Genomic DNA, 57671 nt, shown 5'->3' with positions numbered 1-57671 from the left:
CTCACCGCGGACGGCGCCGGCATGCACGTGCAGCCGACCCCGGGCAGTGACCTCGTGCTGCTGCTCGGGCTGACCCACATCGTCATCGCCGAGAAACTCGCCGACCAGGACTACCTCGAAGCCCGCACCACCGGGTTCGACGCCGTGCGCCGCAGCGTGAGCCAGTGGTGGCCGACCCGCGTGCAGGAACAGACCGGCGTTCCGGTCTGGCAGCTGCGCGAACTCGCCCGCCGCCTCGCCGCCGGCGCTGCCCGGGGAGCCGCGACCGGCGCTGGCACCTACATTCTCACCGGGCGCGGCGTCGAGCAGCACGCCGACGGCACCGACACAGCCACCGCGGCCATCAACCTCAGCCTCGTGCTCGGCCTCGTCGGCACGAGCCATTCCGGCTACGGCACCCTCACCGGCCAGGGCAACGGGCAGGGCGGTCGCGAGCACGGGCAGAAGTGCGACCAGCTACCGGGCTACCGCAAGATCACCGACCCTGCCGCCCGGGCCCACGTCGCCGGGGTCTGGGGAGTCGACCCCGACAGCTTGCCCGGTGTGGGCCTGCCCGCGGTCGAGCTGCTGAGCGCACTCGGCGAGCCGGGCGGCATCCGCTGTCTGCTGGTACACGGCTCCAACGTCGTCGTCTCCGCGCCGAACGCCGACCGGGTGCGGGCCGCCCTTAAAACGCTCGACTTTCTGGTCGTGGCCGACTTCTTCTTCTCCGAAACCGCGGTGCTGGCGGACGTGGTGCTGCCGGTGACCCAGTGGGCCGAGGAAGAGGGGACCATGACATCGCTCGAGGGCCGCGTTATTCGTCGTCGCCAGGCCGTCGAGGCTCCGGGGGGAGTGCGCAGCGAACTGTGGATCTGGCAGGAACTCGCCAGACGGCTGAATTCCCCGGGAACCTTCAGCGCCGAGGCGGCTGCGGTGTTCGACGAACTCTGCCAGGCCTCCGCGGGCGGGCTGGCCGACTACTCCGGCCTGAGCTATGCCCTGCTCGACTCCGAGGAACCGGCCTTCTGGCCCTACCCGGTCGGGTCCACCGGAACGCCGCGGCTCTTTCTGGATCGCTTCGCCCACCCCGACGGCCGCGCGCACCTCGTCGCCGTCACGGCGCGGCGCCTCGGCGCGCCGGCCCAGGTCGGCGGCACCCTGACTCTGATCACCGGTCGCCTGCTCGAGCACTATCAGAGCGGAACCCAGACCCGGCGGGTGAAAGAACTGGCCGATGCCCAGCCGGAGGCCCGCCTGCAGCTGCACCCGGCCACCGCCGAGCAGCTCGGGATCGAGGACGAGGCCTGGGTCGAAGTCAGCAACGACCGCGGAACGGTGCGCTGCCGCGCCCAGGTGAGCACCGACATCCGCTTCGACACGGTGTTTCTACCGTTTCACTTTGCCGGCGACCAGCGCGCCAACCTGCTGACCGATGACGAGACCGATCCCATCAGCGGCATGCCCGAATTCAAGAAGACGACCGTTCGAGTGAAAGCACTCGTGGAAGCAGGCGCCCATGTCTGAGCAACCTGAGCGCATCGTGCTGGTCGGCTACGGCCCGGTCGGTGCCCGTTTCGTTGAGGAGCTGCTGCCGCTCGTGCGCCAGGGCGCGGCCACGCTGACCGTGGTCGGGGCCGAGAGCGCCGACGCCTACAACCGGGTGCTGATCGCCGAATATGCCGTCGGCAACGCCGACCGGGAGAGCCTGGATATCACCGACACGCTCGCCGCCCGGGAGGCCGGCGTGCACCTGCGCCGCGGTGTGAGTGTCACGGCCATTTTGCGCAGCCGCCGGGCGGTGTCCCTCAGCGATGGCACCCTGCTGCCCTACGATCGGCTCGTGCTCGCGACCGGCGCCCGCGCCAATATCCCCACGCTCGACGGCGTCACCCGGGTGCGCCGAGACCGCCAGATACCTCCAGCGGATGCCGCCACCCTCGACACAAGCGGCGCCCCGCTCCCGCGCGGGGTCACCGTGTTGCGCGACCTGGACGACGCTGAGCGGGTACTCGCAGCAGTGACGGCCGGCAAACGCATCGTCGTGCTCGGCGCCGGCGTGCTCGGCATGGAGATCGCGCTCGCCGCTGCCGCCGCCGGGGGAGAGGCCTGCGTCGTCTACCACGGAGAGATTCCGATGGCGCGTAACCTCGACCGGGGCGGCGGCAGCGTGCTCGCCCGGAGCGCCCGGCGGGCCGGCGTCACCATGGTCAACCACTCCCGCGCCGAAAGCCTGCTGTTTCACCAGGACGACGACGGCGTCGACCGCTTTGACGCCCTGATCTGCGCCGACGGCAAACAGATTCATGGCGACCTGTTGCTGCTCTCCTGCGGGGTCGGCGCCCGCACTGAACTGGCCCAGCTGGCCGGACTGCCGGTCTCGACCGGGATCCTGGTCGATGAGAACCTGCAGAGCTGGACCGACGCGCGCATCTACGCGATCGGCGACTGTGCCCATGTGGCAGCCGCGCCCCGCGCCGGCGATTCGACGGCGCCGCCGGCCGGCGGGCCGAGCGGCCTGATCGGTCCGGGCTGGCGCCAGGCCGACTGGCTCGCCGCACGATTCACCGCCGAGGTGCTGGGCCGGCCCGACATGGCGGCGCTCGCGGCATCCGCTTCGGCCGTCGTCATGCTCAAAGCCGAGGGGATCGACGTCGTCTCGGTCGGCAACACCTCCGCCGACCCCTGGGACCTTTCCGTCGACGACCACGCTGCGGGGTGTGCATCCGCTCCGCTGTACGTGTCGCAGTGGGCCGACCCTGAGCACGGACGCTATGTGAAAATGGTCACCCGCGACGGCATTCTCGACGGCTTCGTCTGCGTCGGGATGCCGCGCACGGCCGCCGAGCTGACCCTGCTGTTCGAGCGCGGCAGTGAGTTGCCGGCGGACCGCTCTGTCCTGCTGCGCTACGACGGACCGGACTACGAGCCCGAGGCTGGCAGCGCGTTCGCGCGGGACGCGACCGTGTGCTGGTGCAACGGCGTCACCGTCGGCGCCATTGCCGACTCTGCCGAAGCCGGCAACACCACCATCGCCTGCATCGGTGCGGCCACTCGCGCCGGCACCGGATGTGGCGGCTGCAAAGCGCGGATCGGGGATGTTCTCGAGCGCTTCGCCGCGGCGACGGCCGAGTCAGCCAGCTGACGATAACCGGCTGGCAGAAACCTTACGGCCGCAGGAAATACTGAGCTTTTCCCGGATTTGTCGGTGCTGCGGCGGTTACACTGCTGCACGACCGACTTGATTCGAAGGAGAATTCATATGCTGGGCAACCTGACCGGATGGCATTTTCTGATCATTCTCGTTGTGATCCTGTTGTTGTTCGGCGCTCCGAAGCTGCCGGGGCTCGCCCGCAGTCTCGGCCAGTCGATGAAGATCTTCAAGAGCGAGATCACGCCGGACCGCAACGGTGAAACTCGGCCGGCCGACGACACCGACGGCAGCACGAGCGCCCACAGCACCCCCAGTACAGACTCGCGCGGCGCACCACACCCGAAAGCCTGATGGTGGTTCAGGGGGTGCGCAGCACTCCCGACAAGAGCAAAATGTCGCTCGGGCAGCATCTGCTGGAATTGCGCAAGCGCCTCTTTCTCGCCGCTGCCGGAATCCTGGTCGGTGCGATTGCGGGCTGGCTGCTGTCCGGATTCGTCTGGGACGGGCTGCGCGAGCCGATCTATGCCATCGTTCGGGCGCAGAACCGCAACGCGCAGATCAACTACCCCGACATCACGAGTGCGTTCGACCTGAAGCTGCGCATCTCGTTCTACGTCGGGTTGATCGTCTCGAGCCCGATGTGGCTCTACCAGATCTTCGCCTTTCTGGTCCCCGGTCTGACCCGCCGCGAGAAGCAATACACCTTCGGATTCTTCTTCTCGGCCGTTCCGCTATTTCTGATCGGCTGTGCGGCTGGCTGGTACGTGCTGCCGCACGTCGTCGAGCTCATGACGAGTTTCGCGCCGCAGCAGGACGCAGCGCTCATCAACGCCCAGAACTATTTTGATTTCGTGCTCAAACTCATGATCGCCATCGGCATCGCGTTCGTGCTGCCGGTGTTCATCGTGCTGCTGAACTTCGCCGGGGTGATCAGCGCCCGTTCGGTCATCAAATCCTGGCGGGTGGCCATCCTCGTGATCATTCTGTTCACCGCCATCGCGACGCCGGCCGCCGACGTCGTATCGATGTTCCTGCTCGCGGTGCCCATGGTCGCGCTCTACTTTGCCGCCTACGGCATCGCCGTGCTGCACGACCGCCGGGCCGCCCGGCGCCTGGCTCCCGTCGGAGCGGATGGGCTGCTGCTCTGATCGTGGATCAGCATCCGCTTAAAGCGCACGTACTCCTTATCGTTTGCTTACGTCCGTGTCCAGCCGTTGGGGCGATCTGTTTTGCGCGGGTAGGTTGACGAGGTCTGTTCAGACACGCTCGGCACATTCATACAACGTCAGGAGAACAAGGATGTTCGATCAGGGTTTCATTACGAATGCCATCAACCGCAGTGCAGAGAATTCCACGGACCGCCGCAACTTTCTGCGGGCTGCCGGTGTGGCCGGCTTCGGCGTGGGAGCGGCGGTACTCGCCACCGGCGGTCCGGCGCTCGCGGCGGAAGCTGCCGTCGCACCAGCAGCCGCACCCAGCGACGCCTCCATTTTGAACTTCGCACTCAACCTTGAATACCTCGAGGCTGAGTTCTACCTGCGCGCCACGACCGGCAGCGGGCTGCCCGACGGTCTGACCACAGGAACCGGAACCCGCGGCGGGGTGACCGGCGGTCGCATGGTGCACTTCAAGACGGCCATTATCAAGAAGTACGCCGACGAGATCGCCGCCGACGAGAAGGCGCACGTGGCCTTCCTACGGTCAGCGCTCGGCAGCGTCGCCGTGTCCCGCCCCAAGATCAACCTCGATGCGAGCTTCACGGCTGCCGCCCAGGCGGCCGGGCTGGTCAAGCCGGGGCAAAAGTTCGACGTCTACGCCAACGAGGCGAACTTTCTGTTCGGTGCCTTCATTTTTGAAGACGTCGGAGTGACCGCCTACAAAGGCGCAGCGCCCCTGATCTCGAACAAGACGTTCCTGGAGGCGGCGGCTGGCCTGCTCGCGGTCGAGGCATATCACGCCGGTGTCATTCGCAGCACGCTCTACGCGCTCGGTATTGCCCTGCCGTCGGTCTACACGACCGCCCAGGCGATCTCCGATGTGCGCGACGCCGTCGATGGTTCGTCCGACCTCGACCAGGGCATTGGCAACGCGTCGAAGGCGAACCTCGTGCCGACCGATGCCAACGGTCTGGCTTTCAGCCGCAGCGCCGCCCAGGTGCTCAATATCACGTATCTCAACGCGGCCCCGGTGCGTTCGGGCGGGTTCTTCCCGGCCGGCGTCAACGGCGTGATCAACACGAGCGGGGCCAACGGCTAGTCGGTCGCCCTCGAACGGGGAGCGTCACGCGGCGCGGGACTTGCGCCAGTGCGCGGCAGGCGCACGTTAGTTGCCGCGCGACGGGTGGCGCGGGAGTTCTGGCCACGCCCGAACTCCCGCGTTTCGGCGCGTCTCCCGCGCACCGTGCTCGCCCGGCCTCACCCCGCTACCCGAATTCCCGCGTTCTGGCGCAGCCCCCACGCGTCTCGCTGCGGCGCCACAGGCCATTCGCCCTGATCGCAGCGGCGAGCGCCAAGCGCCTGCAGTTGGGCGTCAATCTGGCGGATGCCGCGCCCACCGACCGATTGCTGCTGGCCGGCGGGATGTGCACCCACACGGTGTCGGTGACGAGTCTCGCCGAGGTCGACCCGGAGCTGCTCGGCTGGCTGCGCGCCGCCTATGAGGGCAACTGACTCCGAATGAACTACGAGACAGACACCGTGACTTCGTGCAGTCCGGTGGCGCCGTCGGGGGCGACGTCGGCTGTGGCCGACGTTTGAACGAGGCCGGCGGCATCCGTTGCCCGCACCCTTACGGTGTGGTCGCCGGCGATGGCGTCGGTCCAGGTGTACGCCCACTGCCGCCAGGTGTCGACTGAGATCGCGTCGGCGAGGGTGGCATCCTGCCAGGGGCCGTCGTCGATCTGCACCGCGACGGCGCTCACGCCCACGTGCTGGGACCAGGCGACACCGGCAATGACGACCGACCCGGCCGTAGCCGACGTTCCTGCACGCGGTACGTCGATGCGCGAGGAGACTTTGACCGGCCCGAGGGCGGACCAACCGCGCGGCGTCCAGTAACCCTGCTCATCGGCGAAGCGCGTGAGCTTGAGTTCCACCACCCACTTTGTCGCTGACACGTAGCCATACAGGCCGGGTACCACCATGCGCACCGGGTAGCCGTGTTCGAGCGGCAGCGGTTCGCCGTTCATGCCGACCGCCAGAATGGCGTTGCGCCCGTCGGTCAGCGCCTCGATCGGGGTGCCGGCGGTGAAACCGTCCTGGCTTCGGGAGAGCACCATGTCGGCCCCGGTCTGCGGTTTCGCCCGGGCCAGCAGCTCGCGAATCGGATAGCCGAGCCAAGTGGCATTGCCGATCAGGTCGCCGCCGACATAGTTGGAGACGCAGGCGAGCGTCGTTGTGCTCTCTTCGAGCGGCAGGGCGAGCAGCTCGGCGAAGTCGATCTCGACCTCGTTCTCGACCATTCCGGTGATCTTCAGCCGCCAGTCGCGCGGGTCGATGCGCGGCACGCTGAGGGCGGTATCGATGCGGTAGAAGTCGGCGTTCGGGGTGATCAGCGGGGTGATGCCCGCCACGTCGAGGCTCGCCCCGGCCGGTATGGCGGCTTGTCGAACGGATGCCGGTGGCAGCGCGAACAGCGCGCGCGCGGCATCCGCTGCCCGGGTCGCTGCGGCGCTGATCTGGCCGCCGGCCAGGGCGAGCAGCCCGATGCCGGCGGTCACGCCGGTGTAGACGAGAAACCGACGACGGTCAGGGCCGTTCAGGTCGCGGGGTGCGCCGGCCGGTTCCGGTGCGGACCGCCGCAACCGGGTCGTGAGAAGGGTCAGCGCGATCGCCGCGATCCCCATGGCGACGACGGCGGGCACCACGTCGAGGGTAGAGGCGCTCGAGCGGGACAGCGCCGCGAACAGGGCGATCCCCCCGATGAGTACGACGAGCAGTCGGCCGAACGGCGGGCGCCGGCTCTCGAGCACACCGGCGAGGGCGGCTAGTACCAGCAGCACGAGCACGATGGTGACGATCAGCACGATCTTGTCGGCCGTGCCGAACAAGCCGATCACCAGGTCTTTGACGCCGGCAGGAACGATGTCGATGACGAGCGCGCCGACCGTGAGTACCGGGCTCGCGCCGGGGGCGATCCACGCGGCAGTCATCTCGGCCAGCCCGAGGCCAGCCAGCGCCGCGGCGAGCCCGGCAGCCGCCGGGCGCCAGAGTGACCGGGCACGACTTGGCGTGGCAACAGCAGCGGTGTCCGGGGTGACGTAGACCATGTCGCCAGCCTAGAACGGGCTGCTGTGATTACCACCCAGCGGGGGCGCAGGATCAGTTTCGTCAGATATCCGTCACATCTTGTGCGCGCGGTAGTGCAGTCTTGAGGGACTATGTCTGTGCTTGAACGCCTCGAAAACGAAACCGACCCCGACGTTCTCTTCGAGGCGTTCGAAAGCTGGGCGACCGAGCAGGGCCTCACCCTGTACCCGGCGCAGGAGGAAGCGGTCATCGAAATCGTCTCCGGTGCCAACCTCATTTTGAGCACACCGACCGGAACCGGCAAGTCACTCGTGGCTGTCGGGGCCCACTTCGCCGCGCTCTCGGCCGGCAAGCGCAGCTTCTACACCGCGCCGATCAAGGCCCTGGTGAGCGAAAAGTTCTTCTCCCTGGTGGAGACCTTCGGAGCGGAGAATGTCGGCATGATGACCGGCGATTCGAGCGTCAACGCCGACGCTCCGATCATCTGCTGCACGGCGGAGATCCTCGCCAACCTCGCGCTGCGCAACGGTGAGGACACCGAAGTCGACCTCGTCGTGATGGACGAATTTCACTTCTACGGTGACCCGGAGCGCGGCTGGGCCTGGCAGGTGCCGCTGCTGTTGTTGCCGCGGGTGCAATTCATTCTCATGTCGGCCACGCTCGGTGACGTGAAGTTCATCAGCGACGACCTGACCCGGCGTACCGGACGGGACACGGCCGTTGTCACCGGGGTGGAACGCCCGGTCCCACTGAGCTACTACTACGAGCAGACGCCCGTGCACGAAACCGTCGAGGAACTGCTGCACACCGACAAGGCCCCGGTGTATATCGTGCATTTCTCTCAGGCGGCCGCCCTCGAACGTGCCCAGGCCCTCGCGAGCGCCAAGGTCGCCTCCCGCGAGCAGCGTGATGTGATCGCCGAACTGATCGGCGAGTTTCGGTTCACCACGAGTTTCGGCAAGACCCTGTCGCGGCTCATTCGCATGGGAATCGGCGTGCACCACGCCGGCATGCTGCCCAAATACCGTCGGCTGGTCGAGCAGCTCGCCCAGCGCGGCTACCTGCGCGTGATCTGCGGCACCGACACCCTCGGCGTCGGCATCAACGTGCCCATTCGCACCGTGCTGTTCACCGCGCTCACCAAGTACGACGGTGTGAAAATGCGCCAGGTCAACGTGCGCGAGTTCCATCAGATCGCCGGGCGGGCCGGGCGGGCCGGCTACGACACCGCCGGCACGGTCGTGATCCAGGCGCCGGAGCACGAGAGCGACAACCTCAAGGCCATTGAAAAGGCCGGCGACGACCCGAAGAAGAAGCGCAAGATCGTGCGCAAGAAGGCACCCGACGGCTTTGTGTCCTGGGGCGAACCGAGTTTTCGTCGACTGGTCGACGCCGAACCCGAGACCCTGTCGTCGAGCATGCAGATGACCGCGGCGATGCTGATCAACGTGATCGGGCGCGGCGGCGACGCCTTCGCGCACGTGCACTCGCTGGTCTTCGACAACCACGAACCGTGGCGGCGACAGCTGGTGCTGGCCCGGCGCGCGCTGGGCATCTACAAGACCCTCCGCGAAGCCGGAATTGTGGAGCAGAGCGCGAGCGGCAGCATCCGTTTGACCGTCGACCTGCAGGCCAACTTTGCGCTCAACCAGCCGCTCTCGCCGTTCGCGCTGGCCGCGTTCGAGCTGCTCGACCCCGAAGCGCCCACCTACTCGCTCGACATGATCTCGATTCTGGAATCTACCCTGGACGACCCGCGGCCGGTGCTCATGGGGCAGCAGTTCGCCGCCCGCGGTGAAGCCGTGAATGCGATGAAGCGGGAAGGCATCGAATACGACGAGCGGATGGCGCTGCTCGAGGAGATCACCTACCCCAAGCCCCTCGAGGAGCTGCTGAACTACACCTTCGAGACCTACAAGGCCTCCCAGCCATGGATCGCCGACTTCGAGCTGCGACCGAAGACCGTCGTGCGCGACATGTATGAGCGGGCCATGTCGTTCGGGGAATTCATCGCGTTCTACAAGCTCGCCCGCAGCGAGGGCGTCGTGCTGCGCTACCTGTCTGACGCTTACCGGGCGGCCCGACAGACCATTCCCGACGAGGCTAAGAACGAAGACCTGCTCGACCTGATCGAATGGCTCGGCGAGCTCGTGCGCCAGGTCGACTCGAGCCTGCTCGACGAGTGGGAGGAACTGCTGCACCCCGATCTCGCCGTGCACGCCGCCGAATCGCAGGCGATTCTGCCGCCGCCGCCGCGCCGCCTCACCACCAACACGCGGGCCTTTCGCATTCTGGTGCGGAACGAACTGTTCCGCCGGGTGCAGTTGGCCGCGCTCGAGCACTACGACCAGCTCGGCGAACTGGACCGCGAGCACGGCTATTCCAGTGACGTCTGGGCCGAGGCGATGGACGGCTACTTCGCCGAGCACAATGAGCTGCTCACCGGCGGCAACGCGCGCAGCTCCGACCTGCTCATGATCGAGGAGGGCACCGAAGAGTGGACCGTGCGCCAGATTCTCGACGACCCGGCCGGGGACCACGACTGGGGCATCAGCGCGAGCGTGAACCTCGCCGACTCTGACGAGCTCGGCGAAGCCGTCGTGCGCGTCACCGGGGTCAACCGGCTGTAGCGCGGCTCCGCGCCCTTAACCGCGCCCGCGCCCTTAATCGCGCACAGGGTCTTGACCGCGCCTACGCCCGAGACTGGTTGACAACTACCGAACGGGCGTAGCGACTACCCAGATCGGGCGCGCTCGTGCGGTGTCGGTGTGCTGCGCCGCTACGCGCCGGGAGCGCTCAGTGGCGCGGCCGCGTCGGCCGTCCACTCGTTGAGCGACCCGTCATAGATCGAGACGTGCTCGTTGCCGGCGCGGATGAGCGCGAGAGCGCTGGCGGCGGCGGCGATCCCGCCGCCGCAGTAGGTCACGAGGTGAGCGCTCGAGGTCACGGTGGGCGCGAGGGTCGCCTTGAGCGCGTCACCACGGAGGAACGCGTTCGTGACGGGGTCGACGAGCTTCGCGGCTGGCAGGCTGATGCTGCCCGGAATGTGCCCGGCGCGCGGGCGGGTTCCGGCCGTACCGGCGAACTCCGCCGGTGGTAGGGAGCAAACGAGGGCGGCATCCGCGTGGCCGGCGACGATCGACTCGACAAAGCTCTTGTCGACCCACAGCTCGGGCCGCGGCGTTGCCACAAAGCCGCCGGAGAATCTTGGGTGCGTGCCGCCGGCGACCCGCGGGCGTACGCCGCCGGTGGCGTACGGGCGCGTTTCGGCGTGCCACTTGGTCAGGCCACCGTCGAGCACGGCGACATCGTCGTAGCCGAAGGATCGGAACAGCCACCAGATGCGCGCCGCCCATTGACCGACGACGGCGTCGTAAACGACCACCGTGGTCTCATTGTCAATGCCGACGGATGCTGCGGCCGCTTCAAACAGTTCGGCGTTCGGCCGCGAGAAGTCGAATTCGCCGGTCGGGTCGGAGAAAACGTCGAACAGGTCGGCGAACACGGCACCGGGGATGTGTCCCTTGGTGAGGTAGTCCTCGCGCCCACTGAGGTAACGCGGCCCATCGGGGGTGACGGGTGCCAGGGCAAACACGGTGGCGTCGAGAATGACCAGATTGTCGGAACCGAGATGGTCGGCCAGCCATTGCGTGGACACAATGGGGCTGGACACGACGAGCGAGGATGGCACGGGTGAAGTCATAATTCAAGGCTAGCGGTGGCCGCCGACACCGGCCGGAACCGGAGTCGATTCAGGTCGTTCTTAGACACACAGCTACAGCGTCGTGGTCCAATCGAGGTTGATTTTCTGTTTGATGTAGATGTTCTCGCCGAGTCCGGGCACGGAGGGATTCATGGTGAGCAATAGCTGCACCGGGATATTGAATCGCTGGGCAATATCGAAGAATGCGTCACCTTCGATGACCGTGTAGGTGAGCAGCGCGCCGGCACCATCGGACATTGTGGTGCCGCGCGCCCCGGGTGTGCTACCGAGGTCGACGGCCGGCCCCTGGGGCAGCGGCACGGGTTCCGCGTTCGGCACGAGATCGGGTACTTCCGGGTTGGGAATCAATGCCGCTTCCTCCGTGGGTGTCGGAGTGGGCGTTGGCGTCGGCGAAGGCGTCGGTGCGACGCTCGGCGTGATGGTCACCGTCACCGCGGGTGCTGGTTCACCGGCGCAGCCGACCAGCGCAACGAGCAGGAGGGCAGCGACGGCGATGCCCCGGGGGCGACGTACGAAAACGGTGCGAATGGTGGAACCCTTCAAAGAAAGACGGTGCGGCCCGGCCGACCCACGCGTTCAGCCAGCTTAGGGGGAGACCGGTCCGGTCGGACAGGCATCACTACCCCCAGGTGGGGATCAGATCAGCACTCGATCACGTTGACCGCGAGGCCACCCTCGCTGGTTTCCTTGTACTTCGTCATCATGTCGAGTCCAGTTTGGCGCATGGTTTCGATCACCGTGTCGAGGGAGACCAGGTGGGTCCCATCGCCGTGTAGCGCCAGCCGGGCCGCCGATACGGCCGTCGACGAGGCGATGGCGTTGCGTTCGATGCAGAGTACCTGTACCAGACTGCCGACCGGGTATCAGGTCAGTCCAAGGTGATGCTCCATCGCGATCTCGGCCGCATTTTCGACCTGGCGCGGTGTGCCGCCGAGCACGGCACAGAGCGCACCGGACGCCATGGCACACGCAGCTCCGACCGCCGGAATAATGCCAGCCGCCCCGTTGGTGGGCGCGGTGACACGCGGCCGCCGGCCGCATTCTCTTCGTTGACCGCGAGCGCGAAGGCGTGCAGCCACTCGGTCGAGGTGTCCCGGTCGTGTGCGGGCAGGCAGTCATATTCCTCTAAGCGAATACGTACCGCTGCGCCCCGACGCTGGACCTTGAGTCCGCCCGGCAGCGTGCCCATCGGCGACCAGGCCGGCTTCGACACAGACGTGCATGGCGTCCCAGATGGCGTCGAGTTCGGCATCGAGCGCGGCGCTGCCATGGATGGCTTCTTCGTTGCGGCGCGCGACCTCGCAGATGATGAGCTCGTGCGCGTCGCACAGCGCGAGCAATTCGGCACTGGACTCGAAGGGGAGCGGCTGCTGAGAAGCGGCCACGCGAATCTGGTCGCCGTCGTGCCGGATAAACCCGCCGCCGATGAAATAGTACGTCTCCTCGAACAGCGCCGTCGAGTCGTCGGTGCCAAACTGATCGGCTCCAAACGCGGACAGGGTCAGCGCGTTCGGATGCCCGCCCCGGGTTCCGTCATCGATGGCCTGGGCCGACTGTGGAATGGCCAGGGCCAGACCAACCGGCGCGAGCAGGGCGGCGGCCAGCAGCAAACTCTGACACCGAACAATGCCCATTTGACACCGAACAGCACCCATTTGACACATTCTCAGAAATGGTCCAGCTGCGACGCACGAAGGCCGCCTCCGGAGAGACGGCCTTCAGGTATTCAGTGCTGCGGAACTAGTGCGTGTGGAACTAGTGCGTGCGGAACCGTGCGGTCATCGGGCAGTCGAACGGGTCACGAGCGGCCAGGCCGACCTTGTTGAGGTAAGCGATGACAATGCCGTAGCTTTCGAAGACGCCGGTCTCGGTGTACTTCACGTCGTGCGACTGGCAGTATTCCTTCGCGATTTCCTGCGCCTTGCGCAGGTGCGGTCGGGCCATGTTCGGAAACAGGTGGTGCTCAATCTGGTAATTGAGCCCGCCCATATAGGTGTCGATGAAGGTGCCACCGCGAATATTGCGGCTGGTCAGCACCTGGCGGCGCAGAAAGTCGACCTTGCTTTCGGCCGGAAGCTGCGGCATCCCCTTGTGGTTGGGGGCAAAGGATGCACCCATGTAGACGCCGAACACGGCCATCTGCACGCCGACGAAGGCGAAGGCCATGCCGAGCGGCAGAAAGAAGAAGATGACGGCAAGGTAGAGCGAGATGCGGGTGACGAGCATCGTGATCTCGATCCAGCGCTGGTCAACTTTGTGCTTGCCGAAGACCGTCTTGAAGCCCTGAATGTGCAGGTTGATGCCTTCAAACATCAATAGCGGAAAGAAGAAGTAGCCCTGCTTGCGGGTGACGAGTGCGCCGAGGCGGCTGACCTTCTTGGCGTCTTCCTCGCGGAACACGATGAAGTCGGGCTCGATGTCGGGGTCCTTGCCGATGACGTTCGGGTTGGCGTGGTGCCGGCTGTGCTTGGTCATCCACCAGGCGTAGCTGATGCCGACGAACAGGTTGGCCAGGATGCGACCGGCTCGGTCGTTGGCTTTGCCGGAGGTGAACACGGCACGGTGTGAAGCTTCGTGCGCCAAGAAAGCGAACTGGGTGAAGATGAGGCCGAGGGCTGCGGCGATGATCAGCTGATACCAGGTGTCACCGAGCAGAACGAAACCGGCAATAGCGCCGCCCGTGGCGACGACGAGGATGGAGAACACCATCCAGTAGAAACCGGTGCGCCGGCCGAGCAGGCCCAGATTGCGCACGGTGTGCAGGAGTGCGGAGTATTCGGTTGTGGGGTTCTTGGTGTCTCCACCCGGGCGGGTCCTGATGATACGGACCGAGGGTGCGGCTAGTGCTTCCGACATGAGGCCTTAGTGGATCGGGACTTCTCAGTCGGGACGTGAGCGATTACTCGTCGTGCAGATAGTCGTCAGTCTACGGTCGTCCGACCGCGATTCGTGCTTTATTCACACAGCATTCCCAGTCAGTATATGCCAAAAATGGAATGTATTCGACCGTTCTATCGCCAACTTGGCATCCATACATGCAGTTGCCAAAACAGGAAGGATGTCTGCATTCCGGTCCATACCGGGAAGAAAAACGCCGTGAGCAGCAGGGCGACGCCGAGGCCGACGATGACCGCCCGAAGAGCCCCAGGCTGCGGCTGTGGATCGTATTCCGGTACCTGCGAATGTGCTGAATGCCTGCGTTTGGGCCGCGCCTGGTCGGGAATTTGCTTCAGTACCAGGCCAATGACGAAGGTGAGTCCGAGCAGCAGATACGGTTCGAAGGCGATCGTATAAAACTGGAAAACCGTGCGGTTGAGATACATCAACCACGGTAGGTAGCCGGCGACCATGCCCATCAATATGAAACCGACCCGCCATTCCCGATACCGAGCCAGCCGGTAGACGAGGTAGAACAGCGCTGCCGTCGCCGCCCACCAGATGAGAGGGTTACCGACCGACGTGATGGCCTCAGAGCAGCTCTGCAGCTGGCAGCCGAGTTCACCCGAGCTGGAACCGCGGTAGTACATGCTGGTCGGTCGGGTCATGAACAGCCAGGTCAATGGGTTTGCCTGGTACGGATGCGGTGTGGCGAGCCCCACGTGATACGTGTACGCAGCCGCCTGGTAATGCCAGAAGCTCTGCAGGGTATGCGGAACCCAGGCGAGCGGACCGGTCCAGACGGTTCCTGCCCCGTCGGCCCCGGTCGAATCGGCCCATTGGCGGTAGTACCCACCGCGCGTGACAAACCAGCCGGTCCAGGAAACCAGGAACGTCATGACGGCAATCGGAACCAGCAGCAGAAACGTGACCGGGGCCTGTTTGAGGATGGCGGCGCTGAGCCAGAATGACACGCCATTACGGCGCCGGGCCAGCGCATCCACGACGACGAGGTAGATGCCGAACGCGGCGAGAAAATAGACGCCGGACCATTTCACCGAGCTGGCCAGACCGAAGGCGAGGCCGGCGGCGAGCAGCCAGGGCCGCCACCACAGCGCTGGACCCCAGCCCTGCTCGCGGAGCCCGGCCAGCCGGCTGGCCAGTCGAGTCGCGTGCCACTCGCGGTCCAGCAGGATTGCCCCGAAACCGAGCAAGGCGAAGAACATCACGAAGTTGTCGAGCAGCGCCACACGGCTCATGACGATGGCGTGACCGTCGATCGCGAGCAGAAAACCGGCGATCAGGGCGAGCAAGCGGGACTGAAACAGCTTCTGCGCCACGAGCATGATGAGCACGACCGCGAGCACCCCCACCACGACCGTCGCCAGCCGCCAGCCCCACGGGTTGCCGGGGCCGAGCAGATTCATGCCGAGCCCGATGAGCCATTTTCCGAGCGGCGGATGCACGACAAAGGACGGGTCGGTTGTGAAGATGTCGGTGTAGCCCGCCTCGAACTGAACGTTGGCGTCTGGTGGCCAGGTGGACTCGTAGCCGTTATTGAACAGGCTCCAGGCGTCTTTGACATAAAACGTCTCGTCGAAGACGAGCGCGTGCGGCACGCCGAGGTTCCACAGCCGTAGCACCGCGGCCAGGAGGACCACTGCGAGGGGAGCGCCCCAGCGAACCCATCGACTAGTAGCGAGCACATGACCATCGTACAGAGGGACCGAAGAACGGATGCTCGGCTGGTGCTGCGAGAATTGCAGCATGATCATTCTTGCTGCCACCCCGATCGGAAACCTCGGCGACGCCTCCCGGCGCCTGATCGAGACCCTGAGCACCATCACCATCGTGGCGGCCGAAGACACCCGCGTCACCGTTCACCTGCTCAAGGCCCTCGGCATCGAGAATCGGCCCAGACTCATTGCCCTGCACGATCACAACGAACGCGGCAAGGCCGCCGAACTGGTCGAACTGGCCCGCGACACGGACATTCTCGTACTCAGCGACGCCGGCATGCCCACCGTTTCCGATCCCGGCTTTCATTTAGTGGATGCCGCGGTCGCCGCCGGCGTGCAGGTCACCGCCCTGCCCGGCCCGTCCGCCGTGCTGACCGCCCTCGCCGTGTCCGGGCTGCCGACCGACCGGTTCACGTTCGAGGGGTTCCTGCCGCGCAAACACGGCGAGCGGGTCAAACTGCTGCGCGATCTCAGCGCCGAACGTCGCACAATGGTGTTTTTCGAATCGCCCAATCGCCTGGCGGACTCGCTGCTCGACCTCGCCGCAACGCTCGGCCCTGACCGCCGCGTCGTGGTCTGTCGCGAACTGACCAAATTCTTCGAAGAGGTCAAACGCGGCACAGCTGCAGAGCTCGCCGAGTGGGCGGCTTTGGGGGTGCGCGGCGAGATCTGTATCGTCGTTGCGGGTGCGGAAGTGCGGGTGCTGGACCTGGCCATGGGCGTGGCCGAGGTGCTCGAACTGGTGGCTGGCGGCATCCGCTTGAAAGAAGCTGCGGCCGACGTGTCCGCGGCCAGCGGACTTGGCAAGCGTGAACTGTACGAGCACGCGCTGCAGGCCAAGGCCGGCCCGGGAAAACCTGCCGTAAAAAAACCGGAATACCCGAGTCCTCTTCAGCGTTAAGTTCGGTAAGTGTGAGTCGCACGGTCGCGACCAACCTCGGGAGGTTCTCATGTGGCGCTCGGTGCAGTTCTCCCGCTATGGGGGGCCGGAAGTTCTCGATCTGGTCGAGATGACCGCGCCGGTTCCTGGTGTCGGTGAGGTGGTCGTTGAGGTCATGGCGGCAGGCCTGAACCCTGGCGAATCCAGTATTCGGGAAGGGCGACTCGACACCGAATGGCCTGCGCACTTCCCGGCAGGACAGGGCAGCGACTTCGCCGGCATTATCGCGGGTGCCGGAGCGGGCGTCACCGGGTGGAAAATCGGCGACGCGGTGCTCGGTCACACGGTGCGCGGTTCCCAGGCGAATTTTGTCACAGTCCCGGTAGGGAACATCATTCACAAGCCCGAGCGGTTGCCGTGGGAGATCGCCGGCAGCCTTTACGTTGCTGCAGCGACCGCGTGGCAGGCGGTCTCCGGCGCGAGCCCTGGCCCGGGTCGCACGGTGCTCGTGCACGCCGCACACGGGGGTGTCGGCGTGATCGCGGCACAGTTGGCCAAACGACGCGGAGCCCGAGTTATCGGCACCGCCAGCCCGAACAGTTTTGACTACCTGCGCCAAATCGGCGTGATACCGGTGGAATACGGTCCAGGATTCGACGAGCGGTTGCGGCAGATTGCGCCCGAAGGTGTTGATGCCGAGCTGAATCGCCTGGGCGACAACGGACTGATGAATGTTGACTCGACCGACACCATCGTGCTTGAGAAGATTGCGCGCCTGATCGCCGACCATCAGATCGTGATTCCCGTTGCCGCCATTTACCCATTCGAACGGGTGCGGGACGCCTATCGGGAGCTGGAAGCTGGGCATGCCCACGGCAAGATCGTGCTGTGCATGATGCCAGTCGAGTATGCGCACCAGAAGGTACGTGGCATCGACGTGCGCGAGAGCGAGGTAACGAAGGATGCCCCGAACCGCCCGCCGGTTCCGCCCATCCACGAGGCGCTCCCGCCGGTCTTCGGCCACCGACACCACCTGGCAGCCGCCGGCCCAGCGGCGGAGAGCTCCCACAGCGAGTAACAAAACGTCAGGTCCGCACGCTGCGCATAAGATGAACGCATGTCCGCAGGCTCTTTTTACATCACCACGCCCATTTTCTACGTGAATGATGTGCCGCACATCGGGCACGCCTACACCGAGGTCGCCGCCGATGTGCTCGCGCGCTGGCACCGGCAGTCGGGCGATGACGCCTGGCTGCTCACCGGCACCGACGAACACGGCCAGAAGATTCTGCGCACCGCCACCGCCAACGGCGTCACGCCGAAGGAATGGGCCGACCGGCTGGTCGAGACCGCGTGGAAGCCGCTGCTGGAGACCGTCAATATTGCCAACGACGACTTCATTCGCACCACCGATGAACGCCACGAGGTGAACGCGCAGAAGTTTCTGCAGCACCTGCACGACGAGGGCCACATCTACACCGGCGAGTATGAGGGCTACTACTGCGTCGGCTGCGAGGAATACAAGCAGACCACCGACCTCGTCGACGGCACCGGCGAATACGCTGGCCAACCGGTCTGCGCGATCCACTCCAAGCCGGTCGAATTGCTGCACGAGAAGAACTACTTCTTCAAGATGAGCGCCTTCGCCGACCGTCTGCTCGCGCTCTACGAAGAGAACCCCAACTTCGTGCAGCCGGAAGCGGCCCGCAACGAGGTCATGTCCTTCGTCAAGCGAGGCCTGAGTGACCTGTCGATCTCCCGCTCAAGCTTTGACTGGGGCATCAAGGTGCCGTGGGACGAATCGCACGTCGTCTACGTCTGGTTCGACGCGCTGCTCAACTACATCACCGCGGCCGGCTACGGCCAGAACGACGAGGAATTCGCGAGCCGTTGGCCCGCGACCCACATCGTCGGCAAGGATATTCTGCGTTTTCACGCCGTCATCTGGCCGGCCATGCTCATGGCCGCCGGTATCGAGGTACCCAAGCAGGTCTTCGGCCACGGCTGGCTGCTGGTCGGCGGCGAGAAGATGAGCAAGTCCAAGCTCACCGGTATCGCCCCGAGCCAGATCACCGACACTTTCGGCTCCGATGCCTTTCGTTACTACTTCATGCGTGCCATCAGCTTCGGCCAGGACGGTTCGTTCAGCTGGGAAGACCTCTCGGCCCGCTACCAGTCCGAACTCGCCAACGGCTTCGGCAACCTCGCCTCCCGCGTGATCGCCATGGTCGTGCGCTACTGCGACGGCGTTGTGCCGGCCGCCGGCGAGCTCACAGTCGATGACCTCGCGATTGCTGCCACCGAACAGCGGGTGACGGATGCCGCGGCGCAAGCCATCGAGACCCTCGCCATCCACGACGCCCTCACCAGCGTGTGGGAACTCGTCGACGAACTCAACGGCTACATCACCCTGCAGGAACCGTGGGCCCTGGCCAAGAACCCGGAAACCCGGGCGCGCCTGGAGACCGTGCTGCACACGGCCGTGCGCGGCCTCGGCACCCTCACCGTGCTGCTCTCTCCGGTCATTCCCATTGCCACCGCCAAGCTGTGGACCGCCCTCGGCGGCGACGGCGCCCTCACCGACCAGCGCGTCGACCGGGCATGGGAGTGGACCGGCGGCGCCCAGGTCAGCCCGCTCGAACCGCTGTTCCCGCGCATCGAATCGATCGTGGAGCCAGCCGATGCCTAATGACGCGGTGCCTAATGACGTGCCTGGTCCTGACGGCATCGACGGCTACGGCAGTGCCATTCGCCGCCGCGACAATACCGCGGGCCGCGACCTGAGCTACCCACCGCTGCCGGAGCCACTCACGGTTCCCGTCTACGACAACCACACCCATCTCGAAATCGCCGATGGGGAGCATCCGCTCAGCTATCGGGAACAGCTCGACCGCGCCTCGAGCGTTGGCGTGCGCGGTGTGATCCAGGTCGGCGGAGACGTCGAAACCTCACGTTGGTCGGCTGCTGCTGCCCGGATCGAGCCGCGCATGCTGGCCGCCGTCGCGATCCATCCCAACGAGGCACCCGATCTCGAGGAAGCCGGAACCCTCGACGACGCCCTCGCCGTGATCAACGAACTCGCCGGCCAGCCGCGCGTGGTCGCGGTCGGCGAGACCGGCCTCGACTTCTTTCGTACGGGTCACGACGGTCGCGCCGCCCAGTTTCGCTCCTTCGAAGCGCATATCCGCATCGCCAAGGAGCACAACCTCGCGCTTCAGATTCACGACCGCGACGCTCACGAGGCCGTGATCGAAACTCTGCTTCGGGTTGGCGCCCCCGAACGCACGGTCTTTCACTGCTTCTCCGGCGACGCCGACATGGCCCGGCTGTGCGCCGAGCACGGCTGGTATATGTCCTTCGCCGGCAATGTCACGTTCAAGAACGCCGGCAACCTGCGGGAAGCCCTGTTCGCCGCCCCGCGCAACCTGCTGCTGGTCGAAACGGATGCCCCCTTCCTCACCCCGCTGCCCTACCGCGGCAGGCCCAATGCGCCGTACCTGCTGCCCAACACGCTACGCGGCATGGCCGTCCACCTCGAAACGGATGTCTCCCTGCTCTCTGCGCAAATCACCGCCAACACCGAACTGGTCTACGGACGTTGGGACGCCGAGCCCGTCACCGCTGCCTTCGCCGCCCCGAACGACGAGCAAGATCCCGGTCAGGCCCCACTCGGCGGCCTCGCATGACCGGCCGCCATTCCCCGGAGCCCGTCCCCGCTGACCCCGCCATCGCGGCCAAGCCCACCAAGACGCTGCTCGGCCCCGCCGAGATTCGCGACCTCGCCGAGATGCTCGGAGTCAACCCCACCAAGAAGCTCGGCCAGAACTTCGTCATCGACGGCAATACCGTGCGGCGCATCGTCAAGGTCGCCCGCGTCGCCCCGGGTGACACCGTCGTCGAGGTCGGACCGGGCCTCGGCTCACTCACCCTCGGCATGCTCGAAATCGGCGCGGCCGTTGTCGCCGTGGAGATCGATGACCGCCTCGCCGAGCAGCTTCCGCTGACGGTCGATCTCATGCAGCCCGGTGCTGCGCTCACGGTCATCCGCGCCGACGCCCTCAAGATCACCGAGCTGCCCGGCGACCCGACCCGGCTCGTCGCCAACCTGCCCTACAACGTGTCCGTTCCGGTGCTGCTCTACCTGCTCGAACATTTCGCATCCATTCGGGCCGGTGTTGTCATGGTGCAGGCCGAGGTCGGCGAGCGTCTCGCCGCTCCTCCCGGCAACAAGGTCTACGGCAGCCCAAGCGTCAAAGCCGCCTGGTACGGCGATTTTCGCACCGCCGGCAAGGTCAGCCGCCAGGTGTTCTGGCCGGTTCCCAACGTCGATTCGATCCTGATCGCCTTCGATCGTCGCGCCACCCCGCTGGAATCCGAGGAACTGCGGCTGAAGACCTTCGCACTCGTCGACGCCGCATTTCAACAGCGCCGCAAGATGCTGCGCCAGTCGCTGTCGGTGGTTCTCGGGGACTCGACGGCGGCATCCGCTCTCATGTCGGAGGCCGGAATCGACCCGACCACCCGCGGCGAACAGCTGACCGTGCACGACTTTCTCGCCATCGCCCGGGTCTGGATGCCGGCCTAGCACGAGCGTGCTGTCCGTGCGGGTAGACAGGCTGGGCTAAGTTAAAAGCATGATGACGACCGCCGGCAGCCCCGTTGTGCACGCGCGGGCTCCCGGCAAAATCAACGTCTTTCTCAAGGTCGGCGCCGTCATGGAAGACGGCTACCACGACCTCGCGACCGCCTACCAGGCCGTTTCCCTGTTCGAAGAAGTGCGCGCCACGCCCGCTACCGACTTCTCGGTCGAATTCAGCGGCAGCATCGACACCTCCGGCCTCGCGACCGGCGGCACCAACCTCGCCATCAAGGCCGCTCGGGCCCTGGCCCGCAAGGCGGGCTATCGCGGCGGCGTGCACCTCGAGATCGAAAAGAACGTACCCATTGCCGGCGGAATGGGCGGCGGCTCCGCCGACGCCGCAGCCACCCTTCTGGCCTGCGACGCGCTCTGGGGCACCAACGCCACCAAGGACGAGTTGCTCGGGATCGCCGCCAAGCTCGGCGCCGACGTGCCGTTCTCCTTCACCGGTGGCACCGCGATCGGCACCGGCCGCGGCGACCAGCTCAGCCCGGCTCTGGCCAAGGGCAAATTTCAATGGGTGCTCGCCCTCGCCGACTTCGGTATGTCGACACCCGGTGTTTATCAGGAACTCGATCGGCACCGCGACCGCCATGCCCAGGATATTTTTCCGGCCCAGCACCAGCCCTCCGTCGACGCAAACGTGCTGCAGGCGTTGCGGGCCGGCGACCCGCACATGCTCGCCGACGTGCTGCACAACGACCTGCAGGCCCCCGCTCTGCACCTCGCGCCCGGTCTCGGCAAGGTGCTGCAGCTCGGTGAAGAAAACGGAGCCCTCGCCGGTATCCTCTCCGGCTCCGGCCCGACCGTGGCCTTTTTAGTAGCGGATGCCGACAGCGCGCTCGAATTGCAGGTCGCGCTCTCCGCCTCCCGCCTGCGCGTCGTGCGCGCCACCGGCCCGGTGCACGGCGCCCGCCTGATCAACGACTAGCCCGGAATCGTACGCCCCGGCGTGCCGTAAACTTGGAGGCTATGGCACATCTTCTCGGGGCTGAGTCCCTGCACCTCGAATTTCCCACCCGCGTCATCTTCGACAGCGTCACCGCCGGCCTCAACGAAGGAGACCGCATCGGCGTCGTCGGCAAGAACGGCGACGGCAAGTCCACCCTGATGCGTCTGCTCGCCGGCCGCATGGAACCCGACGAAGGCCGGGTCACCCGTCGCCGCGGCGTCACGATCGGCATGCTCGACCAGTCCGACGACCTCGCCAGCGGCCAGACCGTCGGCCACACCATCGTCGGCGGCATCGAAGAACACGTCTGGGCTGGCGACGCCAAGGTGCGCGACGTCATCGGTGGTCTCGTGCGCGACATCCCCTGGGACGCCCTCGTCGACGACCTCTCCGGTGGCCAGCGCCGCCGCGTTGCCCTCGCCGCCGTGCTCATCGGCGATTACGACTGCATCTTCCTCGATGAGCCCACCAACCACCTCGACGTGGAAGGCATTTCCTGGCTCGCCGGTCACCTCAAGACCCGCTGGGCAGCCCAGTCGGGCGGACTCGTGGTCGTCACCCACGACCGGTGGTTCCTCGACGAGGTCTGCAATATCACCTGGGAGGTGCACGACCGCCTGATCGAGCCGTTCGAGGGTGGCTACGCCGCCTACATTCTGCAGCGCGTCGAGCGCGACCGCATGAGTTCCGTCGTTGAATCCAAGCGCCAGAACCTCATGAAGAAAGAACTGGCCTGGCTGCGCCGCGGCGCCCCGGCCCGCACCGCCAAACCCAAGTTCCGCATCGATGCCGCCAACGTGCTGATCGAGAATGAGCCGCCGCCCCGCGACACCGTCACGATGCAGTCGATGGCGATGCAGCGCCTCGGCAAGGACGTCGTCGACCTCATCGACATCGGCGTGAAATTCGGCGACAAGACCGTGCTGAACGACATCACCTGGCGCATCGCGCCGGGGGAGCGCACCGGCATTATGGGCGTCAACGGCGCAGGCAAGTCCACCCTGCTGAACCTCGTCGCCGGCACCCTGCAGCCGACGACGGGAACGGTCAAGCGCGGCAAGACCATCAAGGTGGCCGTGCTCACCCAGCAGCTGTTCGAACTCGACGAGATTCGCAACGACCGGGTCAGCGACGTCATCGGCCGCCAGAAAACCAGCTACATGGCCGGCGGCAAAGAGATCACGCCCGGCCAGATGCTCGAACGCATGGGCTTCTTGAGCGCACAGCTCACCACCCAGGTCAAGGACCTCTCCGGTGGCCAGAAGCGCCGTCTGCAACTGCTGCTCATCGTGCTGAGTGAGCCGAACGTGCTCATCCTCGACGAGCCCACCAACGACCTCGACACCGACATGCTCGCCGCCATGGAAGACCTGCTCGACTCCTTTCCCGGTACCCTGCTCGTCGTGTCGCACGACCGGTACCTGATCGAGCGCGTCACCGACAACCAGTACGCGGTCATGGACGGCGGCTTTCGCCACCTGCCTGGCGGCGTCGACCAGTACCTCGAGGTACGCCGCAGGGCGGTCGCCGGCCCGGCAGCCGGTTCTCCAACGGATGCCGCTGGCAAGACCAAAAAGATCCCCAGCCTGGGCGGCGCTGAACTGCGCAACGCCCAGAAGGAGCTCGGCTCCATCGACCGCAAAGTGGTCAAGTTGCAGGAGCGTATTGCGCAGAAGCACGAGAAGCTCGCCGCCCACGACCAGTCCGATTTTGCCGGTCTCGGCGAACTCGGCGTGAAGCTGACCGAACTCGAAGAGACCATCGCCACGCTGGAAACCCGCTGGGTCGAACTTACTGAGCTGATCGAGGGCTAGTTTCGCAGAAGCTGTGACGCAGTGTGTCGGTGCAGGCCACGCGTCGCAGCTTCGGCACGTATCGTTAAGGGGTGCCTGCGCAGCCGCGGTACACAGCTCCTCGTGGGCGCAGCCTTCTGGTTTGACCGGTCGTTGTTGTGTGCCCGCGAGCTGTCAGTGCGTCTCGTCGAACCGTGACGAAATGCACTGTGCTGCGCCCTGCCATACGAAACCGAACCCACAGCGCCTGAAGGAATTACCGTGAAGAAAATCGTGAACAAGAAGAGCCTGCTCGCTGGTCTCGCCCTCGTACCGCTCGTCGCCCTGCTGGCCGGCTGTGCCGGAGCCTCCGAAGGACCGGCCACCGGTACCGACGGTGATGCCATCAAGATCGGCGTCGTCGGAGCGAGCGACCCGTACTGGGAGATCTACACCGAGGCTGCAGCGGCCGAGGGCATTGAGATCGAGATCGTCGACTTCGCGCAGTACCCGCAGGTGAACCCGGCCCTCGCCGCCGGAGAGGTCGACCTCAACCAGTTCCAGCACATCGTCTACCTCGCCGAATACAACGAGGCGAGCGGCGACAATCTGGCTCCGATCGGCGCCACGGCCATCTACCCGCTGGGCCTGTACTCCACGGAGTACAGCAACGTCGATGACATCGTGAAGGGCGACACCATCGCCGTGCCCGACGACGACAGCAATCAGGCACGCGCGCTCGTCATTCTGCAGTCCAACGGTCTCATCGTTCTGAAAGACGGCGGATCCATCTTCTCGAGCCTGTCCGACATCGACGAGGAGGCCTCCAAGGTCAAGGTCACGGCCCTCGACGCCTCGCTCACCGTCGCGTCGCTGCCCGACGTCGCCGCCGCGGTCATCAACAACGACTTCGCCGAGAAGGGCGGACTCAAGTTCGAGGACGCCATCGCCACCGATGACGCGACCGACCCGCAGGCGCTGCCCTACGTCAATATCTTCGTCTCGCGGGACGAAGACAAGGACAACGCGACCTTCCAGCAGCTCGTCGAGATCTACCAGAACACCCAGGACGTGCAGGACGGCGTGCTGGCCGTCTCGGGCGACACCGCCGAAATGGTGACCACCCCCGCCTCCGACCTGGCCAAGTCGCTCGCGACGGTACAGGCCGATATCAAGGCCGCCAAGTAAGCATCCGCTTCATCAGCGCAGTCCGGGGGAGCAGGCGCCCTGGACTGCGCTGTTGTGTCGGGTATCACGGAGCATGAAATGAGCGAGGCAAACGGATGGCTGTAGTCAGTCTGCGCAATGTGGGCAAGATCTACCCGCCCACGTCCAAAGACGGCGCGAGCGTCACGGCGATCGCCGATGTCAGCCTCGACGTTGAAGCCGGCGATATTTACGGCATTATCGGCTATTCCGGTGCCGGCAAGAGCACCCTGGTGCGTCTGATCAATGCTCTCGAGCGTTCGACTTCCGGTGAGATCTGGGTCAACGGGCAGAACATCGCCGCGCTGCGAGAGCGCGAGCTGCGCCAGGTGCGCCTCGGCATCGGCATGATCTTTCAGCAGTTCAACCTGCTCGGCTCCCGCACGGTGGCCCGCAACGTGGCCTACCCGCTCGAAGTCGCCGGATATCCCAAGGAGAAGCGCGCCGCACGCGTGGCCGAGCTGCTCGACTTCGTCGGCCTCAGCGACAAGGCCGGGTCCTTTCCCGACCAGCTCTCCGGTGGCCAGAAGCAGCGGGTCGGTATTGCCCGTGCCCTCGCCACCCAGCCGAGCATCCTGCTCGCCGACGAGGCAACGAGCGCCCTCGACCCGGAAACCACCCACGAAGTCCTCGCTCTGCTGAAGCGAGTGAATGCGGAATTCGGGGTCACCATCATCGTGATCACCCACGAAATGGATGTCATCCAGACCATCGCGACCAAGGTCGCCGTGATGGACCAGGGCCGGGTCATTGAACGCGGACCCGTCTTTGATGTGTTCTCGAACCCGCAAGCCGCGGCATCCGCTCGGTTCGTCTCGACCGTGGTCAAGGGGGTGCCATCTCCGGCCGAACTCGCCGTGCTGCGCGAACGTCACGCCGGCCGCATCGTCACGCTGGCCTTTCGCGACAGCGCGGTCGACCAGGGCGCCGTCTTCGGTGAACTGGCCAGGGCCGGCATCGCCTTCGAGGTCGTCTACGGCGGCATCAACGAGATTCAGGGACGCCCGTTCGGGCACCTCACCCTCGCCCTCACCGGCGCTGACCCGGTCGTCGACCAGGTACTCGCCCATATTCGAACGCTTACGACCGTCACGGAGGTACGCTGATGGATGCCCTGATCAATCTGCTGCCCGAACTCTGGACGGCCACCTACGAGACGCTCTACATCGTCGCGCTCACCCTCTTCTTCGGTGGCCTCGGTGGGCTGCTGGTGGGACTCGCGCTCTACCTCACGCGGGCCGGCAGCATCCTCGAGAACAAACCGTTATTCTTCGTGCTCAACCTGCTGGTGAACTTCATTCGCCCGATTCCGTTCATCATCTTTCTCGCGGCGGCGCAACCGCTCGCCCGGGCCGTCACCGGCAGCGGCATCGGCAATAACGCCATCATCTTCACGATCGCTCTCGCAGCCTCCTTCGCCATGGCGCGCATCGTCGAGCAGAACCTGCTCACCGTGACGCCCGGTGTGATCGACGCGGCGCGCAGCGTCGGTGCCGGGCCGATTCGCATCATCTTCACGGTGTTGCTGCCCGAAGCGCTCGGACCGCTGATTCTCGGCTATACCTTCATTTTCGTGGCGCTCGTGGACATGTCGGCGGTCGCCGGCTACGTCGGCGGCGGCGGCCTGGGCAACTTCGCCCTGCAGTACGGCTACCGCCAGTTCAACCCGATCGTGACCTGGGCGGCCGTGCTGCTGATCATCGTGCTGGTGCAGTTCGTGCAGTTCTTCGGCAACTACCTCGCCCGCAAGGCGCTCCGCCGCTAGTTCTCGTGGGGCTCAGTCGAAGTCGAGGCTCAACTTGCGCAGCAGGCCGGCCAGGCGCTCCTGGTCGCTCACCGAGAGGGTCGCGAGCAGAGCAGCCTCGGCTTCGACCAGCCGGGTGATCGCGGCATCCACTCGGCTGAGGCCGGCGGGCGTCATGCCCACCAGGATTCCGCGACCGTCGTTCGGTGCGGAGCGGCGCTTCACCAGCCCGCGGTCGACGAGCCCGTCGATGCGGTTCGTCATGGTGCCGCTTGAGACCAGGGTCTGCTGCAGCAGGGCCTTCGGGCTGAGCTCAAAGGGACTGCCGGCCCGGCGCAGGGCCGACAGCACGTCGAATTCCCAGGACGCGAGCTCCGAACGGGAGAATGCGGTGCGGCGGGCACGGTCGAGATGCTTGGACAGCCGGGCGACGCGGCTGAGCACCTGCAGCGGCGCGAAGTCGAGATCGGGCCGTTCACGCAGCCACGAATCAACGATTCGATCGACTTCATCATGGCCAGGCATTGCTCCATTATCCCGCTTACCGGGGAGTTTCTTCGCCTAGACGCCTCACAGGCCTGGTCATCGGCGTCGAGGGCCGCTGGAATCTGGCAGACTTGACAGGTTGCTGGCTCCGGTCAGCATGGTCCGCCATAGTGTAACGGCAGCACGGCAACCTTTGGAGTTGTTCGGTCCAGGTTCGAATCCTGGTGGCGGAGCCCTCACTTTCTTCACCAAATGCGTTAGGAATCCTGTGACAGACGCCCGCCTCGCCATCATCGTTTTGGCCGCCGGCCAGGGCACCCGCATGAAGTCCAGCCTGCCGAAGCTGCTGCATCCGCTCGCCGGGGTGCCCATCGTCAGCCACGTTCTCGCGACCGCGCGCGCACTGGACGCCGCCCACGTCATCACCGTCGTGCGGCACGAGCGCGACCTGCTCGCCGCTGTCGTCGCGCAGGACCTGCCGGAGAGCACCATCATCGACCAGGACGAGATTCCCGGCACCGGTCGTGCCGTCGAGCAGGCCGTCGCCGCGCTTCCTGCCGGCTGGGACGGTGACGTGCTCGTCATTAACGGTGACGTGCCGCTGCTGAATGCTTCCACGCTCGCCTCCTTCATCGCCTCGCACCGTACCGGTGCCGCCGCCGGCACCGTACTCTCCGCCTACCCCGACGATGCGACCGGCTACGGCCGCATCATCCGCTCGGTCGAGGGTGTTTTCGACCGCATCGTCGAGCAAAAAGATGCGACGGATGCCGAATTGGCCGTCACCGAGATCAACGCCGGTGTCTACCTGTTTGGCCTGGCCGAGCTGCGCAAACAGCTCGCGCAGCTCACCACCGCGAACGCGCAGGGTGAGAAATACCTCACCGATGTGATCGAACTGCTGCGCCGGGCCGGCTCCGAGGTGAGCGCCGTTCCCGTCGCCGATGCCTGGATCGTCGCCGGCATCAACGACCGCGCCCAGCTCGGCGACACCGCGCAGAAGCTCAACGCCCTGATCGTGCGCGGCTGGCAGCTGGCCGGCGTGACCGTGCAAGACCCGGCCACGACCTGGATCGACCTGAAGGCCGTGCTCGCAGCCGACGTCACTCTGCTGCCGGGCACCCAAATTGAGGGAGCCACCGTCGTGGCCACCGGCGCCATCGTGGGCCCGGACACGACCTTGCGCGACTGCGAAATCGGCGAAGGCGCGCGCGTCAACCGTACAGACGCGACCCTCGCGGTGATCGAGGCCGGGGCATCCGTCGGCCCGTTCTCATATCTGCGCCCGAACACAGTGCTCGGCGCCGATGGCAAGATCGGTGCCTTCGTCGAGACCAAAAACGCCCAGATCGGCGCGGGCAGCAAGGTGCCGCACCTGAGCTACGTTGGCGATGCCACGGTCGGGGTCGAATCCAATATCGGCGCCGGAACAATATTCGCCAACTATGACGGAGTGGCCAAACACCACTCGGCGATCGGGTCGCACGTGCGTACTGGGTCGCACAACGTGTTCGTCGCCCCGATTACAATTGGAGACGGGGCGTATACGGGGGCTGGCACGGTCGTTCGCAAAAACGTTCCGGCCGGCGCTTTGGCCATTAACGTGGCCCCGCAACGCAATATGGACGGCTGGGTCGAGACCAACCGGGCCGGCACAGCTGCGGCGACAGCAGCCGCAGCGAGCAGCACCACAGAGACTGGAGAATAAGTGTCGGAAATCAAGACCAGCGGCGACAAACGACTAGTACTGGTTTCGGGGCGAGCACACCCGCAGCTCGCTCTCGATATCGCCACGGAGCTTGGTTCTGAGCTGCTCCACACCGACGCACGTACTTTCGCCAACGGCGAACTGTACGCCCGGTTCGACGAGAGCGTGCGCGGCTCGGATGCCTTCGTCATCCAGTCGCACACCGCGCCGATCAACGAATGGCTGATGGAACAGCTCATCATGGTCGACGCGCTCAAGCGTGCCTCAGCCAAGCGCATCACGGTGGTCGCGCCGTTCTACCCCTATGCCCGCCAGGACAAAAAGGGCCGCGGTCGCGAGCCGATCTCGGCCCGCCTCGTCGCCGACCTGTTCAAGGTTGCCGGCGCCGACCGCATCATGTCGATCGACCTGCACGCGGCCCAGATTCAGGGCTTCTTCGACGGCCCCGTCGACCACCTGTTCGCGATGCCGGTGCTGCTTGAGCACTTCCGCGAGAAGCTCGACCCGGCCACGCTCACCGTAGTCTCGCCCGACATGGGTCGCGTGCGCGTCGCTGACATCTGGAGCGACCGCCTCGGTGTGCCGCTGGCCATCATCCACAAGCGTCGCGACCCGCTCGTCCCGAACCGCGTCTCCGTGCACGAGATCGTCGGCCAGGTCAGCGGCCGCGTCTGCCTGCTCGTTGACGACATGATCGACACCGGACGCACCATCGCCCTGGCGGCGGAGGCCCTCCGTGAGGCCGGCGCCATCGGCGTTGTCGTCGCCGCGACCCACGCCGTGTTCAGCGACCCGGCCGTCGACATGCTGCAGAACCCGGCCATCAGCGCCGTCGTCGTGACCGACACGCTGCCGATCCCGCCGGAGAAGCGCTTCCCCACCCTGACCGTGCTGCCGATCGCTCCGCTGCTCGCGCGCGCGATCCATGAGGTCTTCGACGAGGGTTCGGTCACCTCGATGTTCGACGGTGCCGCGTAGGTTTCACGCGCCTGACGGGCTGATCTCGGGAGGCGGTGGCTGCGGCCATTGCCTCCCGTTCTGTTGACGGCGTTAAGTGCGCCAACAACGGATGCTGCCCGCCCCGTTTCGCGGCTTTTCTCGCGTTGTCGCCCGCCCACCGCATGCATTGGCCTATGCGTGGGGTCGAAGCTGGCTTCTCGTTGCGGCCACCACATCGAGCCGTGAGTTTCAACCGTCGAGCCGTGAGTTTGAGGGTATTTTTGGCGATTTTCGGGCCGAAACTCACGGTTCGGTGGTGCCCGCGGGACGAAACTCACGGCTCGGCGAAGAGCGGAGGCCGCCAGCTGGGTCTCGAGGCGCGCTAGGTGCGGGTGGCGGGGGCCAGCTGGCGCGGCGCGGCGGGGATGATGCCGAGCGGCGTGACGAAGGTGTCGCGCTCGTTCTGGTCGATCGCGTAGCACTGCCAGCCGAATCCGCCGGGTCCGGTCAGGTCGAAGCGGGCGTCGAAGTCGACGGCGAAGGGATAGTACTGGGCCACCGCGGCCACGCAGGCGTTGGCAGCGGTGTCGGAGGCGACCCGCATAGTCGTGAGCACGCCCGGCACCACCAGGGCAATGAGCCCGAGCACGACAGCGACCCGCAAAATTGCGGTGAAGTGCTTGCCGCGCAGCGGACGGTAGTTGTCGTTCGGCTCGTAGCCGGAGAGCTCGGGGTGGTTGTCAGTCATGGGGAGTCCAAGTATTCCAGACGTGGGTGTGAAGCGACCCGGGTAGACAAAACGGCCGGCAGCATCCGTTATATAAGTGGATGCTGCCGGCCGGCAGAACTGCGGGCCTAGTGAGTCGACGCTTCCGTGGCGATCTCGCTGCGGTCGCCCGACCACAGCGTGTGGAAGGTGCCGGGCATGTCGACGCGGTGGTAGGTGTGCGCGCCGAAGAAGTCGCGCTGTCCCTGCACGAGCGCGGCCGGAAGGCGTTCGCTCGCGAGCGAGTCGAAGTAGCTCAGGCTCGAACCAAAACCGGGAACCGGGATGCCCGACAGTGCGGCGGTCGAGACGACGCGGCGCCACGCGGCTTCACCGGAGGCAATGGCCTCGGCGAAGTACGGGTCGACGAGCAGGCTCGGGATCGACGGGTCGTTGTTGTAGGCATCCACGATGCGGTTGAGGAACTGGGCCCGAATGATGCAACCGCCGCGCCAGATGGTGGCGATGGCGCCCTTGTCGATGTTCCAGCCGTACTTCTTGGCTCCGGCGATGATCGCATCGAAACCCTGCGCGTAGGCAACAATCTTCGAGGCGTAGAGCGCCTGGCGCACGTCTTCCTGGAAGGTGTGACCGACCACGGCGATCTCGGGGCGAGCCGTGAGGGTGGCGCGCACGGGGCCGCGCTGTTCCGGGTGGCTGGACACGGCGCGAGCGAAGACGGCTTCGGCGATTCCGCCGACGGGAACGCCGAGGTCGAGCGAGTTCTGCACGGTCCAGACGCCGGTTCCCTTCGAGCCGGCCTCGTCGAGAACGACGTCGATGAACGGGGCTCCGGTCTTGGCGTCGACCTGACGCAGAATCTCGGCGGTGATTTCGATGAGGTAGCTGTTGAGCTCCCCGTCGTTCCAGTCGGTGAAGACGTCGGCGATGGCTTCGGGGGAGTGCCCGCCGACCTTGCGGAGCAGGTCGTAGGCCTCGGCGATGAGCTGCATGTCGGCATATTCGATGCCGTTGTGGATCATCTTGACGAAGTGACCGGCACCGTCGGTGCCGATGTGGGTGACGCAGGGCACACCGTCGACGACGGCGGCAATGGATTCGAGGATCGGGCCGAGGGTTTTGTACGCCTCGACGGAACCGCCGGGCATGATGCTCGGGCCGTTGAGAGCGCCCTCTTCGCCACCGGAGATGCCGGCGCCGACGAAGTTGATGCCCTTGGCGCTCTGCTCCTTCTCGCGACGGATGGTGTCGGTGAATTCGGCGTTGCCGCCGTCGACGATGATGTCGCCGGGTTCGAACAGCTCGGAGAGCTGAGTAATGACGGCGTCGGTTCCCTTACCGGCCTGCACCATGATGATTGCGGTGCGCGGCTTGGTGAGCGAGGCGACGAAGTCGGCGATGTTCTCGGAGGCGACGAAGTTCGCTTCCGGGTGTTCGGTCGTGAGTAGGCGGGTTCGCTCAGGGGAGCGGTTGTACACGGCGACCGTGTTTCCCTCGCGGCCGGCGAGGTTACGGGCGAGGTTCGAGCCCATCACCGCCAGTCCGACGACACCAATATTTGCCTGCGCTGCACGGGACTCTGACACGTTTTCTCCTTTGGGACTGTATTGAACAGGCCATCTTCAACTTTAGTGCACGGGCCTGAGCGCCATGTCTGGCCTGGAAGCTGAATTTGATCGGGAACAGTGTGGTGTTAGCGTTGGTGATTGAAATCAGATTTATTGCGATGAAACCGCGAATTAATCCGATGTAATGAAGCAACGGCCGAGCATGCGGAGCACAATGTCAAAGACGAACAGCGCAGATACCAGCCAGACCACCCCCGGGCTGCCCATCGTCGTCATGGGTGTGCAGGGGTGCGGCAAATCCACCGTCGGCCGCGGTATCGCCGATGCCCTCGGCATCCGCTTTGCAGACGGCGACGACCTGCACAGTGCTGCAGCCCGCGCGAAAATGGCGTCGGGGCATCCGCTGACCGACGAGGACCGCTTGCCGTGGCTGACCCACATCGCCCAGACCATGGCGGCGGCCCTCGAGGGCGGTGAAGCGCTCACCGTGGCGTGTTCGGCGCTCAAGCGCAGCTACCGCGACCTGATGCGTGACCTCGTACCGTCCCTGGTCTTCGTCGAGCTCTACGGCGATCAGGCACTGATCGCCGAACGGCTGACGCATCGCAATCACGAATATATGCCGGCCACGTTGCTCGATTCGCAGTTCGCCGCCCTCGAACCGCTCGCGGCTGACGAGGCCGGAATGCGGATCGAACTCACCAGAACTCCCGACAATATCGTCGAACTCGTACAGAACATGATTACAAAAATGAACCAGGAAGAACTCGCTCACTGATGACCGAACTTGACATGAACTGGGTATTGTCCACCCCCGCGCTGCTCGGCGTTGCTGCCGGCTCCATTGCGCTGCTCCTCGTACTGATTATGAAGTTCAAGGTGCACGCCTTCCTCTCCCTGATTATCGTGAGCCTCCTGACAGCCGTCGCCACCGGAATTCCGACCGATCGGCTGGTGTCGACCCTGCTCAATGGATTCGGCGGAACACTCGCCGGCGTCGCCCTGCTCGTCGGTCTCGGTGCGATGCTCGGCCGCATGCTCGAAACCAGCGGCGGCGCGCAGGTGCTGACGGATGCCCTGATCAAGAGATTCGGCGAGAAACGCGCGCCGTTGGCCCTCGGTGTAGCATCCCTGATGCTGGGCTTCCCGATCTTCTTCGATGCCGGCCTGGTCGTCATGCTACCGATCATCTTCGCGGTCGCCCGTCGCTTGGGCGGGTCGTTCCTCGCCTACGGCTTCCCCTCGGCCGTAGCATTCTCGGTCATGCACATTTTCGTTCCGCCGCACCCGGGGCCCGTCGCGGCGACCGGCCTGCTCGGCGCCGATGTCGGCCTGGTGCTGATCTTCGGCCTGGTCGTGGCGCTGCCCACCTGGTTCGTCGTTGGGCGCTTGTTCGGCGGGTACGTTGGCCGCAAGTACAACATTCCCGTGCCGTCTATTCTCAGCAGCAAGACCGACAACTTCAAGGAATTCGAGTCGGCCCCCAAGGTCGGCACCGTTCTGTCCCTGTTGTTGCTGCCGATCGGCCTGATCTTTCTCAATACCGGATTGAACATGGCAGCGACAGCCGGCCTGGTGTCGCTCGATGACGCCTGGGTGCAGGTACTGCGCGCCTTCGGCGAGACCCCAGTCGCCCTGCTCATCACCGTTCTCCTCGGCATGATCTTGCTCGGCTGGAAGAAGCGCAAGTCGTCGGGTCTGATCGAGGCCGTCGTGGACAGCGCGCTCGGCCCGGTTGCCGCCGTCATTTTGATCACGGGTGCTGGTGGAATGTTCGGTGGGGTGTTGCAGGCCAGTGGTATCGGCACTGCCATCGCCGAATCGCTCGACAGCATTGGGCTGCCGGTGATCGTCGCCGGTTTCGTTATCGCCGCCGTGGTGCGGATCGCGCAGGGATCGGCCACCGTTGCGCTGACCACCTCCGCCGCCCTGCTGCAGCCGGTCGTCATGAGCAATTCGACCTATAACCCGGTCGAGCTGGCCGCGATCGTGCTGGCACTGGCTGCCGGGTCGGTTTTCGCCGGCCACGTGAACGACTCGGGATTCTGGCTGATCAGCCGGTTCTTCGAGATGGACACCAAGACTACTCTGAAGACCTGGACCGTCGGTCAGGCCCTGGTTGGTGTGGTCGGCTTCACCATTGCCCTGGCGATTTACCTCGTCGCCAGCCTGTTCTGACCCAACTATTCCGCGGCTGAGAAGAACAGCCGCGGGGTATCGGCCCAGGAGTCTTCCACCTCAGCGATGGTGCGCCGCATAATGAGCTCCATCGACTCCCGGGCCTGCACGGGGTGCCCGCCCTGCACGGCATCGGCCACGTCCACGTGCCACTGCAGCGCGGTCTCGTGCGGCTTCTCGGGCATCAGGCCGAGGCCGGTGCGCCCCGACAGCACGGCGGCGATCACCTCGTCGAGCTTGGCAAACATTTCATTGCCGGAGCCGTGCAGGACCAGCCGGTGAAAATGGATGTCCAGGGTCAGAAATCGCTCCAGGTCGCCGGCGCGCCCCACCGTGCGCATCTGCGCCGCCACGGTCATTAGCTCGCCCGACATCGCCTGCGGGCAGTGTGCGGCAGCCAGCTCGGCCGCCATCGGCTCAACGGATGCTCGCAGCTCGGTCAGTGAGCGCAACTGTGCGCCACGCTCCGGCCCGGCCAATCGCCACCGAATAAGCGTCGGATCGAAGGCATTCCACCCCGATTGCGGACGCACGCGGATGCCGACCCGTTTGATCGATTCGACCAATCCCATCGCGGCGAGCACGCGCACGGCCTCGCGCACAACCGATCGGCTGACGCCCTGGTCGAGGGCGATGTGATCGGCGAGCATGACCGTCCCGGCCGGCATCCGGCCGTCCACGATGGGGGTGCCAACCGCATCGACGACGCGGTTGTGCAGGCTGGAGGGCATGCTCCGACCCTAACGGCTGGGGCGGCACGGCTACAGCGGGCGACACGCCCGGACTGCGGGAGCGGCCCAAACTGTGTAAGCTTGTGATTCGAACTTCGGCGAGGGATATCGTCACCCGGGCAACCGGGCTGACGGCATCCGTGATCGACGCGGCGGACGAGACCTTGGGCTTTTCCTCACGCTGACATGCGTTCGAGTTGAATCAGTACCCCCATCTTCGGGCTTCGGCCCGAAGACCACGATCTGGGTCTTATGCCCGCTAGGAGTAACACCATGGCTAAAAAAGAAGTAAATGCCGTCGTCGCTGAACTGCGCGAAAACTTTGGCAAGGGTGCGGCCCGCAAGCTGCGCGTGCTCGGCCTGATCCCGGCCGTCATCTACGGCCACGGCACCGAGCCGGTGCACGTGTCGCTGCCTTCGCACCGCATCGGTCTGCTGCTGCGTCGCAAGAACATGATTCTTGAGCTCGATCTCGCCGGCGAGAAGCAGCTTGTGCTGGTCAAGGACGTGCAGAAGGACCCGGTCAAGGCCATCATTGAGCACATTGACCTCATCGTCGTACGCAAGGGTGAAAAGGTCCAGGTTGAGGTCCCCGTCCACACCACCGGCGAATCGTTCCCCGGCACCATGGCCGACTTCGACACCAAGTCGCTCCTGCTCGAGGTTGAAGCCACCGACATCCCCGAGAACCTCCAGTTGTCGATCGAGGGCCTCGAAGACGGCGCGCAGCTGCACGCCAAGGACGTCACGCTGCCCGCCAGCGCCGTGCTCGTGTCCGACCCCGAGACCCTGGTCATCTACGTCCACACGCCGCGTGGCGAGGACGAGTCCGAGGAGACCGAGGTCATCACTGCTGGCACCCCGGCCGCCACGCCGCCCGCCGCGTAACAATTATCTTCACTCGGTTCTCGCGGGGTTTTCCAACACTTAGGCGGAGGATTCCCCTGGATACGAACCTGTGGCTCGTAGTCGGGCTCGGTAACCCCGGGCCCGACTACGCCGGTAACCGCCACAACGTCGGGCAGATGGTCACAGGGCAACTAGCCAATCGTCTGCCCGCGAATTTCAAGCGTCACAAAACCGCAGCCCTGGTCGCCGAGGGGCGACTGGCTCCCGGCGCACCCAAGCTGGTGCTGGCCAAGCCCACCACGTTTATGAACGTCTCCGGCAGCCCGGTCGCCGCGCTGCTGCGCTTCTACTCGCTGCCCATTTCCCGCCTCATCGTCGTGCACGATGACCTGGACCTGCCCTTCGACACCCTCAAGATCAAGGTTGGCGGCGGTCACGGCGGCCACAACGGCCTGCGCGACATTATTGCGGCCACCGGAAGCAACGAGTTCGTTCGCATTCGCATGGGCATCGGCCGGCCGCCGGGCCGCCAGAACGCGGCCGACTTCGTATTGCACGACTTCGCCGCCGCCGAGCGCAGCATTCTGCCCGTCTTAATAGCGGATGCCGCCGACGCGATCGAATTGATCGCCACCGACGGCGTCGTGGCGGCCCAACAGAAGTTCCACTCGCCCGCGTAGGTAGACTCGTTCAGTGATCCTTCAGGGCTTAATCGCAGCGCTCGCGCGCGCCTCCACATTCGACAACGCCCTCGCCTATGCCAGCCGGGATGCTGATTTCAGTCTGACCGAGGGCCTGCGTGCCCCGCTGCTCGCCGCGCTGCTTGACCTGCGCCGCGATGATGCTCAGGCGCTGTTCGTCATCACCGCGACCGGCCGCGAGTCCGAGGCGCTGCGCGAGAACCTCGGCTGCTTCGCCACGAGCGCGGAGATCATCGACTTTCCAGCGTGGGAAACCCTCCCGCACGAACGCCTGAGCCCGAGCGCCGAGATCGTCGGCAAGCGCCTGCACGCCCTGCGGCGGATGCGCGAGTGGCAGGAGCAGGACGCGCGCGAGCGGCATCCGCTTATCGTCGTCGCCTCGGTGCGAGCCGCCCTGCAGCCGGTCGCCGACAACCTCACCGACTACGAACCGATCGAACTGACGGTCGGAGCCCGCGGGCACGACCTCTCGGCGATCGTGCTGCAGCTGGTCAATGTGGCCTACGCCCGCGTCGACATGGTCACCCGGCGCGGCGAGTTCGCCGTGCGCGGCGGTATTCTCGACGTCTTTCCGCCGGTCGCCTCGCACCCCTACCGGGTGGAATTCTTCGGCGACGAGGTCGAGCAGATTCGCCTGTTCAGCGTCGCCGACCAACGGTCCTTGCCCGAACCGGTCGCATCCGTCAGCCTGCCGCCGAGCCGGGAACTGCTGCTCAGCCCGGCCGTGCGGCAGCGCGCCCAGGAAATGCAGCACGAATTTCCGAGCCTGTCCGGTCTGCTCGCCAAGATCGCCGAGGGCATCCCGGTCGAGGGCATGGAAAGCCTCGCCCCCGCCCTGGTCGACCGGCTGGTGCCGGTCACGCACTACCTGCCGAGCAACGCTGCCGTCGCCGTGATCTCGCCGGAGCGGGTCGCAAGCCGCGCGATCAGCCTCGCCGAGACCAACCGGGAGTTTCTCGGTGCCGCCTGGAGCGCTGCCACGGCCGGTGCCGACGCGCCGATCGACCTCGAATCCGGCGACTTTCTCACGCTCGGCCGCCTCCGCGACAGCGTCAAATATTCGGCTCCCGGTGCACCGGCGTCCGGCCACCACTGGTGGACTCTGAGCACGTTCCAGGCGGCGCCGACCGACGAGGCGGTTCTGCCCGAACACCTCGAAATGGACGAACTGCTCACCATTCGCATCGAAGCGGATGCCGTCCCCACCTTCGCCGGCAGCGTCGACGGGGCAGTGGGTCATGTCGCCTCCCGGCTGCACGACGGCTGGGTCGTCGGTATCGTCGCCCAGGGGGCTGGGCTGGTCGAGCGGGCCGCGCAGGTTTTGGCCGAGCGCGAACTTCCGGTGCGCGTGGTGGACGTGTGGCCGCTGGAACCGGAGGCCGGTATCGCCTACCTGTTGAAGGCCTCCGTCGATCACGGTTTTGAGCTGCCGACCAGCAAACTCACCCTGATCAGCGAGAGCGAATTTTACGGGCGCACCGTCGGCTACTCGGCCAGGCAGATCAAGAAGCTCGCGAGCCGCCGCAAGAATGTCGTCGACCCGTTGCAGCTGGTTGCCGGTGACCACGTCGTGCACCAGACGCACGGCATCGGTCGTTTTCTCGAACTGACCCAGCGCGAGGTGTCGAGCGGCGGGCGCAACCCGGTCAAGACCACCCGCGAATATCTGGTGCTGGAATATGCGGCGTCCAAACGCGGCCACGCCGGCGACCGGCTGTATGTTCCGACCGACCAGCTCGACCTGGTCACCCGGTATGTCGGCGGGGAGGCGCCGACCCTGAGCAAGATGGGCGGCAGCGACTGGTCGAGCGCAAAGACCAAGGCGCGCAAGACGGTGCGCGACATTGCCGTCGAGCTGGTCAAGCTGTATTCGGCGCGGATGGCGAGCAAGGGTCACGCCTTCGGGCCGGACACCCCCTGGCAGCGCGAGCTCGAAGAAGCCTTCCCATTCGTGGAGACCCCCGACCAGCTGACGACGATCGACGAGGTCAAAGCCGACATGGAACGGCCGATTCCGATGGACCGGCTGCTCAGTGGCGACGTCGGTTTCGGCAAAACCGAGGTGGCCATTCGTGCCGCGTTCAAGGCCGTGCAGGACGGCAAGCAGGTGGCCATGCTGGTTCCGACCACGCTGCTGGTCAGCCAGCACATGGAAACGTTCAAGGAGCGCTTCGCCGGGTTCCCGATTCACCTGCGCGCCCTGTCCCGATTCCAGACCGACAAGGAGTCGCGCGAGACGATCGCCGGAATGCTCGAGGGCACCGTCGACGTCGTCATCGGCACGCACCGGCTACTGTCGCCGTCGATCATCTTCAAGGATCTCGGCCTGGTCATTATCGACGAGGAACAGCGCTTTGGTGTCGAGCACAAGGACGCCTTGAAGAAGCTCAAGACCAACGTGGATATTCTCGCGATGAGCGCGACCCCCATTCCGCGGTCGCTGGAGATGGCGGTAACCGGAATTCGCGAAATGTCCACCCTGGCCACCCCGCCCGAGGACCGGCACCCCATCCTGACCTTTGTCGGACCGTACTCGCAACGGCAGGTGGCTGCGGCCATCCGCCGGGAACTGCTGCGCGAGGGTCAGATCTTCTTCGTGCACAACCGGGTCACGAGCATCAACCGCATCGCCTCGGAGCTCGCCGAACTGGTGCCGGAGGCGCGCATCGCGATCGCGCACGGGCAGCTGCCCGAGGCTCAGCTCGAGCAGGTGGTCGGCGACTTCTGGGAGCGCAAGTTCGACATTCTGGTCTGCACCACGATCATCGAAACCGGCCTCGACATCAATAACGCGAACACGATCATCATCGACCGGGCCGACAAGTTCGGCTTGAGCCAGCTGCACCAGCTGCGCGGCCGGGTCGGTCGTGGGCGTGAGCGGGCCTACGCCTACTTCCTCTACGACGAGAATAAGCCGCTGTCGGAGACCGCGCACGATCGGCTCGCCACGATCGCGGCGAACAACGAACTCGGTGCCGGTATGCAGGTGGCCCTGAAGGACCTGGAGATTCGTGGTGCCGGAAACCTGCTCGGCGGCGAACAGGCCGGGCACATCGCGGGCGTCGGCTTCGACCTGTACCTGCGCATGATCGGTGAGGCCGTGTCGACGTTCCGCGGCGACGTCGCCGAGGGGCAGACCGAACTGCGGCTCGAGCTGCCGGTGGACGCGCACATTCCGCACGACTTCGTCGACAGCGAGCGGCTGCGTCTCGAGGCGTACCAGAAGCTGTCCAGCGCGAGCTCGCCGACGGCGGGCGACGATCAGATCGACCTCGTGGTCGAGGAACTCACCGACCGTTACGGCGAACCGCCGGTGCCGGTTCAGAACCTGGTGGCCGTGTCGCGGCTGCGCTGGCAGGCCCAGCAGGCGAACCTCAGCGAGGTCGTCGCCATGGGGTCGAACCTGCGGGTTGCTCCGGCCGATCTGGCCGACTCCATTCAAATCCGGTTGCAGCGGATGTATCCCGGCTCACGTTACGTGTCGGCCACTGGGGCGCTCAGCGTGCCGATGCCACGGCCGAACGGTGAGCCGCTGGATGACAACGCCCTGATCGAGTGGACCAAGTCGCTGCTGACCGCGATCTTCCCGCCGGCCGTTCTGTCCGCCACCTAACCGTTAACGCCGACAGCACCGTCGTTGCGGGAACGACGGTGCTGTCTTCGTCAGCGGATGCCTAGCCCTTCGACGACTGTTCCGTCTGGTACACATCCGGGATGCCGTCGCTGTCGCTGTCGATGGCTTCCTTCTCGGCAATGCGACCGTAGTGACGGTTGCGGGAGCGCAGGATCGCGGTGGCCAGCAGGGCGGCGAGCAGCGAACCGACCAGGATGGCGACCTTGGCGTGATCGTCGTGCGGGCTGCCCTGGCCGAAGGCGAGCTCGCTGATCAGCAGGGACACGGTGAAGCCGACGCCGGCCAGCAGGGACACGCCGATGACGTCGATCCAGGCCAGGTCGGGGTCGAGGGTCGCCTTGGTGGTCTTGGTCACGATGAAGGTGGCCAGCAACACCCCGATCGGCTTACCGACCACGAGAGCGACGACGATGCCGACCGCTACCGGGTCGGTGATGGCCTGGTACAGACCCTCGGCGCCGCCGAGGGTGACGCCGGCGGAGAAGAACGCGAACACCGGAATCGCGAAACCGCTCGACAGCGGGCGAATGCGGTGCTCGAGCACCTCGGCCAGACCGGGCCCGGCGTCGGGGCCGCCGCCGCGCTTGCTGCGCAAGACCGGCACCGCGAAACCGAGGAGCACGCCAGCGACGGTCGCGTGTACGCCGGAACCGTGCACGAGCGCCCAGACGATGAAACCGAGCGGCAGCAAAATGACCCAGGCTGCCCACGCCTTGTTCTTGAAGAAGTAGGAGAACCGGTGGGTGATTACCCAGAACAGGGCGAGGGGCACGATGGCGAGCAGCAGCAGCGGAACATTCATGTCCGTCGTGTAGAAGAAAGCGATGATGGCGATGGCGAGCAGGTCGTCAACGACAGCGAGGGTCAGCAGAAAGATGCGCAGCGCGGCCGGCAGCTTCGACCCGATCACGGCGAGCACGGCGAGGGCGAAGGCGATGTCGGTCGCGGTGGGAATCGCCCAGCCGCGCAGCGTCTCAGCCCCGGTTTCGAGGTTGATCAGCACATAGATGAGCGCGGGAATGATCACTCCGCCGACGGCGGCCGCCACCGGCACGATGGCCCGGCTCACGCTCCGCAGGTCACCAGCGACGAATTCGCGTTTGAGTTCGAGTCCGGCGAGGAAGAAAAAGATGGCGAGAAACCCGTCGGCCGCCCAGGCGCCGAGGCTCAGCTCGAGGTGCCAGGGGGCGTAGCCGATCTTGTAGTCGCGAAAGGCGTAATAGGCGTCGGAGAAGCCGGAGTTGGCCATGATCAGCGCGGCCACGGTCGCGGCGAGCAGAATGGCGCCTCCGACGGTTTCCTTCCGCAGAATGCGCGAGATGCGGACAAACTCGTTGTGGCTGCCGCGGCGAAGCACGGTGGCGGTCGACGGGGTGGCCTTCGAAGCTGGCAGGTTGGATGGTTCGGTCATTAAAATTCCTCTGGTCTTTCGGGCGCGAACATACATGTGCCGACCAGACTTCCCGGCTCACCGTCGACCAGAATACACGACGTACCTGAGCGATCATCGGTGGCCCACCTACGATGGAGGAACGATGGAACCGATCCAGGAGTGCCGACCATGACCAACCCCGTGTTTTCCTCCGGCTCCGTGTCCGGCGCTGTGTCCGGTGCCAACGCTACCCGACCGACTCCGCCGGCCGACGAAAATGACCGGGATGCGGCATCCGCTCGGCAGACAACGATGCAACCCAGCCCTCTCGACACCCTGATCGTCACCGTCGCGCGCCTGCGCGGGCCCGGCGGCTGCGCGTGGGACGCCGACCAGACCCACGCCTCGCTGGTGCGGCACCTGGTCGAAGAGACGCACGAACTGATCGAGGCGATCGAGGACGGCAGCCGCGACGACCTGCTCGAGGAACTCGGCGATGTGCTCTACCAGGTGCTGTTCCACGCCGACCTGGCCGCGCACACGCCGGAGGAGAACTTCGACATTCAGGATGTCGCTGCCCGCCTGACCGAGAAAATGGTCGGGCGACACCCGCACGTGTTCGGCGATGTCACCCTCGACACCGCGGCGGAAGTCTCGGCTGCCTGGGACGGTTTTAAAGCCGCGGAGAAGCCGGGCCGCACCAGCGTGCTCGACGGAATACCGGGTGGCATGCCGGCCCTCGCCCTCGCCGACAAGGTGCTGGGTCGGGCCGAAAAGATCGGCCTGATCGAAGCGGATGCCGGCTTCCCGCTTCCGATTGAATCCGAAGCCGATCTGGGCCCGCTGCTGCTGGCGATCGTGGCATCCGCTCGGGCCCAGGGCCTTGACGCCGAGCGCGCGCTGCGCGCCGCCGTGCGCGACCTGCAGGGCGAGATTCGCGGAGCCGAGGGAGTCCAGGCGCCCGGCGCTCCGCTGGACGAGTCCTTCGACGCTGGAATAATCGCCCTCCCCTCCTAACGCGGATCAGAACAGAGGGTTAGGCGATGCGGCTGCCGGCGGGGAGATGCGTTGCCGGGGTGCGGGTGCGGCGCCACGCCCAGAGCAGGGCGCCCGCGCCGATCAGCAGGTGCATGGCGAGGCCGATGAACCAGCTCGGCACCGCGCCGTCGTAGGTCTGCTGTGCGGTCGGCCCCCGGTCGAAGGCCTCACCGGAAAAGGCGCCACTGTCGCTGAAGCTGTTCTGGGCGGCCTCGTCGCAGCCGTTGAACTCCGTGTACAACTCCGGCGGCGACTGGGCGCTGCGCACGCCGACGGCGATCTGGCCGAACAGGTCGGTCGGGTAGCCGGCGTCGTTGAAGCTGCCGGGGGCGGCATCCGCGACCACCACGTAGGGGTTCGCGGCGAGAATCCACCAGAAGTAGTCGAAGCGCGGCACGTTTTGGGTCGTCGTCTCGGCCGTGGAACAGACGATGTCCGACTGCTCGCCGGTGGCCTCGTCGAACGTCGACGACACCACGTAGTAGTTCACATTCGTCGCCTGCTGTTGGGTGGCGGTACCGAGCAGCGCGAACGCGATGAGGGTGCCGAGGCTGAGTGCCGCGACGACCAGATAGGTCAGCACGATCGAAAACAGCGGCCGGGTCAGAATGCCGGAGAGTCCGACTCCGACGGCCGCAATGACGCCGAGCTCGGCCGCGAGCACGAGCACCGACACGGCGATGGTGCCGAAGGAGACTTCCCCGAGCACGACCGCGAAGATGAGAAACGGCAGCGCCGCCGCGAGAAAGGCGAGGGCCGTGATCCAGGCGGCAAGAAACTTGCCGAGCACGAGTTGCCCGGTGCTGATCAGCGTGACCTGCGTCGTGGCGAGGGTGCCGGCATCCCGATCGCCGTTGATGGCATTGCCCGACAGCGCCGGAGAGACCAGCGTGCCAAGCAGCAGCACGAAGAAGATGATGGTGGAGAACACGCCGCCGCCGCCGGACAGCCAGGCCGAGGTCGCCAGCCAGAGCAGAAATGTGACCACGCCGACGAGCAGCATGAAGACGCCGAGCAATACGTACCACGAGGCTCCGCGCACGCGCTGACGCAGTTCGAGGGTGACGATGAGCCAGAGCCCGGAGAAGAACACCCGTGAGTGGGTCATTTCGTCGCCTCCCCACCGGTCGACCGGGTGAGGTCCTGAAAGGTGTGTTCGAGGTTGCCGACGGCCGGTCCGAAATCGCAGACCGGAACCCCGCTCAGCACCAGATTGTGCAGCAGAGCCGCCGCCGAGGCCTCGTTCTCCACCTGCACCAAAGTGCCGAGCTGGTCGACGCCGCGCACAGTGACGAGCGCGCCGACCACTCCGGGAGTGGCGAGGGCACGTTCCAGCGCCACCTCATCCAGGGAACGGATGCGCCAGGATCTGGCACTCGCGCCCGCCGCGGCCACCTGCTCCGGGCTCGCCGTGCGTCCGGCGGCGAGGTACACCGCGGCATCCGCCATCTCGTCGAGTTCGGCGAGGACGTGACTCGACACCAAAATGGCGGTGCCGTCGCCGGCCAGGCGACGCAACAGCTGGCGCAACGACGCGCGCGCGGCCGGGTCGAGACCGGACGCCGGTTCGTCGAGCAGCAGCACGCCCGGGGAGTGCACGAGCGCCCGCGCCAGGCTCAGGCGTTGTTTCTGACCGCGGGACAGTACCCGCGAGGGTCGATCGGCAAAATCACCGAGGTCGGTCAGCGCGATCAGTTCGTCGGCGCGCGCGGCGGCCTGCTCGCGGGTCATTCGGTACATGCGCCCGGTGGTCTGCAGGGCGGCACGGGCGGAGAGGCTCGGCCAGGATCCCAGGGCGTCCGGCATCCAGCCCGTGACGGCGCGCACCCGTTCCGGTTCGGTGACCGGGTCGTGCCCGTTGATGCGGATACTGCCCGTCGACGGTGTGAGCAACGTGGCGAGCATGAGCAGCAGGGTCGTCTTGCCCGCGCCGTTCGGTCCGATCAACGCCGTCACTGACCCGGCCGGCACGACGAGCGACGCATCCACCACGGCCAGCACACTGCCAAATGACCGACTGACCCCGGTCACCGCGACGCCGCTCGACGCCACGTCCACTCCGCCGGAAAAAGTCGCGACCGACATTCACACCCCCACTTGTTCCCCCGAGTCTAGGGCGCGGCCATTTTCAGGGGCGGGCGGTGAATCGCGTCCACGGCATGCTGAGAGAATTACCTCATGGCTATTGCAGTGACCCCGCCGCGCGGCATGCGCGATTTTCTCCCCGCCGACAAGGCCCTCCGCGAACGCTCGCTCGGCATTATTCGCGAGAGTTTTCGTGCGCACGGCTTCGACGAGATCGAAACCCCGGTCATGGAAGACTCCGCCCGCCTGCACTCCGGGCTCGGCGGCGACAACGAGAAACTCGCCTTCGCGGTGCTCAAGCGCGGGCTCAGCCCAGCGGATGTTGCGGCGGCGGCCGAGCAGGATGACCTTCTGTCGCTGGCCGACCTGGGCCTGCGGTTCGACCTGACGGTGCCGCTCGCCCGGTTTTACGCCACTCACCGTGCGAGCTTGCCGACCGTGTTCCGGTCGATTCAGATCGCACCGGTCTGGCGCGCCGAACGGCCGCAGAAGGGCCGCTACCGCCAGTTCATGCAGTGCGACATCGACATCATCGGTGAGGCCGGCGCGCTCGCCGAGATCGAACTGATCACCGCCACGGCCGCGACGCTCGATCGGCTCGGCCTCGAGGGCTGCTCCATTCGCATCAACGACCGCCGCATCCTCAGCGCCCTGCTCGCCCACTGGGGCGTCGCCGCCGCGCTGACCGAGCGGGCGCTGATCGTGATCGACAAGCTCGACAAGATCGGCGTCGACGGTGTTGCGGCCGAACTCGGTGCCCTCGGCATCGATGCGCCGGGCCTCGCCGCGTTGCTCACCGAGCTTGGCACCGGCGGCTGGGCCCTGGGCGACGGCTTGTTCGACGGCGCTGCGCCGGCTTGGCTCGACCCGAAAGCCTTCGCCGACCTCGCCGCCCTGCGCGCCGCCCTCCCCGGCGTCGACCTGGTCTTCGACCCCACCTTGGTGCGCGGCATGGGCTATTACACCGGCACCATCTTCGAGATCTCGCACCCCTCCCTCGGCTATTCCCTCGGCGGCGGCGGCCGCTATGACGGCATGATCGGCCGGTTTCTCGGCACCGACGTGCCCGCCTGCGGATTCTCGATCGGCTTTGAACGCATCGTCGACCTGCTTGAAGCGGATGCCGCATCCGCTGATCTGGCGGTCGTGCTCGTGCACGACAAAGAGGCCGATCCGGCCCGACTGGTCGCTCTCAAGCGCGACCTGGTCGCCGACGGCCTGCGTGTCCGCCTCGAACGCCGCACCAAGAACCTCAAAGCGCTGCTCGACCGGGCCGGCGAGGCCGGGTACGGAAGGTTCGCGTTCGTGACCGCCGAGACTCAAACGGCCGGCGACCTCGACTTCAAACCGCTCGGCGCCTGACTAGGCCACGCGCGCCCGACCAGGCAGCTCTGCGGTTCGGCGAACGGCCGACGGGTTTGGTTAGACTGAATTCGCCTGGGCTGAGTTCATCAAAAGCGTCCGGCACACCCCTACCTTTATTCCGACCAGTACCCCGGCGCCCGACCAGGCGTCAATCCCGACAAAACAGGAGACAGTTGTGGCCCTAATTGAGGCAGTAGACGCACGCGAAATTCTCGACTCGCGAGGCAACCCGACCATCGAAGTCGAGGTTTTGCTGGGCGATGGAACGGTTAGCCGTGCCGCGGTGCCGTCCGGAGCGTCCACCGGCGTGTTCGAGGCTTATGAGCTGCGCGACGGCGACAAGGCCCGTTACCAGGGCAAGGGCGTGCTCAAGGCCGTCGAAGCCGTCATCGACGACCTCGGCCCCGCGGTCGAAGACATCGACGCGACCGACCAGCGCATCGTCGACCTCGTTCTGATCGAAGCCGACGGTACCGACAACAAGGAGCGCCTCGGCGCCAACGCCATCCTCGGCGTCAGCCTCGCCGTGGCCAAGGCCGCCGCGAGCTCGGCCGGACTGCCGTTGTTCCGCTACCTCGGCGGCCCGAACGCGCACACCCTCCCGGTGCCACTCATGAACATCATCAACGGTGGATCGCACGCCGACAACGATGTGGACATCCAGGAATTCATGATCGTTCCGCTCGGTGCTGAGTCGTTCAGCGAGGCCCTGCGCTGGGGCGTCGAGACCTACCACTCGCTCAAGGCCCTGCTGCAGTCCAAGGGCCTCTCCACCGGCCTCGGCGACGAGGGCGGTTTCGCCCCCAACCTGCCCAGCAACCGGGCAGCGCTCGACCTCATCGTCGAAGCGATCGAAAACGCCGGTTACGTTCCCGGCAAGGACATCGCCCTCGCCCTCGACGTCGCTGCGAGCGAATTCTTCAAGGACGGCAGCTACAACTTCGAGGGCAAGAAGCTTTCGGCCGAAGAGATGAGCGCCTACTACGCTGAGCTCGTCACCGACTACCCGCTCGTTTCGCTCGAAGACCCGCTCGAAGAAGACGATTGGGACGGCTACGTCCACCTCACGGCTGCGCTCGGCGACAAGGTGCAGATCGTCGGAGACGACCTGTTCGTGACCAACCCGGTGCGCCTGGCCAAGGGCCTTTCCCTCTCGGCTGCGAACTCCATTCTGGTCAAGGTCAACCAGATCGGCACCCTGACCGAGACAATGGATGCCGTCTCCCTCGCCCAGCGCGCCGGTTACACCGCGATCATCTCGCACCGCTCCGGCGAGACCGAGGACACCTTCATCGCCGACCTCGCCGTCGCAACGGATGCCGGCCAGATCAAGACCGGCGCCCCCGCCCGCAGCGAACGCGTCGCTAAGTACAACCAGCTGCTGCGCATCGAAGAGGAACTCGGCGAGGCCGCGGTCTACGCCGGTCGCACCGCGTTCCCCCGCTTCACCGCGTAGCAGGCACTCAGCAGCAATAGCACCATCGGGCCCTCGACCACCGATATTTCGGTTGGTCGGGGGCCCACAGCTTTCCCTTGGTACCATTTTTTACTGACAGACACGACCGACCAGCGAAAGGAGTTGTGATGGCGCCGAAGCGACCTCAGCAGACGCCGTCCCAGCCCCAGCCGGCGCAGTCCAAGTCGGGCAAGCGCCCGCAGGCCCAGCGGCAAACAGCCCACCGTCAACCAGTACAGCGTGAACCAGTACAGCGGCCACCCATGGTCTCGGAGACGGAAACGCCCGCCGGCGGCTGGCTGCGCGGCATCCGCTTTTCGGGCTTCTCGTTGGTGATGATGGTGATTCTGGTGCTCGCCGTGGTGATTCTCGCGCCGAGCCTGCGCACCTACGCCGAGCAGCGGCAGCAGATCAGCAAGTTGAGCAGGGCCGTCGCCGATCAACAGGACGAGGTCGACCGCCTCACCAGCCAGCGTGAACGCTGGAACGACCGCACCTACGTCACAACGCAGGCGCGCGAGCGGTTGTTCTACGTACTGCCCGGCGACATCAGCTTTCTCGTCATCAACGATTTACCGGTCGTTACCCCGCTTGAAGCGGATGCCGCGCCGGTGAGTACCAATATCCAAAGCACCAAGATTGATTGGCTGGGTTCCTTGTTCGCCTCCACCATGACCGCCGGCCTCGCCCCGCAAGCCGGAGCACCCGCGACATTAACACCCGCGACACCGGAAACGGTGGCACCGTGACCCGACCGCCGTTCGACCCGTTCACCGCGGCCGACATCGACCTCGTCTCGGCCCAGCTCGGACGACCGGCCCGCAACGTCGTCGGCATCGCCGCCCGCTGCGTCTGCGGCGCGCCGACCGTCGTGGCGACCGCACCGCGGCTCGCCGACGGCACCCCGTTCCCCACGCTGTATTACCTCTGCCACCCCGCGGCCACCGCAGCGATCTCCTCCCTCGAAGCCACCCAGGTCATGAACGAGTACAACGACCTGCTCGCCGACGATGCGGACGTGCGCGCGGCCTACCAGGCTGCCCACGAGAGCTTTCTGTTCGACCGCGACCAGCTCGGAAGCGTGCCGGAAATCGCTGGCATCTCCTCCGGCGGCATGCCGAACCGGGTGAAATGCCTGCACGCCCTGGCCGCCCACTCGCTGGCGGCCGGACCCGGCGTCAATCCGGTCGGCGACCTCGCGCTGGAACGCGCCACCTGGTCGCCCACGGTCTGCGAGTGTCTGGACTACTCTGCGGCGCCGATGGACGAATCCGGGGCGGCCCTGGCGTGACCGCGACTACGCACCGGGTCAGCGCTCGTCGGGTCAGCGCGGGCGTCGGGCTCGCGCTGGCCACGGCGCTGTTCGGCGGTACCGTGGCCGGTTCCGTCGTGCTCGACGCGCCCGCCGCGCACGCCGATCAGATTCGCGACCTGCAGTATTGGCTCGCCGATTATGGCTTCACCGAAGCGTGGAACACCACGCGCGGCGCCGGCGTCACGGTCGCGGTCATCGACTCTGGAGTCAACGGCAACGTGGCCGAGCTGACCGGCGCGGTCATCGGGGGAACGGATGTCTCCGGGCTCGGCTCCGCAAACGGTCAAACCCCGGTCGCCGGCGACGATGATGAGGGCGAGCATGGCACCCTGGTCGCCTCGCTTCTGGCCGGACGCGGCACTGGCGACGGTACCGGCCTGATCGGCGTGGCGCCTGAGGCATCCATTTTGGCGGTGTCGGTCGGGTTTGGCAGCAGTCGTTCTGCCGTGAGTAACGACGACCAGATCGCGCAGGGCATCCGTTGGGCCGTCGACAATGGGGCGGACGTCATCAATATGTCCCTCACCCGCAATACGTTGTACTGGCCGGAGAGCTGGGATGACGCATTTCTCTATGCCTTCGAAAATGATGTCGTCGTTGTGGCCGCCGCCGGCAACCGGGGGAGCGGAACCACCGAAGTCGGGGCTCCCGCGACGATTCCCGGCGTGCTGACGGTCGCCGGCGTTGACCGCGAAAAATCGGCGAGCTTCGATGCCTCCTCGCAAGGCATCACCATTGCCGTCGCTGCGCCGAGCGAGAAGCTCGTCGGGGTGACGCCCGATTCGACCTATGTACAGTGGGACGGCACGAGTGCCGCGACGCCGATCGTGTCCGGGCTCGTTGCCCTGGTGCGGGCGGCCTATCCGACGCTCGACGCTGCGGGAGTCATGAACCGGGTCATCGCGACCGCGAACGCCAACGGGCGGAGCGTGCCGAGCCCCATCTATGGCAACGGCCTGATCGATGCCGCTGCCGCCGTCACCCGCTATGTCGCTCCGGCGACAGAGGCCACTCCGAGCGAGTTGCTCACGGAGTGGATCACGCTGCACCGGCGGGCTCAGATTGACGTGGTTCCGACCGAGACTCCCGTTGCGGAGGCTCCGGCTGCGGTCGATGAAGACCCGGCGCTGCCGGTGCAGAATGTGCTCACGGCGTGGCTCCCGAACCAGCTGACACTGACCTATATCAGTCTGCCGCTCGCTGTACTCTTAGGGTTTGGTATCCTAGTAACGCTGGTGGGCATTGGGGCCACTCGGTACATCAAGCGAATTCGGCGCAACCCCAAAGATTTCGCACAATCATAATCCAGTAGGAGGCCTTCTCATCGTGCCCAAAATTCTCATTGTTGGTGGCGGCTACGCCGGTTTTTACACGGCGTGGAAGCTCGAGAAGTGGCTACGATCCGGTGAAGCCGAGGTCACCATGGTCGACCCGCTGCCCTACATGACGTACCAGCCCTTCCTGCCGGAAGTCGCTGCCGGATCCATCGAACCGCGTCACGCGGTCGTGTCGCACCGTCGCCACCTCAAGAAGACCAACGTCATCTCCGCCAAGGTCACGTACGTGAACCACGCCGAGAAGACCGCCACGATCACCCCGCCGACCGGCGAGCCGTACGAGTTCAAGTACGACATCATCGTGGTCACCGCCGGTGCGGTGTCGCGCACGTTCCCGATTCCGGGCGTCGCCGACCAGGCCATCGGACTCAAGACCATCGAAGAAGCCGTCGCCATTCGCGATCGCGTTTTGACCAACTTCGACAAGGCGGCAGCCCTTCCGGCCGGCCCCGAGCGTGAGCGCCTGCTCACGTTCGTTGTGGTCGGTGGCGGTTTCGCCGGCATCGAGGTGTTTGCCGAGCTGCGCTCGTTCGCGACCTCGCTGCTCACCCTGTACCCCGAGATCAGCTTCGAGGACACCAACTTTCACCTCATCGAAGCCATGGGCCGCATCATGCCCGAGGTCTCGCTCAAGACAAGCCTCTGGGTCATCGACAACCTCGCCGGTCGCGGCGCCCAGATTCACCTCGACACCCAGCTGACCAGCGCGGTCGACGGAAAGATCGAGCTCTCCACCGGAGAGACCTTCGAAACCGACCTCATCGTCTGGACCGCCGGCGTCATGGCCAACCCGACGATCGTGCGCCACACCGACCTTCCCATCGAAGAGCGCGGTCGCCTGCAGGTTCGTGCCGACCTGCGCGTCGGAACCGAAGACGACATCATCGCCGACGCCTGGGGTGCCGGCGATGTGAGCTGTGTCCCCGACCTGAGTGGTGGCGGCGTCGGCGGCAACTGCGTGCCGAACGCCCAGCACGCTGTGCGTCAGGGCAAGCTGCTCGCCAAGAACATCGTTGCCGTGCTGCGCGACGAGGCACCGGTGCAGTACTTCCACAAGAACATGGGCGCCGTTGCCGGCCTTGGCGTTGGAGTCGGTGTCTTTCAGAGCGGCAACCTGGCCATCACGGGCATGCCGGCCTGGTTCGCCCACCGTGGCTACCACGGCCTCGCCATGCCGAGCTGGGAGCGCAAGCTGCGCGTCGTGTGGGGCTGGGTCAACAACGTTTTCCTCGGCCGCGACGTGGTGTCGTTGAGCGCCACCGAGAACCCGCGTGCCGTGTTCGAAGAGTTCGTTTCGCGTCCCAAGCCGCCGGCGCCTGCTGCAGCGCCCGCTGCAGCCCCCACGGCCAAGGCTCCGGCGGCCCCGCGTGCGCCCCGTGCGCCGCGCAAGCCCACGGTCAAGGCTGCTGCAGCCGAGGCTGCTTCGGCCACCACGGCACCCGCTGCGCAGAAGGCGGCCGCCGAGGCATCCGCTTCAAAGTAGCTGTTTCGATAGGTGCTGCCGGGCGATCGCATCGCTCGGCAGCACCTATGCTTGACCCGCCCGTTACCGGGCACGCCCCCATAGCCCAATTGGCAGAGGCAGACGACTTAAAATCGTCACAGTCTGGGTTCAAGTCCCAGTGGGGGCACCGCAAATATATCTACGCTGATCTCGGTTTTAAGTTGGTGACGGGTGCGTCAGGTGCCCCGTTTGCCCACACTTGAAATCATCCGGGCCTGATCGCGGGCCACTGCGACGCTGTCCAGATCGTCGTCGAAGAGGTCCGCGTACACGTCGAGGGTCATCGCGGCCGAGGCGTGGTCGAGCATCCGCTGCAGCGCTTTGACGTTCGTGCCGGCGGACACGGCCAGGCTCGCGGTGGTGTGCCGGAGGGCGTGGGGCGTGACGCGTGGGAAGGTCAGATCGATCTCCCGGGCACGTTTGAGGGCGTAGAGCAGCCAGCCGTCCCGAGTCGACGGCGTGCGCTGGTGCGACAGACCGTTGCCGAACAGGATCTGGTCGGGTGTCTTGTCGGCGCAGAGCAGTGCCAACTGACCATCACGCTGGACCCGATGCCCACCCAACGCGAAACCGCCGCCGTCAGCGAGCTCTGCTCGAGTCTCACAGAAACTCAGACCCGCTATCCGGGCACCGGCCTAATCCTGCGATACGCCATCAAAGAACGGCTCTGAGTTACGACAAAATAAATCGACCTAAGACGTCCATGTCAGGACCCCTGGAGTCGTGGCAGCGGTGCCAGAAGATCGTGACCAATCACGGCTACCGCCTCGTGCACGAAAACGTCGACCGGGTCGCGTACTTCTGCACTTCCGACGCCCATCGCGCCATCACCCGCGAAGCCGACATCCGGCTCGTCCGCACCGAACACCCACGGTTGGTCTCGTACCCCTGCCTCGACGCCCGCGGCATCTGGATCGGCCCCAACCCTGACCCTGGCGACCACGCCGTCCAGCGCGAGGCAGCGACGCAGCTCGACGGTCCCGAAGCCCCGGGCAAGGAATTAGCAGCGATATTTCTGCCCCGGTTATCCTCCCTTCACCGGGTATTTTCTCGGGCGGGGCTTACGGGAATGAAGGTCCTAGCCTTCATATGGCCCTCCGCGGAACACGACCGCGGGTTGTTCCGTCCTGGTCGAGGTCGGCCTTAGGGGCATGCGGGTGCGCGCCTGGTTTGGCATGTGGAGTTGAGCGCCTTGTGGTGGCGTTGGTGACTGCTCGGTGCCGCACTGCGCCCCTGACTGGCCCCTGCTCTGTGATCAGTCGACTGCAGAAGTGCCGGCGGCCACGTCCTCGTGTGGGGGTAAGCCTGAACCGGCCGGACTCGAGTCGGTCGAGGGAGCTGTGACCGAGGCGATGGCGACGCCGACGAGCGCGACTGCGCCGCCGAGTGCGGTCATCGCGTCGAATGGTTCGCCAAGTACCAGGGCGAAGAGATAGCCGAGTGCCGGAATTGCTGCGGTGAGCACGCCGGTGGCTGCAGCGGGAAGGCGTTCAGCGCCGAAGTTGAAAAGCACGAGAGTCGGCGCGGTGATTACGACACCGAGGACCAACAGACCCCCGAGACCTCCCCATCCGCTCGGGATGGCGGCCGCGCCGACCGCCATCTCTGCGACGAGCCAGGGGAGCATGATCGCCGTTCCCCACACGGCGGTCGCCGTCGCCAGCACGAGCGGATCAACGGACTCGGCCGTCTGTCGGCCGCCGGCCGCGCGTTCTCGGGGCTCGGCGAGGACACCCTTACGGAGAAGCACTGTATAGAGTGAGTAGCTGGCCAAGCCGATAAGGCAGAGCAGCACGCCGCTATCCACAGTGAGGCCCGCACCCGCCACGATGACGACGCCCGCGGTCGCGAGCACGAGTCCGACAATCGTGCGGGGAGGCAGGCGCTCCTTCAGGATGAACAGACCGAGCAGGGCGGTCAGTGCAGGGAGCGCCGCGTTGCTGAGAGCGGCCGTGCCAGGAGTAGTGAACTCAAGACCGATGTTGGTCAGCGAGTAATAAATCGCAACCCCCAGGAGCCCGAGCAAAATCGTTCGCGGATCGCGGAGGGTACGCGCGAAAAGCGGCCGACGTGCGGCGAGGGGCACGAGAACGATCAGGCCGATCGCGAACCGGCCGACCGAGAGCACGGCGGGTGACGCCGTTTTCAAAACCTCACTGCTGATTCCAAAGCTCGTCGACCACAACACCACGGCGATTCCGACGGCCATTAAGGGAAGTCGTCGATGAAGTGCGGTGTTGACCATGCTCGCATTCTATTTCCGAGCCTCGAGCCGACCTGACACCCATGATTTCAGTTCGATCATGAGCAGCAGACCGAACACCCGGTGGACCCGCGCACCAGGAAGGGCTATTCTCGTGTGCCATACGAGCCATCTGCCGACCAAGGGTGTCGTCCCGCAGGGGGTTCCCCTGCGGAAGGCGGAAAACAGGAGTGGGTGGTACCCGCGATCGGATGCGCGGGTGGCCACCTGTGTCAGTTCGTCTCTGCTTCCTCCGGAGGAGCGACTGGTGATACGACGGGAGGCAACTCGATATCTGCAAGGATCCGGCCGACGGCACGCCACTTTTCTGCCGAGGCGGCATCGAGCGGGTGCTCAGGAGTATCTTCCAGGTCTTTCAACTCTGGACCAAGGATCGCGCTGGCGATCTTTGTGATGACTTCGCGCAACGACTCGGTACGCATATAAGCACCGATGTACTCGCCGTTCGGTACGGGCGCGAGTTCCGTCGTATAGGCGCTCACAAAACAGTCCGCAGCTTCAGCACGTAGGTAGGGGCTCTCCAAAGTCTGGTACCAGCGGCGAAGGAAAACATCACAGGGCGCCTCGTCATGAAGGTGCCGTTCGTCGTCACGAAAAATACGGTTACGGATCTCATCCGGGTTGAGCTGGTTCGCGAGTTCGATCGCCTGATCCATATTTCCTTGGTAGATCAGGTCGGCAAGTTCAGGGCTCGTCTTTTGATCCATCCGTTGCTGAAGTTGCCTCCGAAATCGGCGCGGGCGACTGTGGTCTGCCCATGCGGAGCCCAGGCGAAGTCGCCATTCCTCTCTGGCCTTGACGACGTCCGTAGTTGCCGAGATGACCAATGCGGTGACGGCGATCACGTCAAGTGCGGTGGTGATGGGCGATCGTTTCATCTATTGCTCCCTCTTCAGATATGGCAGCACAGCACTGCTGTGCTGGTCAGGCGCGACTTTCGGACCCGGAACCCTGCCGCAGACCGTCGCGACAAGGGGCATCTGAGCAACTGACTCCCGCGTAGCTATGAATATTTCTCTACGATGTGTCGGTTATCAGAATAGAGGGCTGCTGTTGGTGTAGCTGACTCGTTGATGTGCCCCATGGTGGTTCGGTTACGGGCACTGACTCTGTCAGGCTAGTGATTTCTTCAAACGCTTACCCCGGTGTCTGGCAGCACGTACTTTGTTGAGGAGGGGGTACACGAAATGCAACTGCAAAGACCGGCCTTTCCCGTGCTCCTCGCCGTGACTGCGCGGTCCTGGATCCTCGGCATTCCGTCGATGGCCCTCATCGCCCTGGCGGGGCTTCAGTTCGCGATCATCTCACATGCGGGTATCGGAGAATCCTGCTATCAGAACCCTGAGCTAGGCAATCTGCCTCTGCCCTCAGCAGGCTGGACCACGGACGGCGCATTTTCGTTCTTCCCCGTTGGGGTCCAATGCTTCTATTTCACAAGCGAGCATGAACTCCTCCTAGTACATACCCAGACCAGCGTGTGGGACTGGGGAATCACATTCGCCGCGATCCTCGGAGTCCTGGGCGTTGCGCTCTTTCTGACCGCCCGACTCGCCACTCGACGGTCCTGGCACGAATCCCTCTGAAGAATTAGACCTAGACCGTCCCGCAGAGCATTCCCCTTACGGGAACGGAGCACTTCCCTCACCGCACCCGTCAGTGGTACGCTATCAAGTACTACTCAGGGAGGTAATCATGTCGGCGATCACCGCGACGGAAGCACGCAAGAGCCTATTTGGGCTCATCCAACAGGTCAATGACGACCACATCGCTGTCGAGGTCGTATCCCGGCACGGAAACGCGGTCATCCTGTCGAAAGAGGACTACGACGCGATGACCGAGACGGCCTACCTCCTACGGAGCCCCGCCAATGCCGAGCGATTGCTCACGGCGATCGAGCGGGCCCGACGCGGCGAGTTCGAGCGACACGACCTCCTCGACGCGTGACGCGAAAGATCGCCTTCGACCCAAATGGGTGGGAGGACTACATCTACTGGCAAACTCAGGACCGTAAAACTCTCAAGCGAATCAACCAGCTGATTGCCGACGCACTGCGCGATCCGTTCGCCGGTATCGGCAAACCCGAAGCCCTCAAGCACATCCTCTCCGGCGCCTGGTCCCGCCGGATCGACGATACGAACCGTCTGGTCTATTACGTCACGGACGATCACATCGTCATCCTGCAAGCCCGCGAACACTACTAACCCGAGGTCTAGCTCAGTTCCCGTAGGGGTTTCCCCTTGAGGACACGCCGCGCCAAGACGAAGCCGGCAGCGAGAGGATCGTTCTTGTTCGCCGTGGACTCGGAGCTCACTGTTTTTCACTTCGCTGGGAACGCCAGCTCATGCTTTCTGAATCCAGCTCGTCAGAATGATGGCGTTGGGATCCACGGGCGAGAGGGTTGACGCCATCTCTGGGGTAATAATTCGCACGAGCGCGTGCGCAGTGAAATGGCCAGCCGGGTGCATGAACTTCCCGATGGAGACGAGACCATCTGAGAAATCATATTCAAAAGAGGCGTCAATGAGTCTGATGTCGTGCGGTGTCCATTCGACCTTCACAACAGCGAGCGCATCACCCAGAATTGGACGCAGTGCGTGCTCGACCGGTGCGGGATCTGTTACGCAGGCTATGCCAATCCATCCATCCGTCATCTTGTATGCGCAATAGAAGAGCAAGGTCTCGTCGCTCAGCTCTTGGGTGAGACTGTGGACGGCGGGGGCGAGAATTTCGTTCCTGGCAAGTCGACCCGCGGGTACGATGTCCGGATCAATTCCATCGCCGAGCCGGGCGGGCAGGGAGATAGGGGCGATGAGGTCCACAACGTGGGCATCCCGGATGGACTCGCCCGTCCACATCCCCTCGACGGTAACCACATCCTCGGAGGCCCAGGTCGCCGGGAGATCAGTGGCTACGCTGATGCCGCCGGCATCCCGGATGAACTGGTCATAGAGCCCGTGCGTCACCGCATGGAGTCGCGTCGTTGCGCCATGACTGACCAGCAGCCCCGTAGCAAACACCGCATCATCAATGGTCACCGGTCGAATCTTGCTGCCGGTCCTCAGCTCGCCTGTCATCACGTTCCCCCAGAATCGAATTCCGCATTTTTCGCTGCATGAACATCCGCTGACGCTCATCCTCCACGGGAGCCGGGCCTACCGCAAGATGGCGACAGTTTCGTCGCCGTCGTTCTTGTAGCCGAGCCGCCGAGCGCTTGCTGCAAGCCTCGACCGCCGAAGAGTCGTGCTGAGCTTCGCCAACATCGCGATAGGAAGCGCGAGAGGACCTACTGTGGGGCACCCTGTCCCGTGCAGGGTTCGACATTCGAACCGTCGTGTGGCCGATATGGTTGCGGAATGGACACTACTCAGCGGCTGCAATATCGCTGGGCAGCCGGACTGCTCCTAGTTCAAGGCGTCCTTATGGAGGGGCTCGTCTTCATTGGCGTCCTTGTCCTCTTGGCTCTCAGAATTCCGCAAACGACCATCGTCGAAAATGCCGATGT

General features: G+C 65.4%; 52 protein-coding genes, 2 tRNA genes and 1 pseudogene (2 of these 55 only partly in view). 38 read left to right on the top strand and 17 right to left on the bottom strand.

Translation table 11 applies throughout. From position 1 onward, the window contains the following. The 6 genes from E3T43_RS13650 to E3T43_RS19770 all read left to right on the top strand — a co-directional run. Nucleotides 1–1506, top strand: partial view of a molybdopterin oxidoreductase family protein gene (locus E3T43_RS13650; protein WP_134472824.1) — the 3' portion only. 654 nt of this gene lie to the left of the window's left edge; only the last 1506 of its 2160 coding nucleotides appear in the window; its start codon lies off the left edge, out of view; the stop codon is at nucleotides 1504–1506. After that, nucleotides 1499–3124, top strand: a complete 1626-nt coding sequence (locus E3T43_RS13645; protein ID WP_134472823.1) for an FAD-dependent oxidoreductase — start codon at nucleotides 1499–1501, stop codon at nucleotides 3122–3124. Before E3T43_RS13650 ends, E3T43_RS13645 begins: the two co-directional genes overlap by 8 nt. Nucleotides 3125–3241: 117 nt before the next feature. Further along, complete coding sequence (tatA, locus tag E3T43_RS13640) at nucleotides 3242–3484, top strand: twin-arginine translocase TatA/TatE family subunit (RefSeq protein ID WP_134472822.1); 243 nt, start codon at nucleotides 3242–3244, stop codon at nucleotides 3482–3484. A gap of 41 nt (nucleotides 3485–3525) precedes the next feature. Further along, entirely contained in the window at nucleotides 3526–4281 is a 756-nt protein-coding gene (tatC, locus tag E3T43_RS13635) for a twin-arginine translocase subunit TatC (protein ID WP_134472841.1), read from the top strand. 151 nt (nucleotides 4282–4432) lie between these two features. Then, entirely contained in the window at nucleotides 4433–5389 is a 957-nt protein-coding gene (locus E3T43_RS13630; protein WP_092451571.1) for a ferritin-like domain-containing protein, read from the top strand. 98 nt (nucleotides 5390–5487) lie between these two features. Further along, nucleotides 5488–5802: a DUF5655 domain-containing protein gene (locus E3T43_RS19770; RefSeq protein ID WP_370449968.1), complete on the top strand. Its 315-nt coding sequence runs from the start codon at nucleotides 5488–5490 to the stop codon at nucleotides 5800–5802. Between the two features lie 11 nt (nucleotides 5803–5813). Here E3T43_RS19770 and E3T43_RS13625 read toward each other — a convergent pair whose 3' ends face one another. Continuing rightward, entirely contained in the window at nucleotides 5814–7400 is a 1587-nt protein-coding gene (locus E3T43_RS13625; RefSeq protein WP_134472821.1) for a molybdopterin-dependent oxidoreductase, read from the bottom strand. 111 nt (nucleotides 7401–7511) lie between these two features. On the opposite strand from E3T43_RS13625, the gene E3T43_RS13620 reads away from it, so the two are divergent. After that, on the top strand, nucleotides 7512–10010 hold the full coding sequence (locus tag E3T43_RS13620) for an RNA helicase (RefSeq protein ID WP_134472820.1): 2499 nt from the start codon (nucleotides 7512–7514) through the stop codon (nucleotides 10008–10010). Between the two features lie 149 nt (nucleotides 10011–10159). On the opposite strand, the gene E3T43_RS13615 is transcribed toward E3T43_RS13620, so the two are convergent. From E3T43_RS13615 to E3T43_RS13595, 5 genes and pseudogenes are all read right to left on the bottom strand, one after another. Next, nucleotides 10160–11083 (bottom strand): sulfurtransferase, encoded by a 924-nt coding sequence (locus E3T43_RS13615; RefSeq protein ID WP_134472819.1) that lies wholly within the window; start codon nucleotides 11081–11083, stop codon nucleotides 10160–10162. A gap of 72 nt (nucleotides 11084–11155) precedes the next feature. Beyond that, nucleotides 11156–11647, bottom strand: coding sequence for a LysM domain-containing protein (locus E3T43_RS13610; RefSeq protein ID WP_134472818.1), 492 nt, complete (start codon nucleotides 11645–11647; stop codon nucleotides 11156–11158). Between the two features lie 98 nt (nucleotides 11648–11745). Continuing rightward, nucleotides 11746–12621 (bottom strand): annotated as a pseudogene (locus E3T43_RS13605) (L-serine ammonia-lyase, iron-sulfur-dependent, subunit alpha); the annotation flags it as partial. Nucleotides 12622–12859: 238 nt separating this feature from the next. Beyond that, complete coding sequence (locus E3T43_RS13600; RefSeq protein ID WP_134441641.1) at nucleotides 12860–13960, bottom strand: acyl-CoA desaturase; 1101 nt, start codon at nucleotides 13958–13960, stop codon at nucleotides 12860–12862. Between the two features lie 155 nt (nucleotides 13961–14115). Continuing rightward, on the bottom strand, nucleotides 14116–15750 hold the full coding sequence (locus E3T43_RS13595; protein WP_241978984.1) for a dolichyl-phosphate-mannose--protein mannosyltransferase: 1635 nt from the start codon (nucleotides 15748–15750) through the stop codon (nucleotides 14116–14118). On the opposite strand from E3T43_RS13595, the gene rsmI reads away from it, so the two are divergent. The 10 genes from rsmI to E3T43_RS13545 all read left to right on the top strand — a co-directional run bounded on the left by rsmI (nucleotide 15749) and on the right by E3T43_RS13545 (nucleotide 26934). After that, the gene (rsmI, locus tag E3T43_RS13590) at nucleotides 15749–16621 is read left to right on the top strand and encodes a 16S rRNA (cytidine(1402)-2'-O)-methyltransferase (RefSeq protein ID WP_134472816.1); all 873 of its coding nucleotides are present in this window, start codon (nucleotides 15749–15751) and stop codon (nucleotides 16619–16621) included. The two genes, E3T43_RS13595 and rsmI, sit on opposite strands and share 2 nt — an antisense overlap. A 49-nt stretch (nucleotides 16622–16670) precedes the next feature. Then, entirely contained in the window at nucleotides 16671–17678 is a 1008-nt protein-coding gene (locus tag E3T43_RS13585; protein WP_134472815.1) for an NADP-dependent oxidoreductase, read from the top strand. Between the two features lie 39 nt (nucleotides 17679–17717). Further along, nucleotides 17718–19289 (top strand): methionine--tRNA ligase, encoded by a 1572-nt coding sequence (gene metG / locus E3T43_RS13580; protein ID WP_134472814.1) that lies wholly within the window; start codon nucleotides 17718–17720, stop codon nucleotides 19287–19289. After that, entirely contained in the window at nucleotides 19282–20286 is a 1005-nt protein-coding gene (locus E3T43_RS13575) for a TatD family hydrolase (RefSeq protein ID WP_134472813.1), read from the top strand. Before metG ends, E3T43_RS13575 begins: the two co-directional genes overlap by 8 nt. 101 nt (nucleotides 20287–20387) lie before the next feature. After that, complete coding sequence (gene rsmA, locus E3T43_RS13570; protein WP_241978988.1) at nucleotides 20388–21185, top strand: 16S rRNA (adenine(1518)-N(6)/adenine(1519)-N(6))-dimethyltransferase RsmA; 798 nt, start codon at nucleotides 20388–20390, stop codon at nucleotides 21183–21185. Between the two features lie 52 nt (nucleotides 21186–21237). Continuing rightward, entirely contained in the window at nucleotides 21238–22170 is a 933-nt protein-coding gene (locus E3T43_RS13565) for a 4-(cytidine 5'-diphospho)-2-C-methyl-D-erythritol kinase (RefSeq protein ID WP_134467528.1), read from the top strand. A gap of 41 nt (nucleotides 22171–22211) precedes the next feature. After that, nucleotides 22212–24005 (top strand): ABC-F family ATP-binding cassette domain-containing protein, encoded by a 1794-nt coding sequence (locus E3T43_RS13560; protein ID WP_092451601.1) that lies wholly within the window; start codon nucleotides 22212–22214, stop codon nucleotides 24003–24005. A gap of 249 nt (nucleotides 24006–24254) precedes the next feature. Next, entirely contained in the window at nucleotides 24255–25151 is an 897-nt protein-coding gene (locus E3T43_RS13555; protein WP_241978987.1) for a MetQ/NlpA family ABC transporter substrate-binding protein, read from the top strand. Between the two features lie 95 nt (nucleotides 25152–25246). Then, on the top strand, nucleotides 25247–26275 hold the full coding sequence (locus E3T43_RS13550) for a methionine ABC transporter ATP-binding protein (protein WP_134441630.1): 1029 nt from the start codon (nucleotides 25247–25249) through the stop codon (nucleotides 26273–26275). Next, a complete protein-coding gene (locus E3T43_RS13545; protein ID WP_134441628.1) occupies nucleotides 26275–26934 on the top strand; it encodes a methionine ABC transporter permease in 660 nt (219 codons plus the stop codon). Before E3T43_RS13550 ends, E3T43_RS13545 begins: the two co-directional genes overlap by 1 nt. Nucleotides 26935–26946: 12 nt before the next feature. Here E3T43_RS13545 and E3T43_RS13540 read toward each other — a convergent pair whose 3' ends face one another. Further along, on the bottom strand, nucleotides 26947–27438 hold the full coding sequence (locus tag E3T43_RS13540) for a MarR family winged helix-turn-helix transcriptional regulator (protein WP_134472811.1): 492 nt from the start codon (nucleotides 27436–27438) through the stop codon (nucleotides 26947–26949). Between the two features lie 122 nt (nucleotides 27439–27560). Between E3T43_RS13540 and E3T43_RS13535 the strand changes: the two genes are divergently transcribed. The 3 genes from E3T43_RS13535 to E3T43_RS13525 all read left to right on the top strand — a co-directional run bounded on the left by E3T43_RS13535 (nucleotide 27561) and on the right by E3T43_RS13525 (nucleotide 30085). Continuing rightward, nucleotides 27561–27632, top strand: a tRNA-Gln gene (locus E3T43_RS13535). Nucleotides 27633–27667: 35 nt separating this feature from the next. Beyond that, nucleotides 27668–29107, top strand: coding sequence for a bifunctional UDP-N-acetylglucosamine diphosphorylase/glucosamine-1-phosphate N-acetyltransferase GlmU (glmU, locus tag E3T43_RS13530; protein WP_134441626.1), 1440 nt, complete (start codon nucleotides 27668–27670; stop codon nucleotides 29105–29107). Next, nucleotides 29108–30085, top strand: coding sequence for a ribose-phosphate diphosphokinase (locus tag E3T43_RS13525; RefSeq protein WP_092340644.1), 978 nt, complete (start codon nucleotides 29108–29110; stop codon nucleotides 30083–30085). Nucleotides 30086–30428: 343 nt separating this feature from the next. Here the strand turns inward: E3T43_RS13525 and E3T43_RS13520 are convergent, their stop codons facing one another. Continuing rightward, the gene (locus E3T43_RS13520; RefSeq protein WP_092451631.1) at nucleotides 30429–30794 is read right to left on the bottom strand and encodes a hypothetical protein; all 366 of its coding nucleotides are present in this window, start codon (nucleotides 30792–30794) and stop codon (nucleotides 30429–30431) included. A gap of 107 nt (nucleotides 30795–30901) precedes the next feature. Further along, nucleotides 30902–32359, bottom strand: coding sequence for an NADP-dependent phosphogluconate dehydrogenase (gene gndA, locus E3T43_RS13515; RefSeq protein WP_092451633.1), 1458 nt, complete (start codon nucleotides 32357–32359; stop codon nucleotides 30902–30904). Between the two features lie 196 nt (nucleotides 32360–32555). Here gndA and E3T43_RS13510 point away from each other — a divergent pair, with 196 nt between their 5' ends. Together E3T43_RS13510 and E3T43_RS13505 are read left to right on the top strand one after the other, a co-directional pair. Beyond that, nucleotides 32556–33119: a gluconokinase gene (locus E3T43_RS13510; RefSeq protein WP_241978983.1), complete on the top strand. Its 564-nt coding sequence runs from the start codon at nucleotides 32556–32558 to the stop codon at nucleotides 33117–33119. After that, nucleotides 33119–34519, top strand: coding sequence for a GntP family permease (locus tag E3T43_RS13505; RefSeq protein ID WP_174844350.1), 1401 nt, complete (start codon nucleotides 33119–33121; stop codon nucleotides 34517–34519). The genes E3T43_RS13510 and E3T43_RS13505 overlap by 1 nt, the downstream gene beginning before the upstream one ends. A gap of 5 nt (nucleotides 34520–34524) precedes the next feature. On the opposite strand, the gene E3T43_RS13500 is transcribed toward E3T43_RS13505, so the two are convergent. After that, nucleotides 34525–35250, bottom strand: a complete 726-nt coding sequence (locus E3T43_RS13500; RefSeq protein WP_134472809.1) for a FadR/GntR family transcriptional regulator — start codon at nucleotides 35248–35250, stop codon at nucleotides 34525–34527. Between the two features lie 273 nt (nucleotides 35251–35523). Between E3T43_RS13500 and E3T43_RS13495 the strand changes: the two genes are divergently transcribed. Genes E3T43_RS13495 through mfd form a run of 3 tightly spaced genes read left to right on the top strand, consistent with a single transcriptional unit; the run spans nucleotide 35524 to nucleotide 40413 of the window. Beyond that, the gene (locus E3T43_RS13495) at nucleotides 35524–36138 is read left to right on the top strand and encodes a 50S ribosomal protein L25/general stress protein Ctc (RefSeq protein WP_134472808.1); all 615 of its coding nucleotides are present in this window, start codon (nucleotides 35524–35526) and stop codon (nucleotides 36136–36138) included. Nucleotides 36139–36194: 56 nt separating this feature from the next. Beyond that, the gene (gene pth / locus E3T43_RS13490) at nucleotides 36195–36779 is read left to right on the top strand and encodes an aminoacyl-tRNA hydrolase (protein ID WP_134472807.1); all 585 of its coding nucleotides are present in this window, start codon (nucleotides 36195–36197) and stop codon (nucleotides 36777–36779) included. Nucleotides 36780–36792: 13 nt separating this feature from the next. Continuing rightward, nucleotides 36793–40413: a transcription-repair coupling factor gene (gene mfd / locus E3T43_RS13485; RefSeq protein WP_134472806.1), complete on the top strand. Its 3621-nt coding sequence runs from the start codon at nucleotides 36793–36795 to the stop codon at nucleotides 40411–40413. Between the two features lie 61 nt (nucleotides 40414–40474). Here the strand turns inward: mfd and nhaA are convergent, their stop codons facing one another. Beyond that, a complete protein-coding gene (gene nhaA / locus E3T43_RS13480; RefSeq protein ID WP_134441616.1) occupies nucleotides 40475–41845 on the bottom strand; it encodes a Na+/H+ antiporter NhaA in 1371 nt (456 codons plus the stop codon). A 150-nt stretch (nucleotides 41846–41995) separates the two neighbouring features. Here nhaA and E3T43_RS13475 point away from each other — a divergent pair, with 150 nt between their 5' ends. Further along, the gene (locus E3T43_RS13475) at nucleotides 41996–42823 is read left to right on the top strand and encodes a MazG family protein (RefSeq protein WP_370449966.1); all 828 of its coding nucleotides are present in this window, start codon (nucleotides 41996–41998) and stop codon (nucleotides 42821–42823) included. A gap of 19 nt (nucleotides 42824–42842) precedes the next feature. Here E3T43_RS13475 and E3T43_RS13470 read toward each other — a convergent pair whose 3' ends face one another. Together E3T43_RS13470 and E3T43_RS13465 are read right to left on the bottom strand one after the other, a co-directional pair. Then, nucleotides 42843–43952: an ABC transporter permease gene (locus tag E3T43_RS13470; RefSeq protein ID WP_241978982.1), complete on the bottom strand. Its 1110-nt coding sequence runs from the start codon at nucleotides 43950–43952 to the stop codon at nucleotides 42843–42845. Next, a complete protein-coding gene (locus E3T43_RS13465; protein ID WP_241978981.1) occupies nucleotides 43949–44929 on the bottom strand; it encodes an ABC transporter ATP-binding protein in 981 nt (326 codons plus the stop codon). Before E3T43_RS13465 ends, E3T43_RS13470 begins: the two co-directional genes overlap by 4 nt. 93 nt (nucleotides 44930–45022) lie before the next feature. On the opposite strand from E3T43_RS13465, the gene hisS reads away from it, so the two are divergent. From hisS to E3T43_RS13430, 7 genes are all read left to right on the top strand, one after another. Further along, a complete protein-coding gene (gene hisS, locus E3T43_RS13460; RefSeq protein ID WP_134472805.1) occupies nucleotides 45023–46291 on the top strand; it encodes a histidine--tRNA ligase in 1269 nt (422 codons plus the stop codon). A gap of 178 nt (nucleotides 46292–46469) precedes the next feature. Then, nucleotides 46470–47750 carry a phosphopyruvate hydratase gene (gene eno / locus E3T43_RS13455; protein ID WP_134472804.1) on the top strand — a complete coding sequence of 427 codons (1281 nt, stop codon included), beginning with the start codon at nucleotides 46470–46472 and terminating at the stop codon, nucleotides 47748–47750. A gap of 263 nt (nucleotides 47751–48013) precedes the next feature. After that, nucleotides 48014–48499, top strand: coding sequence for a septum formation initiator family protein (locus E3T43_RS13450; RefSeq protein ID WP_134472836.1), 486 nt, complete (start codon nucleotides 48014–48016; stop codon nucleotides 48497–48499). Beyond that, on the top strand, nucleotides 48496–49041 hold the full coding sequence (locus tag E3T43_RS13445; RefSeq protein WP_134472803.1) for a DUF501 domain-containing protein: 546 nt from the start codon (nucleotides 48496–48498) through the stop codon (nucleotides 49039–49041). Before E3T43_RS13450 ends, E3T43_RS13445 begins: the two co-directional genes overlap by 4 nt. Next, a complete protein-coding gene (locus tag E3T43_RS13440; RefSeq protein ID WP_241978980.1) occupies nucleotides 49038–50369 on the top strand; it encodes a S8 family serine peptidase in 1332 nt (443 codons plus the stop codon). The genes E3T43_RS13445 and E3T43_RS13440 overlap by 4 nt, the downstream gene beginning before the upstream one ends. A gap of 22 nt (nucleotides 50370–50391) precedes the next feature. Then, nucleotides 50392–51885, top strand: a complete 1494-nt coding sequence (locus tag E3T43_RS13435; RefSeq protein WP_134472802.1) for an NAD(P)/FAD-dependent oxidoreductase — start codon at nucleotides 50392–50394, stop codon at nucleotides 51883–51885. Between the two features lie 74 nt (nucleotides 51886–51959). Further along, nucleotides 51960–52033, top strand: a tRNA-Leu gene (locus E3T43_RS13430). 49 nt (nucleotides 52034–52082) lie between these two features. Here E3T43_RS13430 and E3T43_RS19055 read toward each other — a convergent pair. After that, nucleotides 52083–52436 carry a tyrosine-type recombinase/integrase gene (locus tag E3T43_RS19055; protein WP_370449965.1) on the bottom strand — a complete coding sequence of 118 codons (354 nt, stop codon included), beginning with the start codon at nucleotides 52434–52436 and terminating at the stop codon, nucleotides 52083–52085. 173 nt (nucleotides 52437–52609) lie between these two features. On the opposite strand from E3T43_RS19055, the gene E3T43_RS13420 reads away from it, so the two are divergent. Beyond that, nucleotides 52610–53053, top strand: a complete 444-nt coding sequence (locus E3T43_RS13420; RefSeq protein ID WP_134472800.1) for a hypothetical protein — start codon at nucleotides 52610–52612, stop codon at nucleotides 53051–53053. Between the two features lie 108 nt (nucleotides 53054–53161). On the opposite strand, the gene E3T43_RS13415 is transcribed toward E3T43_RS13420, so the two are convergent. After that, nucleotides 53162–54151, bottom strand: coding sequence for a DMT family transporter (locus E3T43_RS13415; protein WP_134441606.1), 990 nt, complete (start codon nucleotides 54149–54151; stop codon nucleotides 53162–53164). A gap of 230 nt (nucleotides 54152–54381) precedes the next feature. Further along, nucleotides 54382–55047 carry a hypothetical protein gene (locus E3T43_RS13410; RefSeq protein WP_134472799.1) on the bottom strand — a complete coding sequence of 222 codons (666 nt, stop codon included), beginning with the start codon at nucleotides 55045–55047 and terminating at the stop codon, nucleotides 54382–54384. 309 nt (nucleotides 55048–55356) lie between these two features. Here E3T43_RS13410 and E3T43_RS13405 point away from each other — a divergent pair, with 309 nt between their 5' ends. The 3 genes from E3T43_RS13405 (at nucleotide 55357) to E3T43_RS13395 (ending at nucleotide 56370) form a co-directional block, all read left to right on the top strand. Further along, nucleotides 55357–55752 carry a hypothetical protein gene (locus E3T43_RS13405; protein WP_134472798.1) on the top strand — a complete coding sequence of 132 codons (396 nt, stop codon included), beginning with the start codon at nucleotides 55357–55359 and terminating at the stop codon, nucleotides 55750–55752. Nucleotides 55753–55861: 109 nt separating this feature from the next. Next, a complete protein-coding gene (locus E3T43_RS13400; protein ID WP_134441598.1) occupies nucleotides 55862–56113 on the top strand; it encodes a type II toxin-antitoxin system Phd/YefM family antitoxin in 252 nt (83 codons plus the stop codon). Then, on the top strand, nucleotides 56110–56370 hold the full coding sequence (locus E3T43_RS13395; protein ID WP_134472797.1) for a Txe/YoeB family addiction module toxin: 261 nt from the start codon (nucleotides 56110–56112) through the stop codon (nucleotides 56368–56370). Before E3T43_RS13400 ends, E3T43_RS13395 begins: the two co-directional genes overlap by 4 nt. Nucleotides 56371–56508: 138 nt before the next feature. Here E3T43_RS13395 and E3T43_RS13390 read toward each other — a convergent pair whose 3' ends face one another. Beyond that, nucleotides 56509–57204 (bottom strand): hypothetical protein, encoded by a 696-nt coding sequence (locus E3T43_RS13390; RefSeq protein WP_134472796.1) that lies wholly within the window; start codon nucleotides 57202–57204, stop codon nucleotides 56509–56511. Between the two features lie 318 nt (nucleotides 57205–57522). Between E3T43_RS13390 and E3T43_RS13385 the strand changes: the two genes are divergently transcribed. Further along, a protein-coding gene (locus E3T43_RS13385; RefSeq protein WP_241978979.1) for a hypothetical protein crosses the window boundary here: on the top strand, nucleotides 57523–57671 show its 5' portion. Its footprint extends 277 nt past the window's final position; 149 of the gene's 426 nt are visible here — the first part of the coding sequence; it begins with the start codon at nucleotides 57523–57525; its stop codon lies off the right edge, out of view.

This window comes from Cryobacterium sp. Hh7 (assembly GCF_004403155.1).
Taxonomy (GTDB): Bacteria; Actinomycetota; Actinomycetes; order Actinomycetales; family Microbacteriaceae; genus Cryobacterium; species Cryobacterium levicorallinum.
The sequence above is the reverse complement of the archived record's forward strand: the minus strand, read 5'-3'. Positions and strand labels throughout refer to the sequence as shown.

Bases quoted from the DNA above. Each gene is read 5' to 3' on its own strand.
- E3T43_RS13545 (WP_134441628.1), top strand. From the start codon at position 26,275: ATGGATGCCCTGATCAATCTGCTGCCCGAACTCTGGACGGCCACCTAC.
- E3T43_RS13595 (WP_241978984.1), bottom strand. From the start codon at position 15,750: ATGCTGCAATTCTCGCAGCACCAGCCGAGCATCCGTTCTTCGGTCCCT.
- E3T43_RS13400 (WP_134441598.1), top strand. From the start codon at position 55,862: ATGTCGGCGATCACCGCGACGGAAGCACGCAAGAGCCTATTTGGGCTC.
- E3T43_RS13630 (WP_092451571.1), top strand. From the start codon at position 4,433: ATGTTCGATCAGGGTTTCATTACGAATGCCATCAACCGCAGTGCAGAG.
- tatA (WP_134472822.1), top strand. From the start codon at position 3,242: ATGCTGGGCAACCTGACCGGATGGCATTTTCTGATCATTCTCGTTGTG.
- hisS (WP_134472805.1), top strand. From the start codon at position 45,023: ATGGCTATTGCAGTGACCCCGCCGCGCGGCATGCGCGATTTTCTCCCC.
- E3T43_RS13465 (WP_241978981.1), bottom strand. From the start codon at position 44,929: ATGTCGGTCGCGACTTTTTCCGGCGGAGTGGACGTGGCGTCGAGCGGC.
- E3T43_RS13575 (WP_134472813.1), top strand. From the start codon at position 19,282: ATGCCTAATGACGCGGTGCCTAATGACGTGCCTGGTCCTGACGGCATC.
- E3T43_RS13600 (WP_134441641.1), bottom strand. From the start codon at position 13,960: ATGTCGGAAGCACTAGCCGCACCCTCGGTCCGTATCATCAGGACCCGC.
- nhaA (WP_134441616.1), bottom strand. From the start codon at position 41,845: ATGACCGAACCATCCAACCTGCCAGCTTCGAAGGCCACCCCGTCGACC.
- metG (WP_134472814.1), top strand. From the start codon at position 17,718: ATGTCCGCAGGCTCTTTTTACATCACCACGCCCATTTTCTACGTGAAT.
- rsmI (WP_134472816.1), top strand. From the start codon at position 15,749: ATGATCATTCTTGCTGCCACCCCGATCGGAAACCTCGGCGACGCCTCC.
- E3T43_RS13470 (WP_241978982.1), bottom strand. From the start codon at position 43,952: ATGACCCACTCACGGGTGTTCTTCTCCGGGCTCTGGCTCATCGTCACC.
- E3T43_RS13560 (WP_092451601.1), top strand. From the start codon at position 22,212: ATGGCACATCTTCTCGGGGCTGAGTCCCTGCACCTCGAATTTCCCACC.
- E3T43_RS13585 (WP_134472815.1), top strand. From the start codon at position 16,671: ATGTGGCGCTCGGTGCAGTTCTCCCGCTATGGGGGGCCGGAAGTTCTC.
- E3T43_RS13645 (WP_134472823.1), top strand. From the start codon at position 1,499: ATGTCTGAGCAACCTGAGCGCATCGTGCTGGTCGGCTACGGCCCGGTC.
- E3T43_RS13620 (WP_134472820.1), top strand. From the start codon at position 7,512: ATGTCTGTGCTTGAACGCCTCGAAAACGAAACCGACCCCGACGTTCTC.
- E3T43_RS13420 (WP_134472800.1), top strand. From the start codon at position 52,610: ATGTCAGGACCCCTGGAGTCGTGGCAGCGGTGCCAGAAGATCGTGACC.
- tatC (WP_134472841.1), top strand. From the start codon at position 3,526: ATGTCGCTCGGGCAGCATCTGCTGGAATTGCGCAAGCGCCTCTTTCTC.
- E3T43_RS13405 (WP_134472798.1), top strand. From the start codon at position 55,357: ATGCAACTGCAAAGACCGGCCTTTCCCGTGCTCCTCGCCGTGACTGCG.
- E3T43_RS13475 (WP_370449966.1), top strand. From the start codon at position 41,996: ATGACCAACCCCGTGTTTTCCTCCGGCTCCGTGTCCGGCGCTGTGTCC.
- E3T43_RS13450 (WP_134472836.1), top strand. From the start codon at position 48,014: ATGGTCTCGGAGACGGAAACGCCCGCCGGCGGCTGGCTGCGCGGCATC.
- E3T43_RS13565 (WP_134467528.1), top strand. From the start codon at position 21,238: ATGACGACCGCCGGCAGCCCCGTTGTGCACGCGCGGGCTCCCGGCAAA.
- E3T43_RS13495 (WP_134472808.1), top strand. From the start codon at position 35,524: ATGGCTAAAAAAGAAGTAAATGCCGTCGTCGCTGAACTGCGCGAAAAC.
- E3T43_RS13550 (WP_134441630.1), top strand. From the start codon at position 25,247: ATGGCTGTAGTCAGTCTGCGCAATGTGGGCAAGATCTACCCGCCCACG.
- E3T43_RS13540 (WP_134472811.1), bottom strand. From the start codon at position 27,438: ATGCCTGGCCATGATGAAGTCGATCGAATCGTTGATTCGTGGCTGCGT.
- rsmA (WP_241978988.1), top strand. From the start codon at position 20,388: ATGCTCGGAGTCAACCCCACCAAGAAGCTCGGCCAGAACTTCGTCATC.
- E3T43_RS13615 (WP_134472819.1), bottom strand. From the start codon at position 11,083: ATGACTTCACCCGTGCCATCCTCGCTCGTCGTGTCCAGCCCCATTGTG.
- E3T43_RS13500 (WP_134472809.1), bottom strand. From the start codon at position 35,250: ATGCCCTCCAGCCTGCACAACCGCGTCGTCGATGCGGTTGGCACCCCC.
- E3T43_RS13410 (WP_134472799.1), bottom strand. From the start codon at position 55,047: ATGAAACGATCGCCCATCACCACCGCACTTGACGTGATCGCCGTCACC.
- E3T43_RS13505 (WP_174844350.1), top strand. From the start codon at position 33,119: ATGACCGAACTTGACATGAACTGGGTATTGTCCACCCCCGCGCTGCTC.
- E3T43_RS13510 (WP_241978983.1), top strand. From the start codon at position 32,556: ATGTCAAAGACGAACAGCGCAGATACCAGCCAGACCACCCCCGGGCTG.
- E3T43_RS13625 (WP_134472821.1), bottom strand. From the start codon at position 7,400: ATGGTCTACGTCACCCCGGACACCGCTGCTGTTGCCACGCCAAGTCGT.
- E3T43_RS13520 (WP_092451631.1), bottom strand. From the start codon at position 30,794: ATGACTGACAACCACCCCGAGCTCTCCGGCTACGAGCCGAACGACAAC.
- E3T43_RS13415 (WP_134441606.1), bottom strand. From the start codon at position 54,151: ATGGTCAACACCGCACTTCATCGACGACTTCCCTTAATGGCCGTCGGA.